Below are 57,671 nucleotides of genomic sequence, written 5' to 3'. Positions count from 1 at the left end.
GTGACGCACCCGTCGTCACCGTCACGCCGGACACCGACTACGTCGACATCGAGGTGGCCGCCAAAACCGTCGCCGCGGGCGGGGCCAACGACCTCACCGTCGAGCGTGAGCACGGCACCAACACCGTCGTCGTCAGCGGTACGACACCTGTCGGCGGCGCCGGAGCGAAGGAGTGGGTGACCGTGTGGGGGGTCACCGGATACGCCGCCGCCGTCTTCCGGGACGCGCTCGCGGAGCACGGCGTCAAGGTCGCCGGGCCCACCCGGACGGGCCTGCGGACGCCCGCGACCGCGCGGCGGCTGGCCTCGCACGACTCCATGCCGCTGAAGGACCTGCTCGTCCCGTTCATGAAGCTCTCCAACAACATGCACGCCGAGGTCCTCACCAAGGCCATGGGCGTCAAGGTCTCGGGGAAGGGGAGCTGGGACGCCGGACTCGCGGCGATCGGCGGCTACCTCAAGGGCATCGGCATCGACACCGGCAAGCTGCGGCAGGTCGACGGCTCCGGGCTCTCGCGGATGGACAACTTCACGGCCGGACAGCTCGTCCAGCTCCTCCTCGCCGTACGCTCCGAGCCCTGGTACACCGACTGGCACCGCTCCCTGCCCGTCGCCTGCGCCCCGGACCGCTTCGTCGGAGGCACCCTGCGCTCACGGATGTGCGGCACGGCGGCCGCGCTCAACGCCCGCGCGAAGACGGGGTCGTTGACGGGCGCCTCGGCCCTGTCCGGGTACGTCACGGACGCCGGGGGGCGCGAACTCGTCTACGGCATCGTCCTCAACAACTACCTGGCCTCGTCCGTGAAGCCGCTGGAGGACGCGATCGTGGTGACCCTGGCCAAGTCAACCGCGGAGTCGACCCCGACGGTGACCGTGCCGGCGTCGGTCCGGGGCGGCGGCACGGAGGCGGATGCCGAGTGCAGTTGGCGCAAGCCGGCTCTCTGCTGAGCACCTGCCATGCGAAGGTATGTGCGACCCAGGGGTGAGTCGACCGGATCGCACGGGAAGGGGGGAACCATGACGATGACGACGACGGTCGCCCGGGCGCCGATCGTGACGGGGAGTCCTCTGCTCGGCTCGATGAGCGACCTGCTGAACGACCCCCTCACCGCATATCTGAGGGCCCGCCGCGACCACGGTGACGTGGTGCGCTTCCGGGCCGGCCCACCGGGGCTGCGCTCCGACATCTACGCGGTGTTCTCACCCGAGGGCGCCCAGCAGGTCCTTGCGACCCAGGCGGCCAACTTCCGCAAGGACAACGTCTTCTACGAGGAGCTGCGTCAGTCGGTCGGCAACGGCCTGCTCACCAGCCAGGACGACATCTACCTCCGCCAACGGCGGCTGGTGCAGCCCCTGTTCACCCGGCGCCGGGTGAGCGGCTACGGGCAGCAGGTCGCCGAGGAGGCCGCCGCGCTGGCCGACGTCTGGCGCGCGGCACCCGGCGGGAGTGTCGAACTGGTCGGTGAGATGCACCGCTTCGCGCTCCACGTCGTGGGCCGCATCCTGTTCGGCACGGATGTGAAGCAGGCCTTCGAGACCATCGAGCGCACCCTGCCCCCGCTCCAGGAGTACTCCCTCAAGCGCGGCTTCTCCCCGTTCAAAGCGCCCCGCACCTGGCCCACCCCCGCCAACCGCCGTGCCGTACGCCTGCAGTCGGAGCTGTTCGGACTGTGCGACGGGATCATCGCCAGCCGCCGGGACCGTGCGGACGGGGACGACCTGGTCACCCTCCTCGTACACGCCGAGAACGCCGAGGACGGCAGCCTGGACGCCCACGAACTGCGCGAACAGGTACTGATCTTCCTCCTCGCCGGCCACGAGACCACCGCCACCGCGCTCGCCTTCGCCCTGCACCTCCTCGCCCGGCACCCGGAGGACCAGGGGCGGGTGCGCGAGGAGGTGGACCGGGTCCTCGGCGGCCCCGGCGGACGGCCGCCCACGGCCGCGGACATGGAGGAGCTGCCGTATCTGACCATGGTGCTGAAGGAGGCCATGCGGCTGTATCCGTCCGCACCCGTGGTCGGCCGCCGCTCGGTCGCCGACGCGGAGATCGAGGGCATACGGATACCTGCCGGCGCCGACATCCTGGTCAGCCCGTGGGTCACCCACCGCCATCCCGACTACTGGCCGGACCCCGAGCGTTTCGACCCCACCCGCTTCACCCCGCAGGCCGAGGCGGGACGCCCGCGCTATGCCTGGTTCCCCTTCGGCGGCGGCCCGCGAGCCTGCATCGGTCAGCATCTGTCGATGCTGGAGTCGGTGCTGGGACTGGCGGTACTGCTGAGGGAGTTCGAGCTCGCGGACGCGGAGGAGGGCGAGGTGCCGCTGGGGGCGGGGATCACGCTGATGGCGAAGGGGCCGGCGCGGGTTCGGGTCAGGCCGCGGTCCTGACCCCGGTCTCGTCAGGCCGCGGTCCTGACCCCGGTCTCGTCAGGCCGCGGTCCTGACGCCCGGCATGGGCAGGACTCACGCCGTGGCGGTAGCGGTGGCGGTCTCGTGTTCCTGGCACACGGCATGGGCAGGGCTCACGCCGTGTTCCTGGCGCCCGGCATCGCGAGGGCGATGAGCAGGGCCACCGCCGCCGCCGTGACCGGTACGCCGTAGCCGGCCGTCGCCGTGAGGTGTTCCACCACCCACCCTCCGGCCGCGCTGCCGCAGGCGATGCCGCCGAGCAGGGCGGTCACCGCGAGGGTCATGCCCTCGTTGAGGCGGCCGTCGGGGGTGCGGCGCTGGACCAGGGTCATGTTGGTGATCATGGTCGGCGCCGTGGCCATCCCGGCGATGAGCAGCGCGGCGGACAGCAGCAGGAGCGAGCCGGTGAGGGACGCGGCGAGCAGCGGGAGGATCAGCAGCGCCGTCATGGCGGCCACGCACCACGGGTAACGCTCCTCGGCCGCACCGGCGAACCGGAACCTGCCGTACAGCAGACCAGCCGCGCAGGACCCGGCCGCCTGGAGCGCGAGCACGACGCCCGCCGCCGTGCGATGGCCCTGCGCCTCCGCGAAGGCGATGGTGACGACCTCCATCGACCCGAACACGGCGCCCAGGGCGAGACAGACGGCGAGGAGCGGGGGCATGCCGGGGGAGCGCACGGGCGACGGTGACGGTGCGGGCGTGGCGGTCGTCGTGGCCCCGGTCGTCGTACGCCCCGACGCCGGCGGCTCGGTCGAGCGCTGGGCCGCGAAGGCCAGGACGCCCGTCACGAGGAGCACCACCCCGACCAGCGTCCCCGCCTCCGGGAAGAACGTCCCGCACAGGAAGGCGGCGAGCACCGGGCCCAGCATGAAGCACAGCTCGTCGGCCGCCTGCTCGAAGGAGTTCGCGGTGTGCAGGGAGTCGGGGTCGCCGTCCAGGAGGTGGGCCCAGCGAGCGCGGGACATGCCGCCGGTGTTGGGAGTGGTCGCGGTGGCGGCGTACGCGGCGAAGAGGGTCCAGGCCGGGGTGCCGTACCGCACGCACAACAGCAGTGCGAGGCTCCCCAGCGCCGCGACGAGCGTGGCGGGGACGGCCACCCGGGCCTGGCCGTACCGGTCGACGAGCCGGGCGATCCAGGGCGCGACCAGCGCGGTCGCCGCGAGGCCGGTCGCGGTGACGGCGCCGGCGAGGGCGTACGAACCCCTCGCCCCGGCGATCATCACGACCGCGCTCACGCTGAACATGCCCATGGGCAGGCGGGCCACCAGGTTCGCGAGGGTGAAGGCACGGGTGCCGGGCCGGGCGAAGAGGCGGCCGTACGGGCCGGGCGGGCGGCGCCCGGCACGGGGGCCGAAGTCGACGACGACGAGCGTGTCGGCGGTGACGGTGAACAGACGGGTTCCTCTGGCGGACGGTTGCGGCATGGGTCCTCTGGCGGGCGGTTGCGGCATGGGTCCACCGTCGCCGGAAGTCGATCAAGAGGTCCAACACCTGTCCGATGCGGATTCACGCACCTGCGTTGTAAGTTCGGCGCATGCCCGCTCCCGCCCACCTCGACCCGCGCCTGCTGCGCGCCTTCCTCGCCGTGGCGGAGGAACTGCACTTCACACGCGCCGCGGCGCGGCTGTACGTCGCACAGCAGGCGCTCAGCCGGGATGTACGGCGGCTGGAGCGGGAGTTGGGTGCCGAGCTGTTCGTGCGCACGACCCGGCAGGTCGTGCTGACCGGCGACGGCGAGCGGCTGGTGCCGTACGCGCGCCGTGCCCTCCAGGCGCAGGACGACCTGCTCGCCGCCTTCGGTCAGGCCCGCCCACTGCTGGTCGATCTGAACACGCCGGGCCTGGTCACCGCCCGCCGCGTGCTGCACCGGGCCCGCGCACTCGCCCCCGAACAGGAGCTCATGGCCCGCTACGAGAGCGGCCTGACGGGCGCCGCCGCCGAGATGGTGGCGGGCCGGCTGGACTGCTCGTTCGGACGGTTCGCCGGACTGGACCCGGCGCTGCGGGCGGGCCTCGACCACCAGCCCGTCCGTTTCGAGCCGATGGCGATCCTGCTGCCCGAGGACCATCCGTTGGCCGAATCGCCGCAGGTGCCGTTGGCCGCGCTGGCCGGCGAGACGGTGTACGCCGGTGCCGGAAATCCTCGTACACCGGAGTGGACCGACCTCGCCCGCCGGCTGTTCGAGGGGCGGGGCATCGAGCTCGCCGCGCCCGCGCCGCTCGCGGTCGGCGACGAGGAGTTCCAGCGGATCATGGCCAAGACCCGGAACCCGATCCTCGTCGTGGTGGACTTTCCGGCCATGCCTTCGACGGTGCGGCGCCCGCTCGTCGACCCCGTGCCGCTGTCACCCGTGTCGCTGGTGTGGAGGAAGGGGCTGGTGCACCCCGCATTCGACGCTCTTCGACGGGCGGCGGCCGAGGTCTCGGCCGAGGAGAGGTGGCTGCGCGCACCCGCCGAAGGATGGATTCCGGCCATCGATTCGGCCACTATGGGGGTGCACAATTGACACCCTGGAACCACAAAACCTCCGCGTGCGCTACATTCGTGGCCTGAGCACGGTGTGGTAATAGGGGGCGCTCGGCCGGGTGGGGGCTCGGTACGGCGATGGGTGCTCAGTGTCGTGCGCGCACCCAGAACGGTCCCGTGGGGGGATGTGCGTGCGCGTGAAGAAGTGGCGAGAAGACGCCCAACCGGAGTGGCCCGATGTTCCATCGGCGTCCGGGTCCGGCGGCGGTTCTTCCGTGGGGGGTTCGAGGGGTGACACCCAGGCCTTTCCGGCTACCGGCGAGACAGCGGTGCCCGGCGTGTCTGGTTCCAGCCATCGCTCCCGATCCGAGGCAAGGGAGACGGAGATACTCCACGGTGGCGGGCGTGCCTTCTCGGACGCCGACGAGACACAGGTCCTGCGAGGCGCCCCCGGGGCGTCCGTGACCGACGCCGACGAGACCGCGGTCCTTCCGTCGGTCGGCACGGCGGACACCCGCATACCCGGCGGGGGCGGGCCGGACGTACGCCGGCCCGGCGCCGCCGACTCCGCCCGGGCGGAGGGCTGGTCGGCCTTCGACCGTCCGTCGGCCCGCCGTACCGACGCCTTCCCGGCGGCCGGCCCGACGCGTCCCGCGCCCGCGGTGCGCGACCCGTGGGCCGATGAGCCGGAGCAGTCCGAGCGGCCCGCGCGGCCGGAGCGTTCCGCGCGGTCCGACGGCCCCGGCGCGACCCACGACCCGCATGAGGTCACCGTCCAGCTCGACGGCGTGGGCCTTCACCTCGACAACATGCTGCGCGCGGCCAAGGACGCCCCGCGCGGCGGAGAGAGCTCCGACGGCCCGGTGTTCGTTGACGAGTCGGGCCGCCGCAGCCGCCGTTTCCGCCGTATCGGCATGGCGGTGGGACTCGCCTGTGCGGTCTACGCCGTGGTCATCGTCGCCACGCTGCTGTCCGGCAACTCCGACGCGCCGTGGCTGCCGGTCGAGAACCCCAAGGAGCAGCCGGCCGGCCAGGTCGACACCCCGCCGCTGCCCGCGGAGTCGGCACCGCAGCCCACCGCCACCGGCAGTGTCTCCCCGGGCACTTCACCGACGGCCAGTACGGACGCGACCGCGTCCCCCGGCGCCGACTCCACCGCGCCCGGCGCCTCGGCCACCGCCGAGAACCCCGGCACCTCGGCCGACCCGAAGCCGAGCGCCACGAGGAACACCACCAATCCGGGCACCGATCCCACCCAGGATCCGGATCCGCCCACCCAGCCCACCACCAGCGACCCCGACCCGAGCCCGACGGACGGCGGCGGCCCCACCGAGGAGCCGACCGATCCCGCGACCACCGACGAACCCGCAACCGGGACGGTCGCGAACGGCCCGAGCGACCCCTCTCCCATCGCGCAGGAGCCCGGCACCAACGCCTCCGCGCCCGCCGCCCCGTCCCCGGAGTACACCTTCTGATGGCCTCCCGCACCCGCCGTCACGGGCCCGCGACCGGAGCCCCCGACGGCTCCCGGCGCCGCCGTGTGCCCATGCGCCTGCTGCTGCCCTCGCTCGTCCTCGTCGCGCTGATGGCGATGCTGATGCTGCGGGGGTACGTGCACAGCGAGATCCTGGCGGACCACCGCGTCCGTCCGCCCGCCTCCTCCGACCAGGTGCCGGAGAAGATCCTGAACGGCGGCCCGGTCATCGACACCCGCAGCGGCCGCACCGAGAGCCTCAGCCTCCAGGACCACCGGCTCGTCCTCACCTTCGACGACGGCCCGGACCCGGAGTGGACCCCCAAGGTGCTGGACGTGCTGAAGAAGCACGACGCGCACGCGGTCTTCTTCGTCACCGGGACCATGGCCTCGCGCTACCCGGACCTGGTCCGGCGGATGGTCGAAGAGGGCCACGAGATCGGCCTGCACACCTTCAACCACCCCGACCTGTCCTTCCAGTCGAAGAAGCGCATCGACTGGGAGCTGTCCCAGAACCAACTGGCGATCAGCGGCGCGGCCGGCATCCGCACCTCCCTGTTCCGTCCGCCGTACTCCTCCTTCGCCGACGCCATGGACAACGAGTCCTGGCCGGTGACCGAGTACATCGGCAAGCGCGGCTACATCACGGTCGTCAACAACACCGACAGCGAGGACTGGCGCAAGCCCGGCGTCGACGAGATCATCCGCCGGGCCACGCCCAAGGGCGGCAAGGGCGCGATCGTCCTGATGCACGACTCCGGCGGCGACCGGCACCAGACCGTGCAGGCGCTGGACACGTTCCTGCCGGACATGAAGGCCGACGGCTACGAGTTCGACAACCTCACCGAGGCCCTCGGCGCCCCCAGCGCGCACACCGAGGTCACCGGCCTGGACCGGTGGAAGGGCAAGGCCTGGATCTTCCTGGTCCAGGCGTCGGACAACATCACGGCCGTCCTGGTGGTCTGCCTGTCGGTGATCGGCTTCCTGGTCATCAGCCGGTTCGTGCTGATGCTGCTGCTGTCGGGCATCCACGCGCGCAGGGTGCGCCGCCGGGGCTTCCGCTGGGGCCCGCCGGTCACCGAACCGGTGTCGGTGCTGGTCCCCGCGTACAACGAGGCCAAGTGCATCGAGAACACCGTCCGGTCGCTGATGGCGAGCGAGCACCCGATCGAGGTGATCGTCATCGACGACGGATCGAGCGACGGCACGGCCCGGATCGTCGAGGCGATGGGCCTGCCGAACGTCCGCGTCGTGCGCCAGATGAACGCGGGCAAGCCGGCCGCCCTCAACCGCGGCCTGGCGAACGCCCGCTACGACATCATCGTGATGATGGACGGCGACACCGTCTTCGAACCGGCCACGGTCCGGGAGCTGGTGCAGCCCTTCGGCGACCGGCGCGTGGGAGCCGTCGCCGGCAACGCGAAGGTCGGCAACCGCGATTCGCTGATCGGCGCCTGGCAGCACATCGAGTACGTGATGGGCTTCAACCTCGACCGCCGCATGTACGACATGCTCCGCTGCATGCCGACGATCCCCGGCGCGGTGGGAGCCTTCCGCCGCTCCGCGCTGGAGCGGGTCGGCGGCATGAGCGACGACACGCTCGCCGAGGACACCGACATCACCATGGCGATGCACCGTGACGGCTGGCGCGTCGTCTACGCCGAGAACGCGCGGGCCTGGACCGAGGCCCCGGAGTCGGTGCAACAGCTCTGGTCGCAGCGCTACCGGTGGTCGTACGGCACGATGCAGGCGATCTGGAAGCACCGCAAGGCGCTGGTGGAGAAGGGGCCGTCGGGCCGCTTCGGCCGCGTGGGACTGCCCCTGGTCTCCCTCTTCATGGTCCTGGCCCCGCTGCTGGCCCCGCTGATCGACGTCTTCCTCCTCTACGGCCTGATCTTCGGCCCGACGCAGAAGACCATCGGCGCCTGGCTGGGCGTCCTGGCCATCCAGGTGGTCTGCGCCGCGTACGCCTTCCGTCTGGACAAGGAACGCATGACCCACCTCATCTCCCTCCCGCTCCAGCAGATCCTCTATCGCCAGCTCATGTACGTCGTCCTGCTCCAGTCCTGGATCACGGCCCTCACCGGCGGCCGCCTGCGCTGGCAGAAGCTGCGCCGCACGGGCGTCGTCGAGGCGCCCGGTGGACCCGTGCCGCGGCAGCGCTCGGCGGGCACGCGTGACGGTGATCGGAGGCCGGTCGGATGACGCACGGATACCAGCCGACGGACACCGGCGCACAGGCCGGACCGTCGGATCCCGCATGGCCGGCCGCGCCGTACGGCATGCCGCAGCAGCGAGTGACGGAGCCGGCTCCGGACGCCTTCGAACCGGAGGCCCCCGCCGAACCCCCGGCGCCCGCGCCCAAGAAGCCGGGCCGGGACCGCTACCTGGACCTGCTGCGCTCCATCGCCCTGGTCCGCGTCGTCGCCTACCACCTCTTCGGCTGGGCCTGGCTGACGGTGCTGTTCCCGTCCATGGGCGTGATGTTCGCGCTGGCGGGCTCACTGATGGCGCGTTCCCTGAACCGACCGGCGTGGGGTGTGATCAGGGGCCGTGTCCGACGCCTCCTGCCTCCGCTGTGGGTGTTCAGCGCGGTGGTGCTGGCGATGATGTTCGCCGGCGGCTGGAACCCGGTGAAGGACCCGGACCACGGCGGTACCTGGGCCCTGGTCGACCTGATCAACTACATCGTCCCCGTCGGCGCGCCGCCGTTCCCCTGGCACATCGGCTCCCAGTCGGGCCTGCTGGAGGACACGTGGGCGGTGCAGGCGGCGGGCGTGCTGTGGTACCTGCGCGCCTACCTGTGGTTCGTCGTGGCGTCCCCGCTGCTGCTGTGGGCGTTCCGCCGGGCGCCGTGGCCGACGCTGCTCGCCCCGCTCGGCCTGACGGCCGTCGTGGGCACGGGACTCGTCACGATTCCCGGCGAGACGGGCAACGCGGTCACCGACTTCGCCGTCTACGGCAGTTGCTGGGTCCTGGGCATGGCCCACCACGACGGGTTCCTCGCGAAGATCCCGCGCTATGTGGCCGTTTCCTGCGCGGCCCTCGTGATGGCCTTCGGCCTGTGGTGGGCCTCGGGCCACCTGGGCCCGGACGGCTGGGACCTCAACGACATCCCGCTGGCCCAGGCGACCTGGTCCTTCGGCTTCGTGGTGATCCTGCTCCAGTACTCCCCGTCCTGGCAGGAACTCCCGGGCAGACTCGCCAAGTGGGACAAGCTGGTGACCCTCTCCAACAACCGGGCGGTCACCATCTACCTGTGGCACAACCTCCTGATCATGGCCACGGTCCCGATCCTCGACCGCCTCTACGAACTCCCCTTCATGCAGAGCGAACGAGCGACGGCGGCACTCGACTCGACGTACATGATCTGGATGTTCTTCCTGGTCTGGCCGCTGATCGGCCTGGCCATCCTGGCCGTGGGCTGGGTGGAGGACATCGCGGCGAAGCGCAGCCCACGGCTGTGGCCGAACGGGACGAAGAAGACGAAGAGCAGACGAAAGGGCTCGTCCCGGGCGGGCCACCGAGCGAAATAGACATAACGGACCGGGACGGGAACCCGCGGAGCAAGGTTCCACCAAGATCGGCGGAACTCGGCCGACCGGCGTTCCCGCTGTCGGACCCCCCGTGGAACACTGGCCGGGGCGTGGACGTGAACGGGGTGGCCCCAGGGGCTGGGTGCCGGTGGGGAGCTGGTGTTGATGAGCAAGCGGCAAGTGCAGAAGATGCTGCGGTTGATCGCGACCGGGGAGCCCGTCGAGCTCACCAGTCCGATGGCCTCCGTGAAGAAGCTCGCCAAGCTCGCCTTCATCGCCCAGCAGTTCGGCTACGAGTACATGGACGTACGGCAGAGCGGTGGGCGCAACAACGCGCTCGTCATGCTGATCGTCCCCGACCCCAGCCCTCAGTCCCGTGCCCGCGCCGCGCAGAACTGGGCGCAGTATCCGAACGCCAGTGACGGGGTGTCCGTGCCGCCCCTCGTGCCCGATGCGCACGAACTCCTCAAAGCCCGCATTAACTTCGATCTCACCGGCAAGCACGCCGAGAAGAAAATGTGGTGGGCGGCGGGCGGTATCACCCTCGGGTTCGTGATCGCCGTCGCGAAGGCCGGTGGGGATGGCGACGCGATCGTCTTCTCCGGTCTCGGATGGGTCGCGCTCATCGCCCTGCTCGGGATCGGGCTCGTCGTCACGCGTAAGCGCAACGCCAAGTTCGCGGCCCGGCTCCAGGCCGCCGGCTTCATGCCGGTCACCGACGAGAGCGGGCGGGTGCGGTACCTGCCGCCGGGCGGGCAGATGCCGGGACACGGCAATCCGTTCGGCGGCGCGACCGGCCCCTACGGCAACCAGCCCGCAAATGGTCAGTACGGTCATCAGCCCGCCCCGGGTCCGTACGGTCACCAGCCGGCTCCGGGTCATATGGGGCAACAGCCGGTGCCCGGCCACGTAGGGCAACAGCCGGTGCCCGGTGCCTACGGCAATCAGCCGGTCCCAGGCTCCTACGGCAATCAGCCGGCTCCGGGTTCCTACGGCCATCAGCCCGCCCCGGCCGCCCCTTACGGTGCCCAGCCTCCGGCCCCGGCCGCCCCTTACGGCGCCCAGCCTCCCGCCCCGGCCGCCCCTTACGGCGCCCAGCCTCCCGCCCCGGCCGGTCCCTACGGCCAGCAGCAGCCCGCCACCCCGTACGGCAACCAGCCCGCCTCCGGCCACTACCCCCCGCCGCAGCAGCAGCCGTACCCCAACCCGCAGCCCTACCCCCAGCAGGGCGCCCCGCAGCCGCCGTACCCCCAGCAGAACCCCCACTGGCAGCCTCCGCAGCAGCACTGACGTCCCGCTCTCCCCTGTACAGGGGCCCTTACGGCGCCTGTATATAGGGGCACGGCCAGCAAAACCTCTCATCCCCCCTCCCCACCCAGTGAGAGCAAAGTTCCTTTCCGGTCACTCGGTGCCACAGGCAGGAAACGCGCCCTCCCTACCTTCGGGGTCAGCCACTCGTAGGCGTGACGCGACCTAGCCCGAAGACCGTGGAGGCGACATGACAGCCCCTAGCCCAGCCCCCGTCGTAAGTCGGGGAGGCCGCTGGATCGAGCACTGGGACCCCGAGGACGAGACCTTCTGGAACGAGACCGGGGAGAAGGTCGCCCGGCGGAACCTGTTCTTCTCCGTGCTCTCGGAGCACATCGGGTTCTCGATCTGGACGCTGTGGTCCGTGATGGTGCTGTTCATGGGGCCGGAGTACGGACTGACCCCCGCCGACAAGTTCTTCATCGTCTCGATGGCCACGCTCGTCGGCGCCGTCGTCCGGGTCCCGTACACCTTCGCCGTCGCCGTCTTCGGTGGCCGGATGTGGACGGTCATCTCGGCGAGCCTGCTGCTCCTGCCGACGATCGCCGCGTTCGTCGTGATGGAGCCGGGGACCTCGTTCAACACGTTCCTGCTGTGCGCGATGCTGGCCGGCGTCGGCGGCGGTAACTTCGCCTCCTCCATGACCAACATCAACGCCTTCTTCCCTCTCCGTAAGAAGGGGTGGGCGCTCGGTCTGAACGCCGGTGGCGGCAACATCGGTGTACCCGTGGTGCAGCTCGTCGGTCTCGCGGTCATCGGCGCCAGCGCCGGCCCGCGCGTCCTGCTGGGGATCTACATCCCGTTCATCGTGATCGCGGCCGTCCTCGCCTGGCTGAAGATGGACAGCATCTCGTCCGTGAAGAACGACACCGGCGCCGCCAAGGAGGCTGTGAAGGACGCCCACACCTGGATCATGTCCTTCCTCTACATCGGCACCTTCGGCTCCTTCATCGGCTACAGCTTCGCCTTCGGCCTGGTCCTTCAGACCCAGTTCGGCCGTACGCCGCTCCAGTCCGCCTACGTCACCTTCATCGGCCCGCTGCTGGGCTCCCTGATCCGCCCTGTCGGCGGCTGGCTCGCCGACCGCTACGGCGGCGCGAAGATCACGCTGTGGAACTTCGTCGCCATGGCCGCCGCGACCTCGGTCATCATCGTGGCCTCGATGCAGAAGTCGCTGCCGCTGTTCACCACCGCGTTCATCGCCCTGTTCGTGCTGACCGGCCTCGGCAACGGCTCGACGTACAAGATGATCCCCGGCATCTTCCAGGCGAAGGCCGCCGCCAAGGGGCTCACCGGTGAAGAGGCCGCGTCCTACAGCCGCAGGCTCTCCGGTGCCTCCATGGGCCTCATCGGCGCGGTGGGCGCGCTCGGCGGACTCGGCATCAACCTCGCCTTCCGCCAGTCCTTCCTGACGGTCGGCTCCGGCACCGGCGCGTTCGTCGCCTTCCTCGCCTTCTACGGCCTCTGCTTCTTGGTCACCTGGGCTGTATACCTTCGCCGCCCGGCTGCCGCCGAGACCGACGCCACACCCACCACGGAGGCAAAACCACAGCTCAGCTACGCCGAGGTGTGACGTAACACCGCCGACATCAAGCCGAACCGAGCCTGTCACGCACCGTTGACAGGCTCGATCGGCATGCGGGTGTCACCACCGTGGGTGCGATCAGGAACACCGACGGTGTGCACCTGGGGCAGGCAACACAACTCGAGTGCGGGACGAGAGTTATGTACGACGAACAGCAGCAACCCGAACACGGGCCCCTCGCGGGGTTCACCGTGGGCGTGACCGCCGCGCGCCGCGCCGACGAGCTCGGGGCCTTGCTCCAGCGGCGCGGCGCCGCCGTTCTGCACGCCCCAGCCCTGCGGATCGTGCCACTCTCCGACGACAGCGAACTGCTCGCGGCCACCAAGGAGATCATTCAGAGGACGCCGGACGTAGTGGTCGCCACGACCGCGATCGGGTTCCGGGGGTGGATCGAGGCCGCCGACGGCTGGGGGCTCGGCGAGGACCTGCTGGCCGGGCTGCGCGAGGTCGAGCTGCTCGCGCGCGGGCCCAAGGTCAAGGGCGCGGTGCGGGCCGCCGGGCTGACCGAGGAGTGGTCGCCGTCCAGCGAGTCCATGGCCGAGGTGCTGGACCGGCTGCTGGAGGAGGGCGTCGAGGGGCGCCGTATCGCCGTACAACTGCACGGTGAGCCGCTGCCCGGGTTCGTGGAGGCGCTCCGGGTCGGTGGAGCGGAGGTGCTCGGGGTGCCGGTCTACCGGTGGCTGCCGCCGGAGGACATCGGCCCGGTCGACCGGCTGCTGGACGCCGCGGTCTCCCGTGGTCTGGACGCCGTCACCTTCACCAGCGCGCCCGCCGCCGCGTCGCTGCTGTCCCGGGCGGAGAAGCGGGGGCTGCTGCCCGAACTGCTCGCCGCCTTCGCCCACGACGTCGTTCCGGCCTGCGTCGGGCCGGTCACCGCGTTGCCCCTCCAGGCGCTCGGCGTCGACACGGTCCAGCCCGAGCGTTTCCGGCTCGGGCCGCTCGTCCAGTTGCTCTGCCAGGAACTTCCCGGACGGGCCCGCTCGTTGCCGGTCGCCGGTCACCGGGTGGAGATCCGGGGGCACGCGGTCCTGGTGGACGGTGCGTTGCGACCGGTGCCGCCCGCCGGGATGTCCCTGCTGCGGGCGCTGTCGCGGCGGCCGGGGTGGGTGGTCGCCCGCTCCGAGCTGCTGCGTGCGCTGCCGGGTGCCGGGCGTGACGAGCACGCGGTGGAGACGGCGATGGCTCGGCTGCGGACGGCTCTTGGGGCGCCGAAGCTGATCCAGACGGTGGTGAAGCGGGGGTATCGGCTGGCGCTGGATCCGGCCGCCGATGCGAAGTACGCGGACGCATGAGGTTCTTCGCCCCCGCCGCCCCTACCCTCCCCCACTCTCGGCTTCGCTCGAGCGGGGGGACCCTCATCGTCCCCGGGGGGCTGCCGCCCCGGACCCCCGCTTCGGCCCTCAACGGCCTCGTCCTCAAACGCCGGACGGGCTGAAAGGTGCGGACCGGCTCGTCGTCATATGCGTGACGGGCTGAAAGAACCTGACCTGCCGCGTCCTTGAACGCCGGACGGGCTGAAAGATGAGGACCGGCCGTACCCCGCCAGCGCCCGCCCAAGGCACCCCACCGCCACCGTCGACAGCACCGCCCGCACCACATTCCACGCCACCCACGGATCCTCGAACTCCTCCCGCAGCGCGGCCGGAGCCCCGGTGTCCGTGAGGGCGTTGTTCAGCGGGATGTTGAAGGCCACGGTCACCAGGAAGGCCAGCCCGTACGCGGCCAGTGCCGCCCATACCCACCAGCGGTACTGCTGACCGCGCAACTGCCACGCCGACACCCCCGTCAGCACCAGCGCCCCGAGGAAGGCCGGCAGGAACACCGGGTTCTGGATCACGTCGTTGATGTCGCGCATCACCTCGACGAACACCCGGTCGTCGCTGCGTGCCAGCGCCGGCATCACGGCGCAGGCGAAGATGTAGAAGGCCCCGGCGATCAGGCCCGTCGCGACCATGGCCGCGCCCAGTACGGTTCCGGCGAGTGCGTTGCTCCGTCGTGTCATGTCCCTCAGTCAACGGCCGCGCGGGCCCGCCGAACATGGCCGTCACGCGCAGCCGCATACGCGGTCGTCCAGCGCCAACCGCCGGTACGAGGGGTTCCGGCTCCGCCACCGGGCAGGCACTGTTAGGGGGAACGGTTCCCCAGCTCTCCTCACGGCATCTCACCGACCCCTCCTGACCGGGTTGACCCCTAGGCGGTGACAGGCACATGGCACTGGGTACGGCCACGGACCCCTACGAACTGCGGTTCGGCGCCGGGCGGATCTGTCTGGATCTCCTCGCGACCACACACCCGGAGGAACGGTTCGACTCCGTCGAGGTGCTGTGTGCCTGGATCGTCGGCGCCGGCCTCGTCCCGCCCGGCACCCCGCTGGCCCAGGCCGGCGCGCCCTGGCTCGTGGACTTCCGCGAACTGCGCGGGCGTATAGGGCAGTTGGTACGCGGCGCTCTCGCCGCCGAGCGCTGGCCGTCGTACGACATCGCGCTCGCCCGTGTGAACGACCTCGCCCGCGTCGCGCCTCCGGCCCCGCGTGCCGTGCGTGTGGAGGACGGCACGCTGGTGCGGGAGTTGGACCGTCCGCCGGAGTGCGCCGCGCTGCTCGGGGCCGTCGCGCGGGACGCCCTGGAACTGCTCACCGACCCCGTCGCGCGGGCCGCGCTGAGGGAGTGCGAGGGGGACAACTGCCCCATCGTCTACCTCGACACATCACGGGGGCGCAGGAGGCGCTGGTGCTCCAGTGAGGTCTGCGGGAACCGCGAAAGGGTCGCCCGGCATCGCCGTCGAGTGGCACTCACGCGAGCCTGAAAGTCCGTTATGGGCCTTCTGTGAAACGGCTGTCGAAGTGATTTCTATTACACGCCGTTTACCTACGCCACCGTAGGGAAGTCTGGAGATGATCTTGCCGCTGTGACGGAAATGTAAAGATCGCGCGGTGGGAATGTGCTGCCATGTCCCGCTCGTCACGTCACTCCGAAGAAAACTGTCGCCTCACTTTGAACACTCAACGGGCTGCTTCCGTACGGGTAGTCGAGCGACCGACTGGGGGAACCCCCGGACATCGGAGGTGGGCGTGCGCAAGGATTCCGTCGTGGCCAATGAACGTGGAGCGAGGGCCCGACATCGCATGTCCCAGCCCTCGGAACCAGATGAGGAGCTGATGCGTGCGCTGTACAGAGAGCACGCCGGACCCCTCCTTGCGTATGTCCTTCGACTGGTCGCCGGTGACCGGCAACGAGCAGAGGACGTCGTGCAGGAGACGCTCATCCGTGCCTGGAAGAACGCCGGACAGCTCAATCGAGCGACCGGATCGGTACGCCCCTGGCTGGTGACGGTCGCCCGGCGCATCGTCATCGACGGCCACCGCAGCCGGCAGGCCCGGCCGCAGGAGGTCGATCCGTCGCCGCTGGAGGTCATCCCCGCGGAGGACGAGATCGACAAGGCGCTGTGGCTGATGACGCTGTCGGACGCACTCGACGACCTGACCCCCGCCCACCGGGAGGTTCTCGTGGAGACGTACTTCAAGGGGCGTACCGTCAATGAGGCGGCCGAGACGCTGGGCATACCCAGCGGCACCGTTCGCTCAAGGGTTTTCTATGCCCTGCGGTCGATGAAGCTGGCTCTGGAGGAGCGGGGGGTGACGGCGTGATGAGTGTTTACGGGGGAAACCAGGGATTCGGGATGGGCGGTTCGGGTATGTCTGGGTCCATGAGCCCCACCCAGGGACAGCCGGGCCCGAACGAGCACGAAACCGTCGGCGCCTACGCCCTCGGGATTCTCGACGACGCAGAGGCAACCGCTTTCGAGATTCACCTCGCGACCTGCGAATGGTGCGCCCAGCAGCTCGACGAACTCGCCGGTATGGAGCCGATGCTGGCCGCGCTGGCGGACCTGCCCGGTTCCGGTTCGCCCGCGATCGGCGAGTCCCTGTCGGCGAAGCCCAGCCCGCGCATGGTGAACAACCTCGTCGACGAGGTCGCCGAGCGGCGCGCCCAGAAGCGCCGGCGCAGCTTCTACATGGTCGCCGCGGCGGCAGCGCTGATCGTCGCAGGACCGTTCGCCGCGATGGCGGCCGGTGGCGGCGACGACGGCGGTGGTGACGGCGCGAACCGCGTCGTGACGGCGGCCAACCCCGCCAAGGACCTGTTCACCAGCATCAAGAACAAGGTCTCGGGTACCGACGCGAAGACCGGGGTCACCGCGACCGTCGCCCTGCAGGAGAAGCTCTGGGGCACCGAGACGGGCCTCGAACTCAAGGGCGTCAAGGGACCGCTCAAGTGCTCCCTGATCTTCGTCGGCAAGGACGGCGAGCGTGAGACCGCCTCCTCCTGGTCGGTCGGCAAGTGGGGCTACGGCCTCCCGGACTCCGAGAACGAGCAGGCCCGCAACCCGCTGTACGTCAGCGGTGGCGTGTCCATGGCCCCCGACGACGTCGATCACGTCGAGGTCATGACCTTCGACGGAAAGAAGCTCGTCCAGGTCGACGTGTAGCCGACGTAGCTTTTCCGGGTCCCCTTCGCGTACGGTTGACGGCTGCCCAGCACGTCAGAAGGGGGCCCGGGTGGCCGCTCAGGCTCAACAGGAATCCGCGCTCGACTCCGTGCGAGACCGAGAGATCGGTGTCGAACAGGAACACCTGGACCGGGTGTACCGGCGCCTTGAGGAAAAGATCCACGAGGCGGAGTTCCTCATGAACGACGCGGCCAAGCGCGGCCAGGTCGGCACGCCCGGAGCGCTCGCGGAGCGGGACGCGCAGGTCTTCCGGGCGGGCGTTCACCTCAACCGCCTCAACAACGAGTTCGAGGACTTCCTCTTCGGGCGGATCGACCTGCTGTCCGGCAAGGACGGCAAGAAGGGCCCGGACGGCGCCTACACCGCCGTCGAGCCCGCCGAGGGCGCGGTCCGCGAGGACAACACCGCCGACATCGCCGAGACCCTGCACATCGGCCGCATCGGTGTGCTCGACGCCGACTACGCCCCGCTGGTCATCGACTGGCGGGCCCCGGCCGCGGCGCCCTTCTACCGCTCGACCCCGGTCGACCCCGGGCGGGTCGTACGGCGCCGGGTCATCCGCTCCAAGGGCCGCAAGGTCCTCGGCGTCGAGGACGACCTGATGCGCCCCGAGCTCAAGGCCTTCCTCGACGGTCACGAACTGCCCGTCATCGGCGACGGCGCCCTCATGGCCGCGCTCGGCCAGGCCCGCACCCACACCATGCGGGACATCGTGGCGTCCATCCAGGCCGAGCAGGACCTGGTCATCCGCGCCCCCGCCGCCTCGGTGACCTACGTCGAGGGCGGACCGGGCACCGGCAAGACCGCCGTCGCCCTGCACCGCGCCGCCTACCTGCTCTACCAGGACCGGCGCCGGTACGCGGGCGGCATCCTGATCGTCTCGCCGACCCCGCTGCTGGTGGCGTACACCGAGGGCGTGCTCCCCTCGCTCGGCGAGGAGGGCCAGGTCGCCATCCGCGCGATCGGCTCCCTCGTCGACGGCGTCGAGGCCACGCTGTACGACTCCCCGGCCACGGCCCGCGCCAAGGGCTCGTACCGCATGCTCAAGGTGCTGCGGAAGGCGGCGCGGGGCGCGCTGGAGCAGGGGCCGGGCGGCCGGACCGCCTCCGGTGCCGGCGCGGCGAACCGGGCGGGGCAGCTCGCGTTCGGCGACGACACCGGCGCACCCGTCACCGGCCCTCCCACCCGCCTGCGCGTGGTCGCCTTCGGGCGCCGGCTGGAGCTGGAGGCCGACGCGCTGGAACGCGTCCGCCGCAACGCGCTGAGCGGTACGGCCCCCGTGAACCTGCTGCGCCCGCGCGCCCGCAAGCTGCTGCTCGACGCCCTGTGGGCACAGTCGGGCGGCGCCACCCGGCACACCGACCCCGAGCTCGCCGCCGAGCTGCGCTCCTCCTTCGACGAGGACGTCACCTCGGAGGACAGCTTCATCGCCTTCCTCGACGCCTGGTGGCCGGAGCTCACCCCGAAGGCCGTCCTGGACGCGATGTCCGACGAGCGACGGCTCGGCCGCTGGGCGCGCCGGATCCTCAACCCGGGCGAGGCGCGCAAGGTGGCCCGCTCGCTCAAGCGGGACGGCCTCACCGTGCACGACATCGCCATGCTGGACGAGCTCCAGGCGATCCTCGGCACCCCGGCCCGCCCCAGGAAGAAGCGCGAGCTCGATCCGCTCGACCAGCTCACCGGCCTGGACGAGCTGATGCCGGTGCGCGAGGAGTCGCAGCGCGAGCGCGCCGAGCGGCTGGCCGCCGAGCGCACCGAGTACGCCCATGTCATCGTCGACGAGGCCCAGGACCTCACGCCGATGCAGTGGCGGATGGTGGGCCGCCGGGGCCGCCACGCGACCTGGACGATCGTCGGCGACCCGGCCCAGTCGTCCTGGTCCGACGTGGACGAGGCGGCAGAGGCCAGGGACGAGGCCCTCGGCAGCCGCCCGCGCCGCCGCTTCCAGCTCACCGTGAACTACCGCAACCCGGCCGAGATCGCCGATCTCGCGGCCAAGGTGCTGGCCCTCGCCATGCCGGGCTCGACGGCACCCTCGGCGGTCCGCTCCACCGGGGTGCGGCCCCGCTACGCCGTCGTACGGGACTCCCTCGCCCGGACGGTCCGCGACGAGGCCGCCCGGCTGCTCGACGAGGTCGACGGCACGATCGGCGTCGTGGTCGCCATGCAGCGGCGCGAGGAGGCGGCCAAGTGGCTGGCCGGGCTCGGTGACCGGGTGGTGGCGCTCGGCAGCCTGGAGGCGAAGGGCCTGGAGTACGACGCCACGATCGTCGTCTCCCCGGCGGAGATCGCGGACGAGTCACCGGCCGGACTGCGTGTGCTGTACGTCGCGCTGACCCGGGCGACCCAGCAGCTCACGGTGGTCTCGGGGGAGCGGGACGAGCCGGACGCGTCCGGGGTGCCGGACCTGCTCAGAGATTGATCCGGATGAACCACGGTTGCGGGAATGGCCTTACGGGATCCGTTTGTTAGCCTGGGTGTGACACCGGCTCGATCCAAGCCCCCGGGCCCAACCTTCGTCGCTACGAGCGACCACTTGCCGCGAGGCGAGCATGGCGGGTCGGTGTCATGAACGTAGAAGAGACCCACGTCACGATGTGACGTGGGTCTCTTTTCTTGCGAAGGCGTGGCGAACAATACGTTCGCAATCCACGCCCGGCTAACTCCTACTCAGCGGTAGGTGCGACGATCGGACGGCATACCAGCCACACGGTGAAAGCAGAGGAAGTCGGCCATGGCAACGGCGCCCAGCGTCTCCTACTCGATGACGGTCCGGCTGGAGGTGCCCGCGAGCGGAACCGCGGTCTCCCAGCTCACCGGAGCCGTCGAGTCCCACGGAGGCTCGGTGACCGGCCTCGACGTGACCGCGTCCGGCCACGAGAAGCTCCGGATCGACGTCACCATCGCCGCCACCTCAACCGCGCACGCCGACGAGATCGTCGAGCAGCTCCGCGGCATCGAGGGCGTCACCCTGGGGAAGGTCTCGGACCGTACGTTCCTCATGCACCTCGGCGGCAAGATCGAGATGCAGTCCAAGCACCCCATCCGCAACCGTGACGACCTGTCCATGGTCTACACGCCGGGTGTGGCCCGCGTCTGCATGGCCATCGCCGAGAACCCCGAGGACGCGCGGCGCCTGACCATCAAGCGCAACACCGTTGCGGTCGTGACGGACGGCTCCGCGGTCCTGGGCCTCGGCAACATCGGCCCGATGGCCGCCATGCCGGTCATGGAAGGCAAGGCAGCGCTCTTCAAGCGCTTCGCCGACATCGACGCCTGGCCGATCTGCCTGGACACCCAGGACACCGACGCGATCGTCGAGATCGTCAAGGCGATCGCCCCCGGGTTCGCCGGCATCAACCTCGAGGACATCTCCGCCCCGCGCTGCTTCGAGATCGAGGCCCGTCTGCGCGAGGCCCTCGACATCCCCGTCTTCCACGACGACCAGCACGGCACCGCGATCGTCGTACTCGCCGCCCTGACCAACGCACTTCGTGTGGCGGGCAAGGCGATCGAGAACATCCGCGTCGTCATGTCCGGCGCGGGCGCGGCCGGTACGGCCATCCTCAAGCTGCTGATCGCGGCGGGCGTGAAGAACGCCGTCGTCGCCGACATCCACGGCGTCGTGCACGCCGGCCGTGAGGACCTGCGCCAGGCCCCCGCCGACTCGCCGCTGCGCTGGATCGCCGACAACACCAACCCCGAGGGTCTGACCGGCACGCTGAAGGAGGCCGTGCGCGGCGCGGACGTCTTCATCGGCGTCTCCGCCCCGAACGTTCTCGACGGCGCCGACGTGGCCGCCATGGCCGAGAACGCGATCGTGTTCGCGCTCGCGAACCCGGACCCCGAGGTCGACCCCGCAATCGCCCGTCAGACGGCGGCAGTTGTGGCCACGGGCCGCTCCGACTTCCCGAACCAGATCAACAACGTGCTGGTCTTCCCGGGCGTCTTCCGCGGTCTGCTGGACGCTCAGTCCCGCACCGTCAACACGGACATGATGCTCGCGGCTGCGAAGGCGCTGGCGGATGTGGTGACCGAGGACGAGCTGAACCCGAACTACATCATCCCGAGCGTCTTCAACGACAAGGTCGCGGGCGCGGTCGCCGGCGCGGTGCGGGAGGCCGCGAAGGCGGCGTCCGCGGTGCCGTCGGGCGAGTAATCACACGGGTTTCGGGCCTCACAGACCCGAAAAGTGTGCATGGGCTGTGAGGATCGCCACGGCAAGCCCTTGTGACGGCGCGTCGTGGAACCAAGGGCCTGTGGCCGCCGTTTATCGTGACGGCCAAGCTCAGGCCCTCTCTTCGTGTGACTCCCAAGGGTGTTCTCACGACTCCTCCGGGCGCCGGATTGGCTTTCCCGCCGCAGGTAGGGGCAGGATGCGTCTCTGGGCGCGAGGGTCTGACGACGGACCCGGGTCCCGGGTCGCACCGAGGACCCTGGCAGCATCGACATCGCTGTGCCCGACATGCGGCTCCGCCGCGTGGCACGCCTCAAGGCAAATGAACACGGGAGTAACAACATGAACCGCAGTGAGCTGGTGGCCGCGCTGGCCGACCGCGCCGAGGTGACCCGCAAGGACGCCGACGCCGTGCTGGCCGCGTTCGCCGAGACCGTCGGCGAGATCGTCGCCAAGGGCGACGAGAAGGTCACCATCCCCGGCTTCCTGACCTTCGAGCGCACCCACCGTGCCGCTCGCACCGCTCGCAACCCGCAGACCGGCGACCCGATCCAGATCCCGGCCGGCTACAGCGTGAAGGTCTCCGCGGGCAGCAAGCTCAAGGAAGCGGCCAAGGGTAAGTAAGGGCGCGAGCGCCGTTGTGGCGTGGCGCCGCGGGCGACTGCGGGCCCGTCCCTGGCAGGTCGCGCAGTTCCCCGCGCCCCCCTAGGGCGCTGCAGTAACGCCGATGGGGCGGCCACCCGGAACCGGGTGGCCGCCCCATCGGCGTTCTGCTTTCCGTATGTCAGCCGAGTGCCTTGCCGGGCAGTTCGACCTTCGCCCCCAGCTCCACGAGCTTCTCCATGAAGTTCTCGTAGCCGCGGTTGATGAGGTCGATGCCGTGGACTCGGGACGTGCCCTGGGCCGCCAGCGCTGCGATGAGGTACGAGAAGCCGCCGCGCAGGTCGGGGATGACGAGGTCGGCGCCCTGGAGCTTCGTCGGGCCGGAGACCACCGCGGAGTGCAGGAAGTTGCGCTGGCCGAAGCGGCAGTCGGAGCCGCCGAGGCACTCGCGGTAGAGCTGGATGTGGGCGCCCATCTGGTTCAGCGCGGACGTGAAGCCGAGGCGGGACTCGTAGACCGTCTCGTGGATGATGGACAGGCCCGTGGCCTGCGTCAGGGCGACCACCAGCGGCTGCTGCCAGTCCGTCTGGAAGCCCGGGTGCACGTCGGTTTCGAGGGCGATGGACTTCAACTGGCCACCGGGGTGCCAGAAACGGATGCCCTCGTCGTCGATCTCGAAGGCACCGCCCACCTTCCGGTAGGTGTTGAGGAACGTCATCATCGAGCGCTGCTGGGCGCCACGGACGTAGATGTTGCCCTCGGTCGCGAGCGCGGCGGACGCCCAGGAGGCGGCCTCCAGACGGTCCGGCAGGGCGCGGTGGTTGTAGCCGCCGAGCCGGTCCACACCGGTGACGCGGATCGTGCGGTCGGTGTCCATCGCGATGATGGCGCCCATCTTCTGCAGGACGCAGATGAGGTCCTCGATCTCCGGCTCCACGGCCGCGTTCGAGAGCTCGGTGACGCCTTCCGCGAGGACGGCCGTCAGCAGCACCTGCTCGGTCGCGCCGACGGACGGGTACGGCAGCCGGATCTTCGTGCCGCGCAGCCGCTGCGGAGCCTCCAGGTACTGCCCGTCCGCCCGCTTCTCGATGGTCGCGCCGAACTGGCGCAGCACCTCGAAGTGGAAGTCGATGGGCCGGCCGCCGATGTCGCAGCCGCCGAGGCCGGGGATGAACGCGTGCCCGAGGCGGTGCAGAAGGGGACCGCACAGGAGGATCGGGATACGGCTCGAACCCGCGTGGGCATCGATGTCAGCGACGTTCGCGCTCTCCACGTGCGAGGGGTCCATCACCAACTCGCCCGGTTCCTCACCGGGCCGGACCGTGACCCCGTGCAGTTGCAGCAGGCCGCGTACGACACGAACGTCCCGGATGTCCGGAACGTTGCGCAGTCGACTCGGCTCGCTGCCCAGCAGAGCGGCGACCATTGCCTTCGGTACGAGGTTCTTCGCACCGCGGACACGGATCTCGCCCTCCAGCGGGGTTCCGCCGTGGACAAGCAGGACATCGTCGTTGACGGTCATGTATCTCGCGTTCCGATGAGTTGGGCAGGGGCCAGGAGGGAAAGGGTAATCGCCGTCGCCCCCCCTTCAGTAAGCCCAAGTACGGCTCAGGAACGTCATAGCTCTGTCACAACACGAACGGTTCCCCGTCGGGCACGAGCGGTCACCGTCGCGGACCGTGCGCCGGGCGGCGCTTCCGTCCGCCCTGAGCTGCATTCACTCCCGAACCGGCATTGCCTCCCCATGCGAAGGGAAGATGCGGGATCATGTCTGGCATGACCGAGGTGTCCTCGCTCACAGGGCGGTTGCTCGTGGCAACGCCCGCCCTGGCGGACCCGAACTTCGACCGCGCGGTGGTGCTCCTTCTCGACCACGACGAGGAGGGCTCTCTCGGTGTCGTCCTCAACCGTCCGACCCCCGTGGACGTCGGCGACATCCTGGAGGGCTGGGCGGATCTCGCCGGCGAGCCCGGCGTCGTCTTCCAGGGCGGCCCGGTGTCCCTGGACTCGGCGCTCGGCGTGGCCGTCATCCCCGGTGACGCGAACGGCGAGAGCGCCCCGCTGGGCTGGCGCCGGGTGCACGGCGCGATCGGGCTCGTGGACCTGGAGGCGCCGCCGGAGCTGCTCGCCTCGGCCGTCGGATCCCTGAGAATCTTCGCCGGGTACGCCGGCTGGGGCCCCGGCCAGCTCGAGGACGAGCTGGTGGAGGGCGCCTGGTACGTCGTGGAGTCCGAGCCGGGCGATGTGTCCTCGCCGTCCCCGGAAGGACTGTGGCGCTCGGTGCTGCGCCGCCAGCGCAACGAGCTCGCGATGGTGGCCACCTACCCGGACGACCCGTCGCTCAACTGATGCATGTGAGCTTCAGTACTCTTGGCGGTATGAGCACTCTCGAGCCCGAGCGCGGGACTGGTACGGGGACCCTCGTCGAGCCCACGCCGCAGACTTCCCACGGCGACGGCGACCACGAGCGCTTCGCCCACTACGTCCAGAAGGACAAGATCATGGCGAGCGCCCTCGACGGCACCCCCGTCGTGGCGCTGTGCGGCAAGGTCTGGGTGCCCGGCCGCGACCCGAAGAAGTACCCCGTGTGCCCCATGTGCAAGGAGATCTACGAGTCCATGGGCGCCGGCGGTGGCGACGACAAGGGCAAGGGCGACAAGAAGTAGACCGTCCGGTCCGGTGGTCCTGAGGCCCTCAGGGTGCGTTTTGCGCGCCCTGAGGGCCTTTGTGCTGCCCGCGCGTTGCATGGAGTGCGTCCGCCGGTCACAGAGTGGTTGAGACCTCTTGTGGTCGTGTTCATGAACTCCCTAGCCTCCCGAGTGTTGTGCACAGCGAAACCGTCATTGCGCATGTTGCAACACCTTTCGGAGGAGCATCATGAAGCCGTCCGTCCGCTCGCTCAGGATCTCCGCGCTCGCGGCCGCCGCGCTCGTCGTCGCCGCCTGCGCCCCCCAGACTTCCGACAACGCCTCCTCCGACAAGGACGAGAAGACCGGCACCCTGCGGGTCTGGCTGTTCCAGGAGGTCGGCAACCAGCCCAAGGAGAAGGTCGTCGACTCCGTCGTCGCCGCCTTCGAGAAGGAGCACGAGGGCGCGAAGGTCGACGTCGAGTACATCCCGGTCGAGACCCGCGCCCAGCGCGTGAAGGCCGCCTTCAACGACCCGAAGTCCGCGCCCGACGTCATCGAGTACGGCAACACCGACACCGCCGGCTATGTGAAGGACGGCGGACTCCTCGACGTCACGAAGGAGTTCGGCGACTGGAGCGAGGCGAAGGACACCGACCCCACCGCCAAGCAGTCCGTCACCGTGGACGGCAAGATCTACGGCGCCCCCTTCTACGTCGGGGTGCGCGCCCTGTACTACCGCACCGACATCTTCGAGGAGCTCGGCCTCGAAGTCCCGAAGAACATGGCCGAGTTGGCGACCACGGCCCGCAAGATCCGGGCGGCCGAGCCCGAGCTGTACGGGCTCGTGGTGGGCGGGGCGTACACCTACGGCGCGATGCCGTTCGTGTGGGCCAACGGCGGTGAGCTGGCCACCGGCAAGGGCGGCTCGTACGCCTCGGCCATCGACAGCGAGGCCGCCCGCAAGGGCATCGAGCAGTACACGTCCCTCTTCTCCGACGACAACTGTCCCGCCGCCAAGTGCGCGGGTATGGGCGGCAACGACACGGTGACCGCGTTCGCGGCCGGCAAGGCGGGCATGGCGATCGGCGGCGACTTCAGCCACGCGGCCGTGGAGGCCGGGAAGGTGAAGGGCAAGTACGCGGTCGTGCCTCTGCCGGGGGTGAAGGCCGGGTCCGTCGCGCCGGCGTTCGCCGGGGGCAACAACATCGGCGTCCTGAAGAGCACGTCGCACCGCACGCTGGCCGTCGATCTGATGGAGCAGCTCACCTCGAAGAAGACGCAGGCGTCGATGTTCGAGGCGATGGGCTTCCTGCCGACGTTCGGGGACGTACGGGAGACGGCGGCGAAGGAGGAGCCCTTTGTGAAGCCCTTCGTCGAGACCCTGTCGTCGGGGACGAAGTTCGTGCCCGCGTCGCCGGCGTGGTCGGAGATCGACTCGTCCCTCGTCCTGCCGACGATGTTCCAGGAGGTCATCAGCGGTAAGAAGGATGTCGCCGGGGCTTCGGGGGATGCGGCGAAGAAGATGGACGAGGCGTTTGGTTCCGTCGGATGACAGCGCCTACCGGGGTGGGGGCTGCGGATCGGTCGCGGGTGCCGGCCGACGGTGGCTTGTCGCGCCCACGCGGCGGTAGCCGCAAATTCAACACAGCCCCGCGCTCCTATCGCCGTCCGCGTGGACGGAGTCAGAAGACACCCTGGCTCTATCTCGCCCCCGCCCTCGTCGTCCTCGGCGGGCTGCTCGTCTACCCCGTCTACCAGCTCGGGCTGATCTCGTTCTTCCAGTACACACAGGCGCAGGTCAGCGGTGGGGAACCGACGACCTTCCAGGGGTTCGGGAACTACTCGGAGCTGTTCTCGGACTCCCAGTTCTGGCAGGTGCTGTTCGCCACGGTCGTCTTCGCGGCGGCCTGTGTCGTCTCGACGCTCGCCGTCGGCTGCTTCCTCGCCGTGCTGCTCACGCGCGTGCGTGCCGTGCCGCGGCTGGCGCTGATGATGGCCGCGCTCGGGGCCTGGGCGACCCCGGCCATCACCGGGTCGACGGTGTGGCTGTTCCTGTTCGACCCGGACTTCGGGCCGGTGAACCGCCTGCTCGGGCTCGGTGACCACTCCTGGACGTACGGGCGGTTCAGCGCCTTCTTCCTGGTGCTGCTCGAAGTGGTGTGGTGCTCCTTCCCGTTCGTGATGGTGACGGTGTACGCCGGTATCCGCGCCGTCCCGTCCGAGGTGCTGGAGGCCGCCGCGCTGGACGGCGCCTCGCAGTGGCGGACCTGGCGGTCGGTGCTGGCGCCGATGCTGCGGCCGATCCTGGTGGTCGTCACCATCCAGTCGGTGATCTGGGACTTCAAGGTCTTCACCCAGATCTACGTCATGACCAACGGCGGCGGCATCGCCGGCCAGAACCTCGTGCTGAACGTGTACGCCTACCAGAAGGCCTTCGCGTCCTCGCAGTACAGCCTGGGCTCCGCGATCGGCGTGGTGATGCTGCTGATCCTGCTGGCGGTGACGCTCGTGTATCTGCGGCTGCTGCGCAGGCAGGGGGAGGAGCTGTGAGGTCCATGAATCCGATGAGTCTCGTACGGCGGCCCTGGCGGCTGCTCGCGGAGGCGTCCGCGCTGCTGATCGCCGTGGTGGTGGCGTTTCCGCTGTACTGGATGGTGCTCGGCGCCTTCAAACCGGCCGGGGAGATCGAGTCGAGCGAGCCGCGGCCGTGGACGCTGGACCCTTCCCTGGATTCCTTCCGGCGCGTCTTCGAGCAGAACGAATTCGGCCGTTACTTCCTCAACAGCCTTGTCGTCGCGTGCACCGTCGTGATCGCCTCGGCGCTGATCGCGTTTCTCGCGGCGACCGCGGTGACCCGATTCCGGTTCCGCTTCCGGACCACCTTGCTGATCATGTTTCTGGTGGCCCAGATGGTGCCGGTGGAGGCCCTGACGATCCCGCTGTTCTTCCTCATGCGGGACTTCGGCCAACTGAACACGCTCGGGTCGCTGATCCTGCCGCACATCGCCTTCTCGCTGCCGTTCGCGATCTGGATGCTGCGGGGGTTTGTGAAGGCCGTTCCGGAGGCCCTGGAGGAGGCCGCCTACATCGACGGGGCGAGCCGGTCGCGATTCCTGTGGCAGATCCTTTTCCCGCTGGTCTTCCCGGGGCTTGTGGCCACAAGCGTTTTCTCCTTCATCTCCGCCTGGAACGACTTCCTGTTCGCCAAGTCCTTCATCATCAGCGACACCTCGCAGTCCACCCTGCCGATGGCGCTGCTCGTCTTCTACAAGCCGGACGAGCCGGACTGGGGCGGAGTGATGGCGGCCTCCACGGTGATGACGATTCCGGTACTGATCTTCTTCGTGCTCGTGCAGCGACGGCTGGTGTCGGGGCTGGGCGGAGCGGTAAAGGACTGACGTGACTGAACTGATTCCGATGCCCTGCGATGCCGTCGCCGGTACCGGCGAGGTAAGGCTGACGGCGTACTCCCGGATCCATGCCGGCCCGGCGACCGAGGGCGTCGGTCACTGGCTCGGCACCGTGCTGCGCCAGGCCACCGGACTGCCCCTGCGCGAGGGGTGGGAACTCGACGACACCGACGGCGACGGCATCGGGCTTCGACTCGGCCCCGGGCTGCGCCCCGAGGAGTATCGCCTCGTCAGCGGCCCGACCGGCGTCCTGATCGAGGGCGGCAGCGCGGCCGGTGTCTTCTGGGGCGCCCAGACGCTGCGTCAGCTACTCGGCCCCGACGCGTACCGCGCGGCCCCCATCGACCGCGACCGCGTCTGGGCCGTGCCGCACGTCACCATCGAGGACGCCCCGCGATTTCGCTGGCGCGGCGTCATGCTCGACGTGGCCCGGCACTTCATGCCCAAGGACGGCGTCCTGCGCTACCTGGACCTGCTGGCGGCACACAAACTGAACGTCTTCCACTTCCATCTGACGGACGACCAGGGCTGGCGCGTCGAGATCAAGAAGTACCCCCGGCTCACCGAGATCGGCTCCTGGCGGGCGCGCACGAAATTCGGCCATCGGGCCTCCCCGCTGTGGGAGGAGAAGCCGCACGGTGGCCACTACACCCAGGACGACATCCGCGAGATCGTCGCGTACGCCGCCGAGCGGCATATCACCGTCGTCCCGGAAATCGACGTACCCGGCCACTCGCAGGCCGCCATCGCCGCGTACCCGGAACTCGGCAACACCGACGTCATCGACACCTCCGCGCTCTCCGTCTGGGACACCTGGGGGATCAATCCGAACGTACTCGCCCCCACTGACAACACCCTGCGCTTCTACGAGGGGGTGTTCGAGGAAGTCCTGGAACTGTTCCCCTCGCAGTTCATTCACGTCGGGGGCGACGAATGCCCCAAGGACCAGTGGCGGCAGTCGGCCACCGCACAGCGGCGCATCCGGGAACTCGGGCTGAAGGACGAGGACGAGCTCCAGGCGTGGTTCATCGGCCACTTCGACACCTGGCTCACCGCGCGCGGGCGCCGGCTCATCGGCTGGGACGAGATTCTGGAGGGCGGGCTCGCGAAAGGCGCGGCCGTGTCGTCCTGGCGCGGATACGCGGGCGGTGTCGCGGCCGCCCGCGCCGGTCACGACGTCGTCATGTGCCCGGAGCAGCAGGTGTATCTGGACCACCGTCAGGACCCGGGCGGCGACGAGCCGGTGCCGATCGGCTACGTGCGCACCCTGGAGGACGTCTATCGGTTCGAGCCCGTTCCCGCGGAGTTGACGCCGGACGAGGCCCGGCACGTGCTCGGCACGCAGGCCAACCTGTGGACCGAGGTGATGGAGGACCGGGCGCGCGTGGACTACCAGGCGTTTCCGCGCCTGGCCGCCTTCGCCGAGGTGGCCTGGAGCGGCCTGCCCGCCCCGGCGGAACGGGACTTCGCGGGCTTCGAGCGCCGACTGGCCGCCCACTACGGGCGACTTGACGCCCTCGGGGTCGCGTACCGGCCACCTACGGGACCGCGGCCCTGGCAGCGGCGCCCCGGAGTGCTGGGCCGTCCGATCGACGGGCCGCCCCCGAACAGATAATGGAAAAAAACCGGCAAGGGGTCACCGAAGAGTGTCAATCGGTACGCACTGGTGATGCCGGGTGATGCCGTGCGAAAACGGACTATCTCCCTGATCAGGTGGGCGAATGCCTCCTAGCGGACCCCTGTCTTCGTGCCCTGCGAAGATGTGCCAGAGTTGCCACGTCCGCCCTGTCAGCACGTACCGTACGGCAACACAGGTGGGACCAGGTGGGGCAGCGGGAAGGGGCAGCCGGTTTGACCACGCACGCACCGCAGGCGGCGCAGGCCGTCACGCTGCCCACGACGCTGGACGAGGCCGTGGCGGCACTCGCGGCCATGCCCGCCGCCGTGCCCGTCGCGGGCGGCACCGACCTCATGGCCGCCGTCAACTCCGGGCAGCTCAGGCCCGCCGCCCTGGTCGGTCTCGGCCGGATCAGCGAGATCCGCGGCTGGCAGTACCAGGACGGCCACGCGCTGCTGGGCGCCGGTCTCACGCACGCCCGCATGGGCCGCCCCGACTTCGCGGCCCTCATCCCGGCGCTCGCCGCCGCCGCACGCGCCGCGGGCCCGCCGCAGATCCGCAACGCCGGCACCCTCGGCGGCAACATCGCCTCGGCGTCCCCGACCGGTGACGCGCTGCCGGTGCTGGCCGCCCTCGAAGCGACCCTGATCGTCGCGGGCCCGGGCGGAGCCCGCCGCGAGATCCCGGTGTCGCACCTGCTGGCGGGCATGGAGATGCTGCGCGCCGGCGAACTCATCGGCTACGTGCGCGTGCCGCTGCTGCACGCCCCGCAGGTCTTCGTCAAGGCCACCGGCCGCACCGGCCCGGGACGCGCGATGGCGTCCGTCGCGGTCGTGCTCGACCCCGCCCGGCGCGGAGTCAGGTGCGCCGTCGGCGCCATAGCGCCCATGCCGCTCAGGCCCCTGGAGGCCGAGCAGTGGGTCGCCCAGCTCATCGACTGGGACAACAACCGCGCGATCGTGCCCGAGGCGCTCAGCGCCTTCGGCGAGTACGTCGCCGCGGCCTGCATCCCCGACCCGGCCCCGGCCGAGGACGGGTCCGTGACCCAGCATCCGCCCGCCGTACTGCACCTGCGGCGCACCGTCGCCGCGCTGGCCCGACGAGCACTGGGGAGGGCGCTGTCGTGACCGACGACCAGCACGGAGAGGGCACGCCCCAGGGCAGGGGCCGCTGGGACCCGCTGCCCCAGGGCGAGTACGACGACGGCGCCACCGCCTTCGTCAAGCTCCCCGAAGGGGGCATCGACGCCCTCCTGGCCAACTCCGACAGCCCGCTCGCCGCACCCGGTCACGGATACGTCCCGCCGCAGATAACGGTTGCGCCGGGCACCGGCACCGACCCCTCGGCCCCCGGCGGCTGGCCGGCCGCGGGCACCCCCGCCGAGGGCTCCCGGTGGCCCGACCCGAACGCCGCGCAGGACACGGGCGGCGACCGGTTCACGTACAACCCCGGGGCCACCCAGCAGTGGAACTTCTCGGAGACCGCGGCGGGCCAGGACACCGGCGCGCCGGGCCAGGACGTCACCGGGCAGTGGTCGATCCCTGTTGCCGGCGGTGACCTTCCGGACGAATCGGGCGAGTTCACCACGTCGTCGCTCGTCGAGCAGTGGGGCGGCACCCCGCCGGCCACGCTGCCGGGCGGCGCGGCCGCACCCTGGGCGGCGCAGCCGACCGGGCAGCCGTGGGGACAGCAGGCGCAGGCGGCGGCCGGTGAGGCGCTGGGAACCGCGCCCGCGCCCGGGCGGCCCGCCGATGCCGGGCACGTTCCCGGCCGCCCGGGACCGCACGCCGGCGACCCGCATGCCGCACCCGCCGACGGGCAGCCCGGCCGGCGACCCGTCGGAACCGGGCCCGCGTCCGCCGGATTCACCCCGGACGGCGAGCCGTCCGCGAGGCCGGGCGCGTTCACCCCGGACGGCGAGCCGTCCGCGATGCCGGGCGCGTTCACCCCGGGGCGCTCCGAGCGGCCCGCCGAGGAGTCCGCCGAAAGCGCATCAGAGGCCTCGCAGGCCGCTCCCGGCGCCGACGAGCCCGCCTCCGAGGGTCCGGACGCCCGAGGCGCCACAGAGGCCCCCCAGGGCCCCGCAGAGCCCTCCGCCGAGAGCGCACCCGCCGGCAGCGACTCGAACCCCGAGGCCGCCGAGGACTCCGAGCAGGCCGACGACGCACCGCCGCCGCCCGGCGAGGAACACCCCCTGGCCTCCTACGTGCTGCGCGTCAACGGCGTCGACCGGCCCGTCTCGGACGCCTGGATCGGCGAGTCGCTGCTCTACGTGCTGCGGGAACGGCTCGGCCTCGCGGGCGCCAAGGACGGCTGCTCGCAAGGCGAGTGCGGCGCCTGCAACGTGCAGGTCGACGGACGGCTCGTCGCGTCCTGCCTGGTGCCCGCCGTGACCGCCGCCGGCAGCGAGGTACGCACCGTCGAGGGCCTGGCCGTCGACGGGCAGCCCTCGGACGTGCAGCGGGCGCTCGCGCGCTGCGGTGCCGTGCAGTGCGGCTTCTGCGTGCCGGGCATGGCGATGACCGTGCACGACCTGCTGGAGGGCAACCCGGCGCCCACCGAGCTGGAGACGCGCCAGGCGCTGTGCGGCAACTTGTGCCGCTGCTCCGGCTACCGGGGCGTGGTGGACGCCGTCCAGGAAGTCGTAGCCGAGCGCGAGGCGCACACCGGTGCCGACGACGGCGAACACGACGGGGACGAGCCGCGTATCCCTCACCAGGCGGGCCCGGGGGCCGGCGGGGTCAACCCGTCGGCGTTCGAGGCACGGGGCCTCAGGGGACCGCATGACCAGGCGTACGGCCAGGACGGAGGCCAGGCGTGAGCAACGAAGCCGCCACCGCGACCACAGCCGCGGAGGCAGCACCCGCCCCCGAGCCGATCCCGCACGGCCTCGGCGCCTCACTGCAGGCCGCCGACGCCCGCGCCAAGACCGAGGGCACGTTCCCGTACGCGGCCGATCTGTGGGCCGAGGGCCTGCTGTGGGCGGCCGTACTGCGCTCGCCGCACCCGCACGCGCGCATCAAGTCCATCGACACCGCCCACGCGCGGGAGATGCCCGGTGTACGGGCCGTCGTCACGCACGAGGACCTGCCGGGCAGCCCGCTGTTCGGCCGTGGCAAGGCCGACCGCCCGGTCTTCGCCTCCGAGGTCGTACGCCACCACGGCGAGCCCATCGCCGCCGTCGCCGCCGACCACCCCGACACCGCGCGGCTGGCCGCCGCGGCCGTCATCGTCGAGTACGAGACGCTCGACCCGGTGACCGACCCCGAGCAGGCCTTCGAGGCCGAGCCGCTGCACCCCGACGGCAACCTGATCCGGCACATCCCGCTGCGCCACGGCGACCCGGACGCGGCAGGCGACATCGTCGTCGAGGGCCTGTACCGCATCGGCCGCCAGGACCCGGCCCCGATCGGCGCCGAGGCGGGCCTCGCCGTACCGCGGCCCGACGGCGGCGTGGAGCTGTACCTCGCTTCCACCGACCCGCACACCGACCGCGACCGGGCCGCCGCCTGCTACGGCCTGGACCCGGAGCGCGTCAAGGTCGTCGTCACCGGCGTGCCCGGCGCCACCGCCGACCGCGAGGACCAGGGCTTCCAACTCCCGCTCGGCCTGCTGGCGCTCAAGACCGGCTGCCCGGTGAAGCTGACGGCCACGCGCGAGGAGTCCTTCCTCGGCCACACCCACCGGCACCCCACCCTTCTGCGGTACCGCCATCACGCGGACGCCGAGGGCAAGCTGGTCAAGGTCGAGGCGCAGATCCTGCTGGACGCGGGCGCCTACGCCGACACCTCCTCCGAAGCGCTGGCCGCCGCCGTCGGCTTCGCCTGCGGCCCGTACGTCGTCCCGAACGCCTTCATCGAGGGCTGGGCCGTACGCACCAACAACCCGCCGTCGGGCCATGTGCGCGGCGAGGGTGCCATGCAGGTGTGCGCCGCCTACGAGGCGCAGATGGACAAGCTGGCCAAGAAGCTCGGCATGGACCCGGCGGAGCTGCGCCTGCGCAACGTGCTGGCCACCGGCGACGTCCTGCCGACGGGTCAGACGGTGACCTGCCCGGCCCCGGTGGCGGAGCTCTTGCAGGCCGTACGGGACTACCCGCTTCCGGCCCTGCCCAAGGACACCCCCGAGGACGAGTGGCTGCTGCCCGGCGGCCCCGAGGGCGCGGGCGAACCGGGCGCCGTGCGCCGGGGCGTGGGCTACGGCCTGGGCATGGTGCACATGCTCGGCGCCGAGGGCGCCGACGAGGTCTCCACGGCGACCGTGAAGGTCCACGACGGCGTGGCGACGGTGCTGTGCGCCGCCGTCGAGACCGGTCAGGGCTTCACGACCCTGGCCCGGCAGATCGTCCAGGAGACCCTCGGCATCGACGAGGTGCACGTGGCACCCGTGGACACCGACCAGCCCCCGGCGGGCCCGGGCTGCCGCGGCCGTCACACCTGGGTGTCGGGCGGCGCGGTGGAGCGGGCGGCCAAGATGGTCCGTACGCAGCTCCTGCAGCCCCTGGCGCACAAGTTCGGCATGTCCACGGAGCTGCTCCAGATCACCGACGGCAAGATCACGTCGTACGACGGCGTCCTGTCGACCACCGTCACCGAGGCGTTGGACGGCAAGGAGCTGTGGGCGACGGCACAGTGCCGTCCGCACCCGACCGAACCGCTGAACGAGGCCGGCCAGGGCGACGCCTTCGTGGGCATGTCCTTCTGCGCGATCCGCGCGGTGGTCGACGTCGACATCGAGCTGGGTTCGGTGCGCGTGGTCGAGCTGGCCCTCGCCCAGGACGTCGGGCGGGTGCTGAACCCGGCGCAGCTCGAGGCGCGGATCGAGGCGGGTGTGACCCAGGGCGTGGGCATAGCGCTCACGGAGAACCTGCGCTCGGCACGCGGCCTGGTCCGGCACCCGGACCTGACGGGCTACTCCCTGCCGACGGCCCTGGACGCCCCCGACATCCGGATCGTGAAGCTGGTCGAGGAGCGGGACGTGGTCGCGCCCTTCGGCGCGAAGGCGGTCAGCGCGGTGCCGGTGGTGACGTCGCCGGCGGCCATCGCGTCCGCCGTGCGCGCGGCGACGGGCCGTCCCGTGAACCGGTTGCCGATCCGGCCGCAGGCCGCGGTGGTCAACGCGCAGTGAGCCGCCGCCGGTCGGCCGACTTGTCCGACCGGCGAGGCCGCCGGATGCCCTGATGTGCCGGATTCCCGGATTGTCCCGCTCGTGGGCGGTGCTCGTGGGAGCGATTCCAGCGAGGAGGGAACGTTCCGGGGTGCGGCGAGCGTCTACTGATGTGAAGCGCTGTCAGTGGGCGGGCTGGTCCGGGGGCGTTGTCAGTGGTGGCGCGTAGTGTTCTGGGCAGTGGGGACGGCAGAAGCCGGGGCCGGCGGACCGGCCGGTCGGCCGTGTCGTGCCCGGGGGCGGCGAGAAAGCGCATGCGGGGGAGCCATGAGCACGACGACCACGACTCACGTCGGTGATACGGCGATCGTCCTGACCGAGGCCGAGCTGGATCCGTACGTCACGCACGCGTCTACGCGACGCTGGCTGACCGGACCCGGACTGCCCGGCGGCAGCGGTGTGCTGACCTTCGCCGAGCTCGGTCGCGACGGTCTGCGGACGGTGGCTGACTCGACGGGCGACCCCGAGGACCGCCTGGCGGCGGAGCTCAGGGGACAGCTCGTGATAGGCGGACTGCTCGGGCCCGGCGGCCTGGAGACGGAGTCGGTCCTGCTGGACGGCAGCACGGGCGAGATCTCGACGACGCACTTCCTGCACGACCGCCCCGACCTGATGGACCGCCGCCCCCTGGCGCCGTCCCTGCGGACGCTGGTGCGCTTCGCGGAGGCGACGGACGAACTGGCGGGCCTGCGCGGCCAGTTCGCCTCCTACGTCGGCCGGTACGGCCCCAAGGCGGTGGCGGAGGCGTCCCGGCATCTGCTGGCGGTGTTCGACGAGGGCGCGGACGGCGAGCCGGCGCCGTTCTGGAAGATGGCCGCGCTGATCCGCCCGTTGGCGCTCGTCGCCGGCCGGGCCGGGCAGTCGGGGCTCGCCCTGGACCTGCCGTCGCGCCTGCTGGACGAGGAGTTCGGCCGGCGTCAGGTGGTGCGCTTCGAGGACGTCGACTTCCCCGGCACGCTCACGCACGAGCCGACCCGCCGCTTCCTGCGCGACGTGGGCCTGCCGGAGGACGGCTTCCTGTTCTCCCTCGACCCGGACGGCTCGCTGCCGACGCTGGCCGAGTACTACGCCGACGTCGACCCCTCGGCCGAACTCCCCGCCCGGGCCGACCACTTGATCCGCCTCGGTCATCTCGTCGAGGACAACAGCCTCGTCGTCGACGGCGAGTCGGGCGCGGTGCTGAACTTCAGCGAGTCCGAGGCGAGGCTGTTCCCGCTGAACACGGACGTCTCGACCCTCGCCTTCACCCTCTGGCTGCTGCATCGCGAGCAGGCGATAGACGAGGAGTCGGGCCACGCGCTGACCAGCGACGCCTACGACCAGCTCGCCATGACCATGCTCCAGGTCCTGTCGACGGTCGACCCGACCGGCACCAGGGCGGGCAGGGACGGCCGGCACTACTGGACCGAGGTGTTCCAGGACGAGGCGAGCGGGGTGCTCGAATCGGTGGGCGGGCTGCGCTGAGCCCGGTCGGCGAGCGGCACGGACAGCGCGCCCCCCACCCCTGAGACCGACGGCCGGCCGCCGGTCTCAGGAAGGGTTCGTCAGGAGGACTTGGCGGTGGCGCGGCGCCGGCGCACGGCGAGGACCAGGCCGCCGCCGAGGGCGGCCGTGGCGGCTGCGGCGCCGGCGATCAGCGGGGTCCCGTCGGATCCGGTGCTCGCCAGGTTGCCGTCGACGGAGCCGGTGGTGGAGCCGCCCGTCGAGGTACCGGTTCCGCCGGTGGAACCGGTGCCGCCGGTGCCGCCGGTGGACTGGCCCTCGGGGTCGTTGCCGTCACCGCCCGTGGTGGCGCCGCCGTCCGTCGAGCCGCCGGTGGAGGAACCGCCCGAGGTGGCGGGGCCGGGCTCGTTGTCGGTGGGGATGGCGATGCGGATCGGGGCCTTGTCGTTGGCGGGGTTCTTGTCGAACTCCGGGTGGATGTCGTAGACGGAGGTCGCCTTCACCTCGCCGGTGGTGGTCTTCGCGTCGGCGTCGATCTTCAGCATGAAGGTGAAGGAGAGGGACTCGCCGACGTCGATGGTGTGGTCGGCGGGCCAGCAGACGTACGTGGACTTGCCCGGCGTACCACCGGGACCGGAGGGGCCGTCGATGCCGAACGGCGCGCACTCCTCGGGCACTTCGGTGGCGACCGTGTCCTTGGGGATCCGCACCATGAGCGCCGGCTGGTCGTCGCTCTCCTGGTTCTGGATCCAGCCGGGGCCGTCGTTGCGGAGCTTCACCGTGATCGACTGCTCGCCGCCCGCGAGGGCCTCGGTGTCCTCGCCGACGGCGACGAGGTCGGCCGAGCTGTCGGCGGTCAGGGTCATCCGCCGGTAGCTGTCGTCGAAGCCCTCGCCCGGGGCCTCGCCGGTCGCCGAGGTGCCGTACTCCACTGCCTCCATCAGCGCTTCGGGCAGCGCCTTGAACCGCACGGGCGTCTCCACGGAGGCGCCGGGTTCCACATCGAGGTCGAGCTCGCACACGGCCTGCCGGACCTGGTCCCCGACGGTCGAGTAGGTGCAGCCCTTCGCCTCCTCGGTGAAGTCGAGGCCGCGGGTGAGCCGGATCCGGAAGGTGACGCCGTCCGCGGCCGCGGTGCCGTTGTTGGTGATGACGACGTTCTCGTCGTACACGTCGCCCGGCTTGGGAGACGTACTCGGCAGATTCGAGATCACCAGGGCGGGCGCGCCCTCCTCGGCGTAGGCCGAGGAAGCGGTGACCGCGGGAACGGCCGCGGCGATCGCGGCGGCGGCCACGAAGGCCGCCGAGGTGCGGAGGTGCGAGGTGCGGAGGCGCTGGCGCACGGATGGGTCTCCTCGTCGGAACAGGAAGCACGGCGACCGGAGCTTTGCCGTCCAGTCATGTCCTGGACGTCTGGAAGGCGCCGAGGGTTGTGCTGCCGTTTGAGGAGAGAAGGGGGAGGGAGTGCGGATGAGGCAAGAGATGGAGGCCGTGGCGGGAATCGAACCCGCGTGATTCCCCGCGAGTGGAGCTCGCTGATGGATGCGGTGCGGGCGAATCCCTGAACCACTCGGGCATGCGGCCGTGTCAGGGGAGGAATGGAGGCCGTGGCGGGAATCGAACCCGCGTAATTCGCTTTGCAGGCGAATCCCTGAACCACTCGGGCACACGGCCGTGTCGGGGGAGCGGTACTCCGTTCCGGACCCGGTGAAACGACCGTACGGCCCGGCTCGCCGGCCCCTCAAGGAAACCGGGCACGCTGCAATGCGACTGCCACGCCCCGTTCACGAACCCCGCGGTCGTACGACCAAGGTCCCATTCCCGAGCCATCTCCCGACAGGGGCCAAAGCCGGTTGTGGCCCTTACGCTGGCGACCATGACTGCCCTCGAGCCGCGCGACGCCGACCTCGCGAAGACATCCGATGTGCCCTCGGTCCCCGAGTCCGAGGAGAGGGTGCTGAGCAGGTCGTACCGGGCGCTCAGCATCGGGATCGTCTCCGTCGTGCTGCTCATCGCCTTCGAGGCGACCGCCGTCGGGACGGCGATGCCGGTCGCCGCACGGGAGCTGGACGGGGTGTCGCTGTACGCGTTCGCGTTCTCGGGGTACTTCACCACCAGCCTGTTCGGGATGGTGCTCGCGGGGCAGTGGTCGGACCGGCGGGGGCCGCTCGGCGCGCTCACGGCCGGCATCGCCTCCTTCGGGGCCGGGCTGCTGCTGGCCGGAACCGCCGGGGTGATGTGGCTGTTCATCCTCGGGCGGGCCGTGCAGGGGCTCGGCGGGGGACTGGTCATCGTCGCCTTGTACGTCGTCGTCGGGCGGGCCTACCCGGAGCGGCTGCGGCCGGCGATCATGGCGGCGTTCGCGGCGAGCTGGGTCGTGCCGTCGATCGTGGGGCCGCTGGCCTCGGGTGCGGTGACCGAGCACCTGGGCTGGCGCTGGGTGTTCGTCGGGATCCCGGTGCTGGTCGTCTTCCCGCTCGCGCTCGCGCTGCCGCAGATACGGCGCCGGGCGGGCAGCCCCGTCGACGGTTCCGGCCACCCCGCCTCCTTCGACCGGCGCCGCATCCGGCTCGCCCTCGGCATCTCCGTCGGCGCGGGTCTGCTCCAGTACGCCGCCCAGGACCTGAGCTGGTTCTCCCTCGTCCCCGGTGTCGCCGGAGCCGCGCTCCTCGTGCCGGCCGTGCGCGGTCTGCTCCCGCGCGGCACCTACCGGGCGGCGCGCGGGCTGCCGTCCGTGGTGCTGCTGCGCGGGGTGGCCGCGGGGTCGTTCATCGCGGCCGAGTCGTTCGTGCCGCTGATGCTGGTCACGCAGCGGGGGCTGTCGCCGACGCTCGCCGGGTTCTCGCTCGCGGCGGGCGGCGGTACCTGGGCGCTGGGCTCCTGGCTGCAGTCCCGGCCGCGTCTTGAGCCGTACCGGGAACGGCTGATGACGCTGGGGATGGTGCTGGTCGCGGTGACCATCGCCGCCGCGCCGAGCGTGCTGATCGACTCCGTGCCGGCCTGGACCCTCGCCGTCGCGTGGGCGTTCGGCTGCTTCGGGATGGGCCTGGTGATCTCCTCCACCAGCGTGCTCCTCCTGCACCTCTCCGCCCCCGAGGAGGCCGGCACCAACTCCGCCGCCCTCCAGATCTCCGACGGCCTGTCCAACGTGATCCTGCTGGCGGTGGGCGGTGCCGCGTTCGCCGCGCTCGGCGGGGGTTCGGTGAGCCATACGGCGATGGCGGCGTCCGGCACGTCCGGCTCGCACCCGGCCGCCTTCGCCGCGGTGTTCCTGCCGATGGCGGGGGTGGCGCTGGCGGGGGCCTGGGTGACCACGCGGCTGCGGGAGCGGTGACCAGCGCTGCCGCGGGGACGGGCGGTGCCGCGGCGACGTTCCTCGGCGTCAACGGCGTCGATCTCGAAGGCTGTGACCAGGACATCGCGTACGACCTGGTCATCGATGTCGCCTCCGGTGACGAGAGCGACATCCGCGTGATCGCGGGCCGGCTGCGGCGGTTGTGACGTCGGTCCCACCCGCGCGTGACCCGGCCTCGTACACGCTCGGACACCGTCGGGCCGCCGGTAGGGTGGCCCGGTTGTCATACGTAGCCGAGCCGCCCAACCCTTTTACGGAGACCGTGACTACCACCGCCGCCTCCTCCTCGCACCATCTGTCCCCCGCCTTTCCCGGCCGCGCCCCCTGGGGCACCGCCAGCAAGCTGCGCGCCTGGCAGCAGGGCGCGATGGAGAAGTACATCCAGGAGCAGCCGCGTGACTTCCTCGCGGTCGCCACGCCGGGCGCCGGCAAGACGACCTTCGCCCTCACCCTGGCCTCCTGGCTGCTGCACCACCATGTCGTGCAGCAGGTCACGGTGGTCGCGCCGACCGAGCACCTGAAGAAGCAGTGGGCGGAGGCGGCGGCACGTATAGGCATCAAGCTCGACCCGGAGTACAGCGCCGGCCCGCTCGGCAAGGACTACCAGGGCGTCGCCGTGACGTACGCGGGTGTCGGCGTACGGCCCATGCTGCACCGCAACCGCGTCGAGCAGCGCAAGACCCTCGTCATCCTCGACGAGATCCACCACGCCGGTGACTCCAAGTCCTGGGGCGAGGCGTGTCTTGAGGCCTTCGAGCCCGCCACGCGCCGACTCGCCCTCACCGGCACGCCGTTCCGGTCCGACACCAACCCCATCCCCTTCGTGACGTACGAGGAGGGGAACGACGGGATCCGGCGATCCGCCGCCGACTACACGTACGGATACGGCAACGCGCTCGCCGACCATGTCGTCCGGCCGGTCATCTTCCTGAGCTACAGCGGCAACATGCGCTGGCGCACCAAGGCCGGCGACGAGATCGCCGCCCGGCTCGGCGAGCCCATGACCAAGGACGCCGTCTCCCAGGCCTGGCGCACCGCCCTCGACCCGCGCGGCGAGTGGATGCCCAGCGTGCTGCGCGCCGCCGACCAGCGGCTGACCGAGGTCAGGAAGGGCATCCCGGACGCGGGCGCCCTCGTCATCGCCTCCGACCAGGACTCCGCACGCGCCTACGCCAAGCTCATCCGCGAGATCACCGGCAACAAGGCGACGCTCGTGCTCTCCGACGACGCCGGGGCGTCCAAGCGGATCGACGACTTCAGCGGCAGCAACGATCGGTGGATGGTCGCGGTGAGGATGGTGTCGGAGGGCGTCGACGTCCCCCGGCTCGCCGTCGGGGTCTATGCCACCACCATCTCCACACCCCTCTTCTTCGCCCAGGCCGTCGGCCGTTTCGTGCGGTCCCGGCGGCGCGGCGAGACCGCGTCCGTGTTCCTGCCGACCGTCCCCGACCTGCTCACCTTCGCCAACGAGATGGAGGTCGAGCGCGACCACGCCCTCGACAAGCCGAAGAAGGAGGGCGAGGAGGACCCGTACGCCGAATCCGAGAAGGAGATGGAGGAGGCGAACAAGGAGCAGGACGAGGACACCGGAGAGCAGGAGCAGTTCTCCTTCGAGGCGCTGGAGTCCGAGGCCGTCTTCGACCGGGTCCTCTACGACGGCGCCGAGTTCGGCATGCAGGCCCACCCGGGCAGCGAGGAGGAGCAGGACTACCTCGGGATCCCCGGGCTGCTGGAGCCCGACCAGGTCCAACTCCTGCTCCAGAAGCGGCAGGCGCGGCAGATCGCGCACAGCCGCAAGAAGCCGGACTCCGAGGCGGATCTGCTGGAGCTGCCCGCCGAGCGGCGGCCCGTCGTCTCGCACAAGGAGATGATGGAGCTGCGCAAGCAGCTCAACACGATGGTCAGTGCGTATGTGCATCAGAGCGGGAAGCCGCACGGGGTGATCCATACCGAGCTGCGGCGGGTGTGCGGTGGGCCGCCGAGTGCGGAGGCGACCGCGGGGCAGTTGCGGCAGCGGATCGCCAAGGTGCAGGAGTGGGCCACGCGGATGAAGTGACGCCGCGGATGAAGTGAGCGGTTCGGCGGGTCGTCGGTCGGCCGCGGGTCCGTGGGGGCTTGTCGCGCAGTTCCCCGCGCCCCTTACGGGGGCGCTTCACGCGTCGTACATTTCAGGACGAACGGGCGCGGTCCGTACCGGCCAATGCCCGGATTCTGGACGGAGCCTTCCGCTCAGCGAACCGGCTTCGCTACTGTCCGCCTACGCACACGCCCCGTGGCAGCGCCGCCGCGGAGCGCAGCCGTGAAGCGACGCGGTCCGGAATGCCGGACCGCCGGCCGATCGGCGGCCTCTGAAGCGCGTCACTGACGGGACTCGGTGACGCATCCGCCGCGATGGGGCTGCCGACTCACCACTAAGGAGTGGGCGTCGTGACCGCGGAGACCTCTCAGACGCTCGACCGGGGACTGCGCGTCCTCAAACTGCTGGCCGATACGGACCACGGGCTGACCGTCACCGAGCTATCCAACAAACTGGGCGTGAACCGGACCGTCGTGTACCGGCTGCTCGCCACGCTGGAACAACACGCCCTCGTACGCCGTGACCTGGGTGGCCGCGCCCGGGTCGGGCTCGGAGTGCTGCGACTGGGCCGACAGGTGCATCCGCTGGTGCGCGAGGCCGCGCTGCCCGCGCTGCGCTCACTCGCCGAGGACATCGGGGCGACGGCCCATCTGACGCTGGTGGACGGCACGGAGGCGCTCGCCGTCGCCGTGGTCGAGCCGACCTGGACCGACTACCACGTGGCCTACCGGGCCGGATTCCGGCACCCGCTGGACCGCGGTGCCGCGGGCCGGGCGATACTCTCCGCCCGGCAGCAGCGGATGGACGAGCCCGGTTACACCCTCACCCACGGCGAGCTGGAGGCGGGAGCGAGCGGGGCGGCAGCGCCGCTGCTCGGAGTGACCGGGGTCGAGGGCAGCGTGGGTGTGGTGATGCTGGCCGACTCGGTGCCGGAGCGGGTGGGCCCGCGCGTGGTGGACGCCGCCAAGGAGGTGGCCGAGGCTCTGCGCTGACGGCCGCAGGGCGATCGAAGGTCCGTGCCGGGTGGTGGCCGGTCAATGCGCACGGTGGTGCGTATGCGCTCTAGGCAGGGCCCGTGCCACCTCCGACACTCGATCCATGACCTCTCTCAGCATCCGCACGGTTCACGACGTCGCCGGGTTCGCCGCGGTCGCCGACTACTTCAGCGACGTATGGCAGACGCCCCGAACCGCCCCGCCCTTACTGCCCGAGACGCTGCACAGCATCGCCCACGCGGGCGGGGCCGTGCACGCCGCGTACGAGGGGGAGCGGCTCGCCGGTGCCTGCGTGGCCGTGTTCGGGCCGCCGGTGTCCAGAGAGGTGTACTCCGTGCTGGCCGCCGCCGAGCGCGGGCTCGGGGTGCGGCTCAAGGAGGCGCAACGGGCGTGGGCGGTGGAGCTGGGGGCGCGCACCATGCGCTGGACCTTCGATCCGCTGGTCGGGCGCAACGCCCGGTTCAACTTCGTCAAGCTGGGCGCCGAGGGCACCGAGTACCTCGTCGACTTCTACGGCCCCATGGCCGACGGCGTGAACGACGGCGACGAGACCGACCGGCTGGCGGTGACCTGGGACCTGATCGAGCCGGGGCGGCAGGAAGGCGCCCCGGGACCCGGTGACCGTGATGCCGCGCCCACCACGCACGCGGCCCCCGACGGCGGCCCGCTCGCTCGCCGCGACCTCTCCGACCGGCATGTCTGGTGCCGGGTGCCGGGCGACATCGTGGCGCTGCGGGCCGCCGATCCCCAGCTAGCGCTGCGCTGGCGGCGGGCGGTGCGGGACGTCTTCACGAAGGCGTTCGCCGACGGTTTCCTCGCGACGGGTATGTCTCGGGACGGCTGGTACACGCTCACCCGTCGGGAGGCCGCTTCGTGAAACTGGAACGCGTCGAGATCGTCCATGTGGCGATCCCGCTGGTCGGCCCCTTCCGTACGTCCTTCGGCACGATGACGACGAAGGACACCTTCCTGCTGCACGTCGTCACCGACAGCGCCGAGGGCTGGTCGGAGTTCGCGGCCGACCCGCAGCCGCTGTACTGCTCGGAGTTCGTGGCCGGCGCGGAGATCGTGCTGCGCGACTTCCTGCTGCCGCGCGTCGCCGCGCTCCCGGTGCTGGGTACGGCCCACCTCGCGCCCGCGATGGCCGGGATCAAGGGGCACGAGCTGGCGAAGGCGGCGCTGGAGACGGCGGTGCTCGACGCGGAGCTGCGCTCGTACGGGATGCCGCTGGCCACGTATCTCGGGGCGGTGCGCGAGCGGGTGCCGGCCGGGGTGTCGGTCGGGATCCAGCAGACGATCCCCGAGCTGCTGGACGCCGTCGAGGGATATCTCGCCGAGGGGTATGTGCGGATCAAGCTGAAGATCGAACCCGGCTGGGATCTCGAACCCGTACGGGCCGTGCGGGACCGCTTCGGGTGGGACCTGCCGCTCCAGGTCGACGCCAACACGGCGTACACGCTCTCGGACGCCGAGCATCTGCGGCGGCTGGACGAGTTCGGGCTGCTGCTGATCGAGGAGCCGCTGGAGGAGAACAACCTGCACGCCCACGCCCGCCTCCAGCAGCGCATCACGACGCCCGTCTGCCTGGACGAGTCCCTGCACAACGCCCGCGACACCGCGTCCGCCATCGCGATGGACGCCTGCCGGGTCGTGAACATCAAGCCCGCGCGGGTCGGGGGATACCTGCAGGCGCGGCAGGTGCATGACGTGGCGCTCGCGCACGGGGTGCCGGTGTGGTGCGGCGGCATGCTGGAGACCGGCATCGGCCGCGCGCCGAACCTCGCCCTGGCCGCCCTGCCCGGTTTCACGCTGCCCGGGGACACCTCCGCGTCCAGCCGCTACTTCGCCGAGGACATCACGGAACCGTTCGTGCTGGTGGACGGCCATCTGCCGGTACCGCGCACGCCGGGCATCGGGGTACGGCCGCTGCCGGAGGCGCTGCGGCGCTTCACCAGGGAGCGGCGAGACCTGTACGTGACCTGACCAGCCCTGGTCCGTGACCTCGGTGGGGCAGCCTGGGCAGCTCCGACCTGCGCCTGGCCGGATGCCGCCGTCACGTTAGATTGATCCCGTGTTCTCTCGTCTCACGCGCCCCCGGGCCATCGCCCTCTGCGCTCTCCCGGTCGTGGCCCTGCTCGCCACGGCGGCCTTCGCGCCACTGCCGTTCTCGCTGACGCAGCCCGGCCTGACGGCGGATGTGCTGGGCGAGAACAGGGGCGAGCAGGTGATCACGATCTCCGGTGCGCCGACCCGGGACACGACCGGCCAACTGCGCATGACGACGATCGAGGCGACCTCGCCCGACACGGACGTGTCCCTCGGCGATGTCGTCGACGCGTGGTTCCGCACGGACAAGGCGGTCATGCCGCGCGACTCGGTCTATCCGAGCGGGCGCAGCAATCAGGAGATCGAGGAGTTCAACACCGAGCAGATGCGGGAGTCGCAGGACGACGCGACCGAGGCCGCGCTGAACTACCTCGACCTGAACGACAAGGACGTCAAGGTCACCCTGAAGCTCGCGGACGTAGGTGGCCCGAGCGCCGGTCTCCTCTTCTCCCTCGGCATCGTCGACAAACTCAACGGCGACGGCACCGGCGGCGACCTCACCGGAGGCCGCACCATCGCCGGCACCGGCACGATCGACCCCGCCGGCAAGGTCGGCGCGGTCGGCGGCGTCTCCCTGAAGACGCAGGCCGCCAAGCGCGACGGCGCGACGGTCTTCCTGGTCCCGAAGGAGGAGTGCGGCGACGCGAAGGCAGAACTCCCCAAGGGCCTGCGCCTGATCCCGGTGACCACCCTGAAGGGCGCGGTGAACGCACTGGAGGCCCTGGAGTCGGGGAAGGGTTCCGTGCCGAGCTGCTGAGCGTGGTCGTCCTCGCCGTCCTCGGCGCTTCGGCCTGGGCGCAGCGACGCTCGTCGGGCAACCCGGACGCCAAGTCGGTCCACCAGGCCCTGGCCGACCGCGCGTCTTCGACCGCCGGCGAGCGTGAACCGGGAGTGCTCCCCGCGAGGTTGGGCAGCGCCTCCGCTCTGGCGAACGGACAGCTCCTGTCCTTCTACGGCGGAATCATGGCGCTCGTCCTCCCACTGGCCCTCGGGGTGGGTGCTCCCACGCCCACGGGCAAGGCGGCGGAGATCGCTGCCGAGGGTGCGGTCGTACGGGCGTTGCCGGTCGAGTCGGTCCGGGACGTCGTCAAGGACCGGCACCGGGGACCAGCGATTCCCGCGACAACTGCGCGGTGACGAGCGGGTGCTGCGGGCCACTGTCGCCGGGTACGACGGTCGTGGCGCGGGGATGGTGCGCATCGGCCTGGACACTCCCAAGGGCCCGGTGCAGATGCATGTCCATGCGGACAGCGCCCGGTACTTCGACACGATCGGGGGCGCGCAAGGCCACCTCGTCTGGGCGCCCGACCGCAATCGGCACGGCGGCCGGAAGGGGCCGCACCGCACGGGCGCGGTCTTCGTCAGCGACGACGGATGGTTCATCCCGGGTGGGCTCGCCCCCGAGTACGAGGAGTCCGCGCGGACGAAGGCCGATCAGCCGGCCTCGGTCGGCTCGACGGGGCGGAGCCGGCTGCTCGACCTCGACCGGGCCTGGATCCTCAGCATCCCGAACCGGCTGATGAACGTCCTTCTGTTCTGGGCCCTCTGCCTCATGACGCTCGCGCTGCCCGTTTCCCCCGGGGCCTCGCGCCTGGCCGTCGGCATCGCCGGCACGGCTGCACTTCTGGTGTACGGCGGTCAGGTGGCCGTGAACCGGGAGGCGGAGGCACAGCGGCGGCCGGGCGGCAACCAGGGTGCCGTGCGTTCCACTCCGTGACCGGCCGGCCGGTGCCCACCCCGGGACGTCGGAACCGCTAGGGCGCCACGGCCGGTTGACGCCGCGGTGGGGTCGCCAGACGCAGGCCCACTTCCACGAGGGTCCAGCCGAGGCGGATCCGCAGGTCCCGGGCGGGCCCGGCCGCGGCGGCGAGACGGTGGTCCTCGGCCTGGGCTTGGAGGTCGGCGGCGCGGAGGCGGTGTAAGGCGCGGTGGGTCTCCGGGTCGATCACTGGGGTCTCTTTCGATCCGTGGCGATGGGGAAGACGTGCGTGTGGAAGCGGACGTACTCCGCTTCGGGAGCGTCCTCGGGAACGTCGAGGTCGTCGTACGTGCCGATCAACTCGTGGACCTTGGCGATGAGTTCACGGGCGAGCTCGGGTGTCAGACGCAGTTGCCAGTCGCTGAGGTCCATGGCGTGGTTCTCCCACCACGCGGGCCCCCATTCGTCGCGGGTGGCCACCCAGGTCGTCAGGTCACGGGTGTGCTGGGAGACCAGCTCGTGCAGAAAGGCGTCGGCCGCGCCGCGCACCGCCGGGTCCGTGGACTGGTGCAGGTCCTCCTGTATCGCGATGCCCTGCTCGACCACCTTCCACCACCGCTCCCGCCCCTTGCCGCGCTCCGGCGCGTCCTCGACGAATCCGTGCGCGGCGAGCTGCCGTAGGTGATAGCTGGTGGCGCCGCTGGACTCGCCGAGTCGTTCGGCGAGCATCGACGCGGTGGCCGGCCCGTGCCGACGCAGCGCACCGAGCAGCTCCATCCTCAGGGGATGCGCGAGTCCGCGCAGCGAACGGGCGTCGAGTTTCCGTACGTCGTGCTCTCCGGCCATGCGCGCAAAGGTAGTTGTGCAACGCTTCCTTTGCAATGGGTTCTTTGGAACCCAACTCGCCACCTCAGCCCCCTACTTCACGAACCCCTCCTGCTTCATCCAGTCCAATGCCACCTGATGCGGATCCTCCCCGTCCACGTCCACCTTCGCGTTCAGGTCCTGGGCGACCGTGTTGTTCAGCTTCTTGGTGATCGGGTCCAGGACCTCGGGGATGGCCGGCCATTTCTTCAGGGTCTTGGTGTTGATCACCGGGGCGGCGTTGTAGTTGGGGAAGAAGTGCTTGTCGTCGTCCATGACCGCGAGGTTCATGGACTTGATGCGGCCGTCGGTCGTGAAGACCTCGCCGTAGGTGCAGGTCCCCTTGGCGACCTGGGTGTAGATGATGCCGGTGTCCATCTGGGTGATGTTCTTCGTCGGCACGTTCATCCCGTACGCCTTCTGCATGCCCGGCAGCCCGTCCGCCCGGTTGGCGAACTCGACCTCCACGCACAGCGTCACCGCGCCAGGGTCGGACTTGGACAGCGCGGCGACCTGGGAGAGGTCGTTCGTGCGGTACTTCTTGTGGTTCTCCTGGTTCATCGCCAACGCGTAGGTGTTGTCCAGCGCGGACGGCGGAAGCCAGGTCAGCCCGTTCTTCGCGTCCTCCTTGCGCACCGCCTCCCACTGCGCCTGTGGGTCGGTGATGGGATCGCTGTGGCCCAGGTACGTGATCCAGGCCGTGCCCGTGTATTCGTAGCCGGCGTCGGCGTCCCCCTTGCGCACCGCCTCCCGGCTGCCGATGGACCCCTGGATGCCGGTGCGGTCGAGCACGTCCGCGCCGGCCGCCTCGAAGGCGATGCCCATGATCGCGCCGAGGATGAGCTGCTCGGTGAACGACTTCGACGTCACCGTCAGTTCGGCACCCTTCAGCGGCTCGCCCCGTCCGATCGTCCCGGGCCGCACGTCGTCGACCATGGGGGAGCCGCTGGTCAGGCCGCACCCGGCGGCCGCCACCAGCAACCCCGCCGCCAGCAGGACCGTGGGCCGCCTCACAGGTCCAGCCCCCGCGGACGCAGCAGCACTTCCGCCAGCGACGCCAGCCAGTCCAGCAGCAGGGCGAGGGCGACCGTGAGGATCGAGCCCAGGACCAGGACCGGCATGCGCTGGTTGGTGATGCCGGCCGTGATCAGCACGCCGAGGCCGCCGCCTCCGCCGAACACCGCCAGGGTCGCCGTACCGACGTTGAGGACCAGGGCCGTGCGGACGCCCGCCAGGATCAGCGGGACCGCCAGGGGGAGTTCCACCCGGGACAGGACCCCCGTCGGGGACATGCCGATGCCGCGTGCGGCCTCCAGCACGGTCGGGTCGTTCGCCTTGAGGCCGGCCATCGTGTTGGACAGCACGGGCAGGACGGCGTACGCGATCATGCCGATCAGGGCCGCCTTGCGGCCGATGCCCAGCCAGATCACCAGCAGCGCGAGCAGACCGATCGCCGGCGTCGCCTGGCCCATGTTGGCGAAGGCCATGGCCACGGGGGTGGCTTTGCGGAACGCCCGCCTGGTGAGCAGGATCCCCAGCGGGATCGCGATGATCAGCACGAAGAAGGTGGAGATCGCCGTGAGCTCGATGTGCTCCCACAGGGCCTGCGAGACCTGACCGTTCGACAGCGCGTTCTCGGATACGGCGTCGAGGTCGGCCTGCTGGAACCACAGCCAGGTCGCGAGCAGCATCACCACCAGCATCGAGGGCACGACGGTGAGCCGCTGCCAGCTCAGCTTCCGGGCCGGGGACCGCACGGGCGCCGGGGAGGCGGCCTCTGCGGTCTCCGCGAGGTCGCCGGTCTCCGCGGGTTCGCCGGTCTCCGCGGGTTCGCCCGTTTCCGCGGGTTCGCCCGTTTCCGCGGCCTCGCCCGTTCCGGAAGCCTCGGGTTCCCCGGACGTCTCCCGCGCCCGGGACGCCCTGGGGGCCTCGGGAGCGCTCACGCCTTCATCCCCCCTCCTTCGCCCTCCTGCTCGGCATGCGTGCGCTCCGCCCGCGCCCCCTCCAGCTCGTGCTGGGCCTCCAACGCCTCAAGACGGTCGGCCTCCAGCAACTCGTGCACGGAGTTCATCAGCGTCTCCATGTCGACGACGCCCGTGTACTCACCGCGCCGCCCGGTCACCACCACCCGCCCCGCGTTGTCGGTGAGGACCGCCTCCAGGGCGTCCCGCAGCGTGGCGTCCGGCGTCACCGTGTCGTGCACCAGCGTCCCGGCCCGCGCCAGTGAACCCCTGGCCCGCATCAGATCGCCGCGCCGCAGCCACTTGTAGGGCCGGCCCCGCTTGTCGAGCAGCAGGATCTCGTTGGTGCCGCTGGAGCGGAGCCGGTTGAAGATCTCCTGGAGCGGGTCGTCGACGGTCACCGTCGGATAGTCGGTGATCTCCACATCCCGCACCCGGGACAGGTTCAGCCGCTTCAGCGCCGCCCCGGCGCCGACGAATCCGGACACGAAGTCGTCCGCCGGGTTGGTGAGGATCGCCTCCGGGGTGTCGAACTGGGCGATGTGCGACTGCTCGCGCAGCACGGCGATACGGTCACCGAGCTTGATCGCCTCGTCGAAGTCGTGCGTGACGAAGACGATCGTCTTGTGCAGTTCGTGCTGGAGCCTGATCAGCTCGTCCTGGAGATGGTCACGGGTGATCGGGTCGACCGCGCCGAACGGCTCGTCCATCAGCAGGACCGGCGGATCGGCCGCCAACGCCCGTGCCACGCCGACCCGTTGTTGCTGGCCGCCGGAGAGCTGCCGTGGATACCGGCCGCGGAACTCCCCGACGTCCAGCCCGACGAGGTCGAGCAGCTCCTCGACCCGCGACGCGATCCGCGTCTTCGACCAGCCGATCATCTTCGGTACAAGCGCGATGTTCTGCGCGACCGTCATGTGCGGGAACAGCCCCGCGGACTGGATCGCGTAGCCGACCTTGCGGCGCAGCTTCACCGGGTCGATGTCGGTGACGTCCTCCCCGCCGATGCGGATACGGCCACCCGTCGGCTCGATCAACCGGTTGATCATCTTGAGCGTCGTCGACTTCCCGCACCCGGAGGGGCCGACGAGGATGACGACCTCGCCCGCCTTGATCTCCATGTTCACGTTGTCCACGGCCGGCTGCGGATTGCCCGGATACTGCTTCGACAGGTTCTCCAGCTCGATGGCGGCACCGTGGTGGCCGTTCTGCCCGCTGTTCTCAGGCACGGATCCCCCTGGAGATGGTCAGCCGCCCGATCAGGACGTACGCGGCGTCGAACAGCAGGGCCAGGATGATGATCCCGACCGTGCCCGCGAGCACCTGGTTCAGCGCGTTCGCGCTGCCCAGCGAGGCGAGACCACGGAAGATCACATTGCCGAGGCCGGGACCGGAGGCGTACGCCGCGATGGCCGCGATGCCCATCAGCATCTGCGTGGCGACCCGGATCCCGGTCAGGATCGGCGGCCAGGCCAGCGGCAGCTCCACCTTCAGCAGTCGGGTGAGCCGGGACATCCCGATGCCCTTGGCCGCGTCCACCAGGGACGGGTCGACCCCGCGCAGCCCGACGATGGAGTTGCGCACGATCGGCAGCAGCCCGTACATCGTCAGTGCGATCACTGTGGGCGCGACGCCCAGCCCCACGATCGGGATGAGCAGACCGATCATGGCGAGCGACGGAATGGTCAGGATGCCCGAGGTGGTCAGTGTGGCGAGATTGCCGGCCCACTCGCTGCGATAGGTGGCCACGCCGATCAGCACCCCGATCAGGGTCGCCACCACCATGCATTGCAGGACGGCGCCGGCGTGCTGGAGGGCATCGGCGTAAAGCTGCTGGTGGCGGTTGCCCAGGTACTCCCAGAAGCTCACACGCACTCACCCCACCGTCTCGCGGGTCAGTTGTCGTCCCTGTCCTGTGCCGCCTGCTCCACCAACGGGATGATCCGCAGCGGAACGGGGTTCTCCATCACGATCGCGGTGGAGGCCCGGACGATCCCATCGAAGCCGACAACCCGGTCGATCACACGCTGAAGATCGGCGTTCGAGCGCGCCACGAGCCGGCACATCATGTCCCCGGTCCCGGTGGTGGTGTGCAGCTCCAGCACCTCCGGCACGGTCGCCAAGTGCGCCCGTACGTCCGGCCCTTGCCCCTGGCGGATCTGGAGCGTCGCGAACGCGGTGACCGGATACCCGAGCGCGGCCGGATCCACCTGGGGACCGAAGCCGCGGATGACTCCGTTCGACTGAAGCCGGTCCAGCCGCGCCTGCACGGTCCCGCGGGCCACTCCCAGCCGCCGGGACATCTCCAGCACCCCGATCCGCGGCTCACGCGCCAGCAGCACGATGATCCGCCCGTCCAGATGATCGATCGCCACGGCAGCCTCCTGAGCCGGGTGGTCATCCTGTACAGAGAGCCCGCAGAAACGGACCTTGCACTGAACATATTGCCCAGTGAAAAACCAAACTATTGCGCACCTTGCCATACCGGAGTGAGGCTGCGCCTATGACGCAGACCACACATCACACTCCCGACACCGCCCGGCAGGCCGACCCCTTCCCGGTCAAGGGAATGGACGCGGTCGTCTTCGCCGTGGGCAACGCCAAGCAGGCGGCGCACTACTACTCGACCGCTTTCGGCATGCGCCTCGTGGCCTACTCCGGACCGGAGAACGGCAGCCGCGAGACCGCGAGCTATGTGCTGGAGAACGGCTCCGCCCGGTTCGTCCTCACCTCCGTCATCAAGCCCGCCACCGCCTGGGGCCACTTCCTCGCCCAGCACGTGGCCGAGCACGGCGACGGTGTCGTCGACCTCGCGATCGAGGTCCCGGACGCCCGGGCCGCGTACGCCTACGCGCTCGAACACGGCGCCCGCTCGGTGGCCGAGCCGTACGAGCTGAAGGACGAGCACGGCACGGTCGTGCTGGCCGCCATCGCGACGTACGGCGAGACCCGCCACACCCTGGTCGAGCGCACCGGCTACGACGGCCCGTACCTGCCCGGCTATGTAGCCGCGAGCCCCATGGTCGAGCCGCCCGCCCACCGCACGTTCCAGGCCATCGACCACTGCGTCGGCAACGTCGAGCTCGGCCGGATGAACGAATGGGTCGGCTTCTACAACAAGGTCATGGGCTTCACGAACATGAAGGAGTTCGTGGGCGACGACATCGCGACCGAGTACAGCGCGCTGATGTCGAAGGTCGTGGCCGACGGCACGCTCAAGGTCAAGTTCCCGATCAACGAGCCCGCCATCGCCAAGAAGAAGTCCCAGATCGACGAGTACCTGGAGTTCTACGGCGGCGCCGGCGTCCAGCACATCGCGCTCAACACGAACGACATCGTGGCGACGGTACGGACGATGCGCGCGGCCGGTGTGCAGTTCCTGGACACCCCCGACTCGTACTACGACACCCTCGGCGAGTGGGTCGGCGACACCCGCGTCCCCGTCGAGACCCTGCGCGAGCTGAAGATCCTCGCCGACCGCGACGAGGACGGCTACCTGCTGCAGATCTTCACCAAGCCGGTCCAGGACCGTCCGACCGTCTTCTTCGAGATCATCGAGCGGCACGGCTCGATGGGCTTCGGAAAGGGCAACTTCAAGGCCCTGTTCGAGGCGATCGAGCGGGAGCAGGCCAAGCGCGGGAACCTGTGACGGGGTTCTGAGCCTCTCCGGTCGTGCGGGTGCCACGGGGGCATCCGCACGACCGGGGGAGACTTCCGTGGGGGACACGGTGGACCGCTTCGACCTGTCCGTGGCGTCCGAGCGCTGGCTGTGGAAGAAGGACACGCTCAAGGAGCCGACCGTCCTTCAGTCGTTCGCCTTCGACGAGGCGAACAAGCACCTGTACGTCCTTCAGGTCGTGTGGGGCGGCTCCGAGGCCGGCGACCTGTGCCTGAACCGGCTCGACTTCCACGGCAACCGCCTCGGCCACATGTACCTGCGCGGCTTCGGGCACGGCGTCGGCATCGGCGTGCAGCACACGCCCGACGGCACCGTCTGGATCTGGACCGAGTGCGCCGCGAGCGACAGCGGCTACGGCCGCGGCGTCACCCGCTTCCGCTTCTTCCCCGGCGCCACCCGCGAGGTCGCCGACGTCAACGTCCGCTTCCCGATCCCTGGTTCGACCGCCAACCAGCCGTCGATCTGCCAAGCCACGGGCCGTATCGCCGTCCGCCACCGGGTCGACGACGTGCCGCGCTACCGCGTCTTCGACCTCGCCGCCTTCGTCGCCGGCCAGTACACCAGCCACCTCGCCGACTTCCCGCAGACCGGCACGCACCCCGATCCGACGGTCCCGTTCCAGGGGTTCGCGCTGCACGGCGACCACCTCTATCAGCTCGCCGGAACGCCGTACGACCCCGAGACCAACCCGCCCGCGGGCCGCGGCGACACCCATGTGTCCTGCCTGCACATCCGCACCGGCGAGCCGGTCCAGCGCGAACGGACCGAGGCCGGTCACTCGCTCTCCTTCCGCGAGCCGGAGGGCCTCGCGGTACGGCGGACACCGAAGCCGTGGCTGTGCATGGGCTTCGCGTCCGGAGCGGTGGGCGCCCGCGAGTTCTCGGTCTACTACAAGCCGCACCGCGCCTGACCGCCGTACACCGAGCACGCGCCCGGCTCACTCCTCATCGGGCTTCTCCTCGGGCTCCGCGTCCATGTCCGGCACGTCCTCCACCGACGGCTCGCCCAGCTCCTCCAGCGCCTGCTCGGCCAGCGGCACCCGGGTCGGCGAGAAGTGCGGGCTGATCCGCAGTGCCTCCTGGAGATGCCGGCGCGCGGCCCCCGGCATCTCCAGCTCCCGCTCGATCATCCCCAGGTGGTACACGTACAGCGCGCTGCGCACGGCGCCCCCGCGGTGCCGGTCGGTCGCCACCCGCGCGAACTTCAGAGCCTCTTTGTCCTTGCCGGACCGGTGCAGCGCCCACCCCAGCGCGTCGGCGACCGCGATCCCCGGCTGCCGGCGCCACTCGGCCCGCAGCCGGCGCACGGCGGACTCCGGGTCGCCGTGGTCGGCCTCGAAGCGGCCCAGCACCAGCTCCTCGTCCACCCCGCCGGCCGCGCCCCGCGCCGCCCGCTCCCGCAGCGAGTCGTACTGCACCCGCGCCGCCTGCCCCAGCCCCAGCGACTCGTACAGCTCGCCCAGCTCCAGCGCGTACTGCGGATCCGGCTGCTTGGCGAACGCCGCCCGGTAGGCGTTCAGCGCCTCCGTCGTACGTCCCAGCGCCGCCAGCGTCCGCCCCTGCCCGGCGAGCGCGGCCCGCTGGTCGGGGTCGAGCCGTACCGCCTCCTCGAAGTACCGCAGGGCCACGTCCAGGTCACCGCGTTCGAAGGCGAGCTGCCCGCCCCGCTCCAGATACGCCGCCCGCTCGGCCGGGGCCGCGGCGCCCGCCGCCGCGTCCGACAGCGCGGCCGCCGCATCCTCCCGCCGGCCCCGGTCTCGGTACACGCCGGCCGCCCACGCCAGCACCTGTGGCCCCTTGCGCAGCTCCACCAGTCGGTCCAGCGCCCGCTTGGCGGCCTTGTAGTCGCCGAGCCCGGTCTGCGCGTCGATGAGCTGCGGATACGTCGTCCACCGCTTGCCGTCCGCCTTCAGCGCCGCCTCGCTCCAGGTGCGCGCCGCCCGGAAGTCCCGCCGCGCGTTCGCCAGCGCCGCCATGCCGTCCAGCGCGGCGGCGTTCTTCGCCCGCACCTTCAGGGACGTACGCAGCGCCCGTTCCGCCTTCGGGTAGTTCGCCGGCTCCGAGGTCCGGCGCCCCTGCTCCACATACGCCGCGCCCAGCACGGCCCACGACTCGGCGTCCTTCGGGTGGGCCCGCAGATGCCGCTCCCGCTCGTCGATCAGCACCGCCAGATCGGGCAGCGCGGCGGCCACGCCCGTGGTGACCGCGGTCAGCGCCTGCGCCCCCGGTGCCGGCTCCGGCGCCCCGGTCCCGCCCGACCCCCACGGCAGCAGCGTCAGCAGCCCGCCGAGCACGGCACACCCCGCCACCGAGGCGAGCAGCACCCGCCGCCGGACACGCGGGAGCCCCGGCCGCGCGACCTGTTCGTTGTCCACGGCGTCGTTCTCCATGGCGCTCACTGTGCGTGAAACGGTGCGTCGAAACGACGACCACACCCGCCTTACGTCGGCTGCCGTACGCGGGGTTCACACCGATGGCCCCGGGTGTCACGCTGTGATCATGAGCCGTACCGAAGCCGCACCCGCCCAGGCCCGGGGTGACCTCACCGAGCGGCTGCTCGCGGGTCTGCCGCCCGAGGCCGTCCTCACCGACCCCGACGTCACGGCCTCCTACGCCAACGACATGGCCAGCTTCTGCCCGGCCGGCGCGCCCGCCGTGGTGGTGCTGCCGCGCACCGTCGAAGAGGTCCAGCACGTCATGCGCACCGCCACCGAGCTGCGCGTCCCGGTCGTCCCGCAGGGCGCCCGCACGGGCCTGTCGGGCGGGGCCAACGCTTCCGACGGCTGCATCGTGCTGTCCCTGACCAGGATGGACCGCATCCTGGAGATCAACCCCGTCGACCGCATCGCCGTCGTCGAGCCCGGCGTCATCAACGCCGCCCTCTCCCGCGCGGTGGGCGAACACGGCCTGTACTACCCGCCGGACCCCTCGAGCTGGGAGATGTGCACGATCGGCGGGAACATCGGCACCGCCTCCGGGGGCCTGTGCTGTGTGAAGTACGGGGTCACCGCCGAGTACGTCCTCGGCCTCGACGTCGTCCTCGCCGACGGACGCCTGATGACCACGGGCCGTCGTACGGCCAAGGGAGTGGCGGGGTACGACATGACCCGCCTGTTCGTCGGCTCGGAGGGCTCGCTCGGCATCGTCGTACGGGCCGTCCTGGCGCTGAAGCCGCAGCCCCCGCAGCAGCTCGTGCTCGCCGCCGAGTTCGCGTCCGCGGCCGCCGCCTGCGACGCGGTGTGCCGGATCATGGCCGGCGGACACGTCCCGTCACTGCTGGAGATCATGGACCGTACGACGGTCAAGGCCGTCAACGACCTGGCGCACATGGGGCTGCCGGACACGACGGAGGCCCTGCTGCTGGCCGCGTTCGACACCCCGGACCCGGTGCCCGACCTCGCCGCCGTCGGTGCGCTGTGCGAGGCGGCCGGCGCAACCCAGGTGGTGCCGGCGGACGACGCGGCCGAGTCCGAACTCCTCCTCCAGGCACGGCGGTTGTCCCTGACCGCGCTGGAGGCGGTGCGGGGCGTGACGATGATCGACGACGTGTGCGTGCCCCGCTCGCGGCTCGGCGACCTCATCGAGGGCGTCGAGCGGATCGCCGAGAAGCACCAGCTCACCATCGGGGTCGTCGCGCACGCGGGCGACGGCAACACCCACCCGACCGTGTGCTTCGACGCGGGCGACGCCGACGAGTCCCGGCGCGCCCGTGAGTCCTTCGACGAGATCATGGCCCTCGGGCTGGAACTCGGCGGCACGATCACGGGCGAGCACGGCGTGGGTGTGCTGAAGAAGGAATGGCTGGCGCGGGAGATCGGCCCCGTGGGGATCGAGATGCAGCGGGGCGTCAAGCAGGTCTTCGACCCGCTGGGCATCCTGAACCCGGGCAAGCTGTTCTGACGTCCCGCGCCTCACTGGGCGAGCAGTTGGTCGAGCGCGTCGTCGATCCCCAGTTGCTCGCCCTCGGTCCCCGGCGGCACCACCCGCAACGTCCGCTCCAGCCAGGCCGACACCTGCGCCGCGGGTGCCTCCAGCAGGGCGTCGCCGTCGGGCGAGTTCAGCCCCATCAGTACGACGCTGCGGCCCTCGGCCTTCGTCGGCCACACCCGCACGTCCCCGTGCCCGCACGGCCTGAACACCCCCTCGACGAGCAGATCGCGGGAGAAGGTCCAGTACACGGGCTGCTCGGAGTTGATGTGGAAGGTGATGTGCACGGCGTACGGATCGGTGCTGTGATAACTCAGCCGCGCCGGCACCGGCACGCTGCGCTCCGGCGACAGGATGAGCCGCAGCTCCAGTTCGCGCTCTACGACGGTGTGATGCATGGCGTGCGTGTCCTCTCTCGTGACCCGTACGGGCCGTGCGTACGGGCCCGTACGAGTGGAGAGGGAGCGGGGCCACGGATCATTACGCGACTTCCCAGAACTTTTTCCAGACCGGTCCCCGGGCAGGTCCAACTGTCGTGAAGGACGTGTACGAGGTCGCGGGGGAATCAGAAGGCCCCGTTGCCTGAACAGCCGCCGTCGGTCGGAGTTCCGGGGGTGTGCCGGCGGCGTGTCGTGCCGGGGTTCCGGTCGTGTGAAGTACGTGTACGAGG

At 70.9% G+C, this 57,671-nt stretch carries 50 protein-coding genes and 2 tRNA genes (1 of these 52 only partly in view); 37 read left to right on the top strand and 15 right to left on the bottom strand.

The features are described from left to right. Positions 1-947, top strand: the 3' portion of a protein-coding gene (gene dacB / locus ACZ69Q_RS26535; protein WP_471046258.1) for a D-alanyl-D-alanine carboxypeptidase/D-alanyl-D-alanine endopeptidase. 646 nt of this gene lie to the left of the window's left edge; 947 of the gene's 1,593 nt are visible here — the last part of the coding sequence; the start codon falls outside the window, past its left edge; the stop codon is at positions 945-947. A gap of 69 nt (positions 948-1,016) precedes the next feature. Continuing rightward, positions 1,017-2,390, top strand: coding sequence for a cytochrome P450 (locus ACZ69Q_RS26530; protein ID WP_471046257.1), 1,374 nt, complete (start codon positions 1,017-1,019; stop codon positions 2,388-2,390). 134 nt (positions 2,391-2,524) lie between these two features. On the opposite strand, the gene ACZ69Q_RS26525 is transcribed toward ACZ69Q_RS26530, so the two are convergent. Beyond that, positions 2,525-3,838, bottom strand: coding sequence for an MFS transporter (locus ACZ69Q_RS26525; RefSeq protein ID WP_471046255.1), 1,314 nt, complete (start codon positions 3,836-3,838; stop codon positions 2,525-2,527). 110 nt (positions 3,839-3,948) lie between these two features. Here ACZ69Q_RS26525 and ACZ69Q_RS26520 point away from each other — a divergent pair, with 110 nt between their 5' ends. From ACZ69Q_RS26520 to ACZ69Q_RS26490, 7 genes are all read left to right on the top strand, one after another. Further along, complete coding sequence (locus ACZ69Q_RS26520; protein WP_471046254.1) at positions 3,949-4,920, top strand: LysR family transcriptional regulator; 972 nt, start codon at positions 3,949-3,951, stop codon at positions 4,918-4,920. Between the two features lie 421 nt (positions 4,921-5,341). Then, on the top strand, positions 5,342-6,355 hold the full coding sequence (locus ACZ69Q_RS26515) for a DNA polymerase III subunit gamma/tau domain-containing protein (RefSeq protein ID WP_471046252.1): 1,014 nt from the start codon (positions 5,342-5,344) through the stop codon (positions 6,353-6,355). After that, positions 6,355-8,559 carry a polysaccharide deacetylase family protein gene (locus tag ACZ69Q_RS26510; protein WP_471046250.1) on the top strand — a complete coding sequence of 735 codons (2,205 nt, stop codon included), beginning with the start codon at positions 6,355-6,357 and terminating at the stop codon, positions 8,557-8,559. Before ACZ69Q_RS26515 ends, ACZ69Q_RS26510 begins: the two co-directional genes overlap by 1 nt. After that, on the top strand, positions 8,556-9,890 hold the full coding sequence (locus ACZ69Q_RS26505; RefSeq protein ID WP_471046248.1) for an acyltransferase family protein: 1,335 nt from the start codon (positions 8,556-8,558) through the stop codon (positions 9,888-9,890). Before ACZ69Q_RS26510 ends, ACZ69Q_RS26505 begins: the two co-directional genes overlap by 4 nt. Before the next feature lie 165 nt (positions 9,891-10,055). Then, positions 10,056-11,180, top strand: coding sequence for a hypothetical protein (locus ACZ69Q_RS26500; protein WP_471046246.1), 1,125 nt, complete (start codon positions 10,056-10,058; stop codon positions 11,178-11,180). Positions 11,181-11,388: 208 nt separating this feature from the next. Beyond that, complete coding sequence (locus ACZ69Q_RS26495) at positions 11,389-12,771, top strand: nitrate/nitrite transporter (RefSeq protein WP_471046244.1); 1,383 nt, start codon at positions 11,389-11,391, stop codon at positions 12,769-12,771. Positions 12,772-12,923: 152 nt separating this feature from the next. Next, a complete protein-coding gene (locus ACZ69Q_RS26490; protein ID WP_471046243.1) occupies positions 12,924-14,075 on the top strand; it encodes a uroporphyrinogen-III synthase in 1,152 nt (383 codons plus the stop codon). A gap of 164 nt (positions 14,076-14,239) precedes the next feature. On the opposite strand, the gene ACZ69Q_RS26485 is transcribed toward ACZ69Q_RS26490, so the two are convergent. Then, on the bottom strand, positions 14,240-14,785 hold the full coding sequence (locus tag ACZ69Q_RS26485) for an anthrone oxygenase family protein (RefSeq protein ID WP_471046241.1): 546 nt from the start codon (positions 14,783-14,785) through the stop codon (positions 14,240-14,242). A gap of 206 nt (positions 14,786-14,991) precedes the next feature. Here ACZ69Q_RS26485 and ACZ69Q_RS26480 point away from each other — a divergent pair, with 206 nt between their 5' ends. The 6 genes from ACZ69Q_RS26480 to ACZ69Q_RS26455 all read left to right on the top strand — a co-directional run bounded on the left by ACZ69Q_RS26480 (position 14,992) and on the right by ACZ69Q_RS26455 (position 22,093). Next, entirely contained in the window at positions 14,992-15,588 is a 597-nt protein-coding gene (locus ACZ69Q_RS26480) for a CGNR zinc finger domain-containing protein (protein ID WP_471046239.1), read from the top strand. A 319-nt stretch (positions 15,589-15,907) separates the two neighbouring features. Next, on the top strand, positions 15,908-16,429 hold the full coding sequence (locus ACZ69Q_RS26475) for a sigma-70 family RNA polymerase sigma factor (protein WP_010039908.1): 522 nt from the start codon (positions 15,908-15,910) through the stop codon (positions 16,427-16,429). Between the two features lie 59 nt (positions 16,430-16,488). Beyond that, complete coding sequence (locus ACZ69Q_RS26470; RefSeq protein WP_471046237.1) at positions 16,489-17,271, top strand: anti-sigma factor family protein; 783 nt, start codon at positions 16,489-16,491, stop codon at positions 17,269-17,271. Between the two features lie 70 nt (positions 17,272-17,341). Then, positions 17,342-19,714, top strand: coding sequence for a HelD family protein (locus tag ACZ69Q_RS26465; RefSeq protein WP_471046236.1), 2,373 nt, complete (start codon positions 17,342-17,344; stop codon positions 19,712-19,714). 312 nt (positions 19,715-20,026) lie between these two features. Beyond that, a complete protein-coding gene (locus ACZ69Q_RS26460) occupies positions 20,027-21,451 on the top strand; it encodes an NAD-dependent malic enzyme (RefSeq protein ID WP_471046234.1) in 1,425 nt (474 codons plus the stop codon). A gap of 360 nt (positions 21,452-21,811) precedes the next feature. Beyond that, a complete protein-coding gene (locus ACZ69Q_RS26455) occupies positions 21,812-22,093 on the top strand; it encodes an HU family DNA-binding protein (RefSeq protein ID WP_007382399.1) in 282 nt (93 codons plus the stop codon). A gap of 160 nt (positions 22,094-22,253) precedes the next feature. On the opposite strand, the gene murA is transcribed toward ACZ69Q_RS26455, so the two are convergent. Continuing rightward, positions 22,254-23,594, bottom strand: a complete 1,341-nt coding sequence (gene murA / locus ACZ69Q_RS26450; protein ID WP_107905685.1) for a UDP-N-acetylglucosamine 1-carboxyvinyltransferase — start codon at positions 23,592-23,594, stop codon at positions 22,254-22,256. A gap of 254 nt (positions 23,595-23,848) precedes the next feature. Between murA and ACZ69Q_RS26445 the strand changes: the two genes are divergently transcribed. The 10 genes from ACZ69Q_RS26445 (at position 23,849) to ACZ69Q_RS26400 (ending at position 36,360) form a co-directional block, all read left to right on the top strand. Then, positions 23,849-24,421, top strand: a complete 573-nt coding sequence (locus ACZ69Q_RS26445; protein WP_030946849.1) for a YqgE/AlgH family protein — start codon at positions 23,849-23,851, stop codon at positions 24,419-24,421. 29 nt (positions 24,422-24,450) lie between these two features. Next, positions 24,451-24,738, top strand: coding sequence for a DUF3039 domain-containing protein (locus ACZ69Q_RS26440; protein ID WP_471046231.1), 288 nt, complete (start codon positions 24,451-24,453; stop codon positions 24,736-24,738). Positions 24,739-24,949: 211 nt separating this feature from the next. Beyond that, positions 24,950-26,254: an extracellular solute-binding protein gene (locus tag ACZ69Q_RS26435; RefSeq protein WP_471046229.1), complete on the top strand. Its 1,305-nt coding sequence runs from the start codon at positions 24,950-24,952 to the stop codon at positions 26,252-26,254. Continuing rightward, positions 26,251-27,252, top strand: coding sequence for a carbohydrate ABC transporter permease (locus ACZ69Q_RS26430; protein WP_471046227.1), 1,002 nt, complete (start codon positions 26,251-26,253; stop codon positions 27,250-27,252). Before ACZ69Q_RS26435 ends, ACZ69Q_RS26430 begins: the two co-directional genes overlap by 4 nt. Before the next feature lie 14 nt (positions 27,253-27,266). Then, the gene (locus ACZ69Q_RS26425; RefSeq protein WP_471046358.1) at positions 27,267-28,100 is read left to right on the top strand and encodes a carbohydrate ABC transporter permease; all 834 of its coding nucleotides are present in this window, start codon (positions 27,267-27,269) and stop codon (positions 28,098-28,100) included. 1 nt (position 28,101) lies between these two features. Continuing rightward, positions 28,102-29,727, top strand: coding sequence for a beta-N-acetylhexosaminidase (locus tag ACZ69Q_RS26420; RefSeq protein ID WP_471046226.1), 1,626 nt, complete (start codon positions 28,102-28,104; stop codon positions 29,725-29,727). A 236-nt stretch (positions 29,728-29,963) separates the two neighbouring features. After that, positions 29,964-30,857 carry an FAD binding domain-containing protein gene (locus tag ACZ69Q_RS26415; RefSeq protein WP_471046224.1) on the top strand — a complete coding sequence of 298 codons (894 nt, stop codon included), beginning with the start codon at positions 29,964-29,966 and terminating at the stop codon, positions 30,855-30,857. Then, complete coding sequence (locus ACZ69Q_RS26410) at positions 30,854-32,551, top strand: (2Fe-2S)-binding protein (RefSeq protein ID WP_471046222.1); 1,698 nt, start codon at positions 30,854-30,856, stop codon at positions 32,549-32,551. Before ACZ69Q_RS26415 ends, ACZ69Q_RS26410 begins: the two co-directional genes overlap by 4 nt. Then, positions 32,548-34,857, top strand: coding sequence for a xanthine dehydrogenase family protein molybdopterin-binding subunit (locus ACZ69Q_RS26405; protein ID WP_471046221.1), 2,310 nt, complete (start codon positions 32,548-32,550; stop codon positions 34,855-34,857). The genes ACZ69Q_RS26410 and ACZ69Q_RS26405 overlap by 4 nt, the downstream gene beginning before the upstream one ends. Before the next feature lie 306 nt (positions 34,858-35,163). Further along, positions 35,164-36,360 (top strand): SUKH-4 family immunity protein, encoded by a 1,197-nt coding sequence (locus ACZ69Q_RS26400; RefSeq protein WP_471046220.1) that lies wholly within the window; start codon positions 35,164-35,166, stop codon positions 36,358-36,360. Positions 36,361-36,440: 80 nt separating this feature from the next. Here ACZ69Q_RS26400 and ACZ69Q_RS26395 read toward each other — a convergent pair whose 3' ends face one another. From ACZ69Q_RS26395 to ACZ69Q_RS26385, 3 genes are all read right to left on the bottom strand, one after another. Then, positions 36,441-37,682, bottom strand: a complete 1,242-nt coding sequence (locus ACZ69Q_RS26395) for an LPXTG cell wall anchor domain-containing protein (protein ID WP_471046219.1) — start codon at positions 37,680-37,682, stop codon at positions 36,441-36,443. 140 nt (positions 37,683-37,822) lie between these two features. Further along, a tRNA-OTHER gene (locus ACZ69Q_RS26390) sits at positions 37,823-37,923 on the bottom strand. Between the two features lie 15 nt (positions 37,924-37,938). Beyond that, positions 37,939-38,013, bottom strand: a tRNA-Cys gene (locus ACZ69Q_RS26385). Positions 38,014-38,215: 202 nt separating this feature from the next. On the opposite strand from ACZ69Q_RS26385, the gene ACZ69Q_RS26380 reads away from it, so the two are divergent. The 9 genes from ACZ69Q_RS26380 to ACZ69Q_RS26340 all read left to right on the top strand — a co-directional run bounded on the left by ACZ69Q_RS26380 (position 38,216) and on the right by ACZ69Q_RS26340 (position 46,589). Then, positions 38,216-39,673: an MFS transporter gene (locus ACZ69Q_RS26380; RefSeq protein ID WP_471046217.1), complete on the top strand. Its 1,458-nt coding sequence runs from the start codon at positions 38,216-38,218 to the stop codon at positions 39,671-39,673. Continuing rightward, positions 39,670-39,840 (top strand): hypothetical protein, encoded by a 171-nt coding sequence (locus ACZ69Q_RS26375; RefSeq protein ID WP_471046215.1) that lies wholly within the window; start codon positions 39,670-39,672, stop codon positions 39,838-39,840. The genes ACZ69Q_RS26380 and ACZ69Q_RS26375 overlap by 4 nt, the downstream gene beginning before the upstream one ends. A gap of 116 nt (positions 39,841-39,956) precedes the next feature. Continuing rightward, positions 39,957-41,750 carry a DEAD/DEAH box helicase gene (locus ACZ69Q_RS26370; RefSeq protein WP_471046214.1) on the top strand — a complete coding sequence of 598 codons (1,794 nt, stop codon included), beginning with the start codon at positions 39,957-39,959 and terminating at the stop codon, positions 41,748-41,750. 371 nt (positions 41,751-42,121) lie between these two features. After that, a complete protein-coding gene (locus ACZ69Q_RS26365) occupies positions 42,122-42,763 on the top strand; it encodes an IclR family transcriptional regulator (RefSeq protein WP_471046212.1) in 642 nt (213 codons plus the stop codon). Positions 42,764-42,869: 106 nt separating this feature from the next. Beyond that, positions 42,870-43,643 carry a chorismate synthase gene (locus tag ACZ69Q_RS26360; protein ID WP_471046210.1) on the top strand — a complete coding sequence of 258 codons (774 nt, stop codon included), beginning with the start codon at positions 42,870-42,872 and terminating at the stop codon, positions 43,641-43,643. After that, a complete protein-coding gene (menC, locus tag ACZ69Q_RS26355) occupies positions 43,640-44,749 on the top strand; it encodes an o-succinylbenzoate synthase (protein ID WP_471046208.1) in 1,110 nt (369 codons plus the stop codon). Before ACZ69Q_RS26360 ends, menC begins: the two co-directional genes overlap by 4 nt. 88 nt (positions 44,750-44,837) lie before the next feature. Further along, positions 44,838-45,629 carry a S16 family serine protease gene (locus ACZ69Q_RS26350; protein ID WP_471046206.1) on the top strand — a complete coding sequence of 264 codons (792 nt, stop codon included), beginning with the start codon at positions 44,838-44,840 and terminating at the stop codon, positions 45,627-45,629. Positions 45,630-45,631: 2 nt separating this feature from the next. After that, positions 45,632-46,009, top strand: coding sequence for a hypothetical protein (locus ACZ69Q_RS26345; protein WP_471046204.1), 378 nt, complete (start codon positions 45,632-45,634; stop codon positions 46,007-46,009). Positions 46,010-46,016: 7 nt separating this feature from the next. Beyond that, positions 46,017-46,589, top strand: a complete 573-nt coding sequence (locus tag ACZ69Q_RS26340; protein WP_471046202.1) for a hypothetical protein — start codon at positions 46,017-46,019, stop codon at positions 46,587-46,589. A gap of 37 nt (positions 46,590-46,626) precedes the next feature. Here ACZ69Q_RS26340 and ACZ69Q_RS26335 read toward each other — a convergent pair whose 3' ends face one another. The 7 genes from ACZ69Q_RS26335 to ACZ69Q_RS26305 all read right to left on the bottom strand — a co-directional run bounded on the left by ACZ69Q_RS26335 (position 46,627) and on the right by ACZ69Q_RS26305 (position 51,771). Continuing rightward, on the bottom strand, positions 46,627-46,818 hold the full coding sequence (locus ACZ69Q_RS26335) for a hypothetical protein (protein WP_471046356.1): 192 nt from the start codon (positions 46,816-46,818) through the stop codon (positions 46,627-46,629). After that, on the bottom strand, positions 46,818-47,417 hold the full coding sequence (locus ACZ69Q_RS26330) for an ArsR/SmtB family transcription factor (protein WP_471046200.1): 600 nt from the start codon (positions 47,415-47,417) through the stop codon (positions 46,818-46,820). The genes ACZ69Q_RS26335 and ACZ69Q_RS26330 overlap by 1 nt, the downstream gene beginning before the upstream one ends. A gap of 72 nt (positions 47,418-47,489) precedes the next feature. Continuing rightward, positions 47,490-48,449, bottom strand: a complete 960-nt coding sequence (locus ACZ69Q_RS26325; RefSeq protein WP_471046198.1) for a glycine betaine ABC transporter substrate-binding protein — start codon at positions 48,447-48,449, stop codon at positions 47,490-47,492. Beyond that, on the bottom strand, positions 48,446-49,192 hold the full coding sequence (locus ACZ69Q_RS26320) for an ABC transporter permease (RefSeq protein WP_471046355.1): 747 nt from the start codon (positions 49,190-49,192) through the stop codon (positions 48,446-48,448). Before ACZ69Q_RS26320 ends, ACZ69Q_RS26325 begins: the two co-directional genes overlap by 4 nt. Before the next feature lie 182 nt (positions 49,193-49,374). Further along, a complete protein-coding gene (locus ACZ69Q_RS26315; RefSeq protein ID WP_471046196.1) occupies positions 49,375-50,625 on the bottom strand; it encodes a betaine/proline/choline family ABC transporter ATP-binding protein in 1,251 nt (416 codons plus the stop codon). Next, positions 50,618-51,265, bottom strand: a complete 648-nt coding sequence (locus ACZ69Q_RS26310; RefSeq protein WP_471046194.1) for an ABC transporter permease — start codon at positions 51,263-51,265, stop codon at positions 50,618-50,620. Before ACZ69Q_RS26310 ends, ACZ69Q_RS26315 begins: the two co-directional genes overlap by 8 nt. 26 nt (positions 51,266-51,291) lie before the next feature. After that, a complete protein-coding gene (locus ACZ69Q_RS26305; RefSeq protein WP_471046192.1) occupies positions 51,292-51,771 on the bottom strand; it encodes an Lrp/AsnC family transcriptional regulator in 480 nt (159 codons plus the stop codon). A 128-nt stretch (positions 51,772-51,899) separates the two neighbouring features. On the opposite strand from ACZ69Q_RS26305, the gene hppD reads away from it, so the two are divergent. Then, positions 51,900-53,045 (top strand): 4-hydroxyphenylpyruvate dioxygenase, encoded by a 1,146-nt coding sequence (gene hppD / locus ACZ69Q_RS26300; protein WP_471046190.1) that lies wholly within the window; start codon positions 51,900-51,902, stop codon positions 53,043-53,045. A gap of 67 nt (positions 53,046-53,112) precedes the next feature. Beyond that, positions 53,113-53,985 (top strand): phage baseplate protein, encoded by an 873-nt coding sequence (locus tag ACZ69Q_RS26295; RefSeq protein ID WP_471046188.1) that lies wholly within the window; start codon positions 53,113-53,115, stop codon positions 53,983-53,985. A 27-nt stretch (positions 53,986-54,012) separates the two neighbouring features. Here ACZ69Q_RS26295 and ACZ69Q_RS26290 read toward each other — a convergent pair whose 3' ends face one another. Further along, positions 54,013-55,464 (bottom strand): tetratricopeptide repeat protein, encoded by a 1,452-nt coding sequence (locus ACZ69Q_RS26290; RefSeq protein WP_471046186.1) that lies wholly within the window; start codon positions 55,462-55,464, stop codon positions 54,013-54,015. 103 nt (positions 55,465-55,567) lie between these two features. Between ACZ69Q_RS26290 and ACZ69Q_RS26285 the strand changes: the two genes are divergently transcribed. Further along, positions 55,568-56,974 carry an FAD-binding oxidoreductase gene (locus tag ACZ69Q_RS26285; RefSeq protein ID WP_471046184.1) on the top strand — a complete coding sequence of 469 codons (1,407 nt, stop codon included), beginning with the start codon at positions 55,568-55,570 and terminating at the stop codon, positions 56,972-56,974. 11 nt (positions 56,975-56,985) lie between these two features. Here ACZ69Q_RS26285 and ACZ69Q_RS26280 read toward each other — a convergent pair whose 3' ends face one another. Next, the gene (locus tag ACZ69Q_RS26280; RefSeq protein WP_471046183.1) at positions 56,986-57,399 is read right to left on the bottom strand and encodes an SsgA family sporulation/cell division regulator; all 414 of its coding nucleotides are present in this window, start codon (positions 57,397-57,399) and stop codon (positions 56,986-56,988) included. Positions 57,400-57,671: the final 272 nt, after the last annotated feature.

Source organism: Streptomyces sp. NPDC036764 (assembly GCF_055609385.1).
Note: the sequence above shows the minus strand (reverse complement) of the source record. Positions and strands in the feature narration are given on the sequence as shown.

Bases quoted from the DNA above. Each gene is read 5' to 3' on its own strand.
- hppD (WP_471046190.1), top strand. From the start codon at position 51,900: ATGACGCAGACCACACATCACACTCCCGACACCGCCCGGCAGGCCGAC.
- ACZ69Q_RS26290 (WP_471046186.1), bottom strand. From the start codon at position 55,464: ATGGAGAACGACGCCGTGGACAACGAACAGGTCGCGCGGCCGGGGCTC.
- ACZ69Q_RS26470 (WP_471046237.1), top strand. From the start codon at position 16,489: ATGAGCCCCACCCAGGGACAGCCGGGCCCGAACGAGCACGAAACCGTC.
- ACZ69Q_RS26445 (WP_030946849.1), top strand. From the start codon at position 23,849: ATGACCGAGGTGTCCTCGCTCACAGGGCGGTTGCTCGTGGCAACGCCC.
- ACZ69Q_RS26500 (WP_471046246.1), top strand. From the start codon at position 10,056: ATGAGCAAGCGGCAAGTGCAGAAGATGCTGCGGTTGATCGCGACCGGG.
- ACZ69Q_RS26455 (WP_007382399.1), top strand. From the start codon at position 21,812: ATGAACCGCAGTGAGCTGGTGGCCGCGCTGGCCGACCGCGCCGAGGTG.
- ACZ69Q_RS26280 (WP_471046183.1), bottom strand. From the start codon at position 57,399: ATGCATCACACCGTCGTAGAGCGCGAACTGGAGCTGCGGCTCATCCTG.
- ACZ69Q_RS26440 (WP_471046231.1), top strand. From the start codon at position 24,451: ATGAGCACTCTCGAGCCCGAGCGCGGGACTGGTACGGGGACCCTCGTC.
- ACZ69Q_RS26425 (WP_471046358.1), top strand. From the start codon at position 27,267: ATGAGTCTCGTACGGCGGCCCTGGCGGCTGCTCGCGGAGGCGTCCGCG.
- ACZ69Q_RS26360 (WP_471046210.1), top strand. From the start codon at position 42,870: ATGACCTCTCTCAGCATCCGCACGGTTCACGACGTCGCCGGGTTCGCC.
- ACZ69Q_RS26435 (WP_471046229.1), top strand. From the start codon at position 24,950: ATGAAGCCGTCCGTCCGCTCGCTCAGGATCTCCGCGCTCGCGGCCGCC.
- ACZ69Q_RS26525 (WP_471046255.1), bottom strand. From the start codon at position 3,838: ATGCCGCAACCGTCCGCCAGAGGAACCCGTCTGTTCACCGTCACCGCC.
- ACZ69Q_RS26485 (WP_471046241.1), bottom strand. From the start codon at position 14,785: ATGACACGACGGAGCAACGCACTCGCCGGAACCGTACTGGGCGCGGCC.
- ACZ69Q_RS26330 (WP_471046200.1), bottom strand. From the start codon at position 47,417: ATGGCCGGAGAGCACGACGTACGGAAACTCGACGCCCGTTCGCTGCGC.
- ACZ69Q_RS26475 (WP_010039908.1), top strand. From the start codon at position 15,908: ATGTCCCAGCCCTCGGAACCAGATGAGGAGCTGATGCGTGCGCTGTAC.
- ACZ69Q_RS26480 (WP_471046239.1), top strand. From the start codon at position 14,992: ATGGCACTGGGTACGGCCACGGACCCCTACGAACTGCGGTTCGGCGCC.
- ACZ69Q_RS26380 (WP_471046217.1), top strand. From the start codon at position 38,216: ATGACTGCCCTCGAGCCGCGCGACGCCGACCTCGCGAAGACATCCGAT.
- ACZ69Q_RS26495 (WP_471046244.1), top strand. From the start codon at position 11,389: ATGACAGCCCCTAGCCCAGCCCCCGTCGTAAGTCGGGGAGGCCGCTGG.
- ACZ69Q_RS26505 (WP_471046248.1), top strand. From the start codon at position 8,556: ATGACGCACGGATACCAGCCGACGGACACCGGCGCACAGGCCGGACCG.
- ACZ69Q_RS26530 (WP_471046257.1), top strand. From the start codon at position 1,017: ATGACGATGACGACGACGGTCGCCCGGGCGCCGATCGTGACGGGGAGT.
- ACZ69Q_RS26430 (WP_471046227.1), top strand. From the start codon at position 26,251: ATGACAGCGCCTACCGGGGTGGGGGCTGCGGATCGGTCGCGGGTGCCG.
- murA (WP_107905685.1), bottom strand. From the start codon at position 23,594: ATGACCGTCAACGACGATGTCCTGCTTGTCCACGGCGGAACCCCGCTG.
- ACZ69Q_RS26490 (WP_471046243.1), top strand. From the start codon at position 12,924: ATGTACGACGAACAGCAGCAACCCGAACACGGGCCCCTCGCGGGGTTC.
- ACZ69Q_RS26510 (WP_471046250.1), top strand. From the start codon at position 6,355: ATGGCCTCCCGCACCCGCCGTCACGGGCCCGCGACCGGAGCCCCCGAC.
- ACZ69Q_RS26400 (WP_471046220.1), top strand. From the start codon at position 35,164: ATGAGCACGACGACCACGACTCACGTCGGTGATACGGCGATCGTCCTG.
- ACZ69Q_RS26520 (WP_471046254.1), top strand. From the start codon at position 3,949: ATGCCCGCTCCCGCCCACCTCGACCCGCGCCTGCTGCGCGCCTTCCTC.
- ACZ69Q_RS26460 (WP_471046234.1), top strand. From the start codon at position 20,027: ATGGCAACGGCGCCCAGCGTCTCCTACTCGATGACGGTCCGGCTGGAG.